Genomic DNA, 56,403 nt, shown 5'->3' with positions numbered 1-56,403 from the left:
ACAGGGTTTTAGCGCAGGAGATAAAGACAGCCAGAAACAGCAATATACGGCTCAGGTGCTGGATCTACGCCCCACGTTGTATCGACGGTTAGCGCCTAATGTCTATCTGGGACTCGGCTGGTCGTTGAACGCACAGCATGCTGCGCAAATGGATGACAATGATCCCCCCAAAATTGAGAATACCGGGCAGGGCGCGTCGGTGTTGAGTTCCGGCAGTAGTGTAGAACTTAGCTGGGATGACCGTGACTTTGTTCCTAACCCGCGCCAGGGACAATATGCCGACGTACGCTATACCCGCTATACGCCCGATGTGGGGAGCGATACCCGATTTGATGAATACCAGTTGCACTACAGCCTCTACCACTCTCTGGACGAGAAGAATGTGCTTGCCTGGGAGATGGACGGTGCGTTTACTCAGGGTGATGTACCGTGGAGCATGATGCCATTGCTTGGAAGCAATCAGCGGATGCGTGGCTATTACGAAGGACGCTATCGCGATAAAAACGCCGTCAGCGGGCAGGTAGAGTATCGCCGTAAACTTGACTGGCGGCATGGCGTGGTCGGCTGGCTGGGCGCAGGGACGATGGGGCCATCATTTAGCGCGCTGGATGATGGACGCTGGCTACCCTCGGCGGGGGTGGGGTATCGTTTTGAATTTAAGCCGCGGGTGAATGTGCGTCTGGATTATGGCATTGGCAAAGGGAGCAGCGGTTTTTATTTTCAGGTAGGAGAGGCGTTTTGATCAATAAAGTGCTGCTGATGACGACCTTGTTATTGGCAACGGTCGGGGTCCATGCTGCGATACCTGTACCTTTGCAGCTAACGGAAGATGATAAGGCTCAAAGCACCGCCTGGCCGGTAGTTTCGCCGCTCCCCGCGCCTCAAGGGTTACGTCCGTGCTGTGCTTTTGGTTACGACCTGCACGCGCAGGTGCTGGATATGCCGGTACCGTTTTATGAACTTGATAACGTCGTTGCGGCTGACGGTATTGGCGAGCATCGCTATAACGACAGCCTGCTGTTAGGGTTAGTGAATCTGGCCGGTATCGGGCATGAACACAATGGCATTGTGTATACCTCACGCGGCGGTTTTATCGATACCGCGCATGTAAGAGATACCGCAGATATGACGGTCTGGCTTTTTAGCCATCTACTTCCACGGTTAGGCCAGCCTTTTACGCTGCGTCTGGAAGATGAGCTCGCGGAGCGGCATATTGCTTTCAATGCCTTTACTCCACCTGAAACGGCAGGCGATCGTTACGCATTAGCTGCCTGGCTGGCAGCGCATCTGGCCTTTCAGCTCGCGGCCTGGCATGAAATTGCACAATGGTACGGTTTTGAGTCAGTTCCTGGATTTTCTGAGGAAGTTTCCGCATTTTCACCGGAAGATCTCTACTCCAACCTGTTGGGGGCAAGAATTGCGGTGTCGCTGATCCTTGATGGGCAACTGGCAACATCAGAAATGTACGATGCAGCAATGAACAAGGCACTGTATCAGGCGTTGACGCAGTTGGGAGCTAAGCCTGAAACAATAACCCGTTTTCAGTTTGATATGTTGGATGGCAAGTGGTGGAACAGCCAGCGTCGGGTGCCGGAGAAATATCTGGTGCTGCACAGAAACTACGATGTGAGTGATTCGCGTTTGCCAACGCCAGTGCCGGGCGAAAAAGCCGTGCCGCTACGCCTGTCGCTGCCGCATCACTGGCGAAATTACTCCCTTGATACGCTGGCACAACTTCAACTCCGCCCCGGAAACAACATGGCACGGCTACCTTTACCACAATCCTGGTATACCGGGGCTAATTTCCCCATGCTGGCTACGATTGCAAGTGATAGCGATAATCTGTCGAAAGTGGGTGAACATTCATTCCTTTATTAAAAACCTCCACCAGAACTTCATTGGCGGATGTTTTTCTGACCCTGTCAGGGGGATATGCGCAACGCCACTTTGCATTATCCATTTCCGGATACACGCCGCTGTTAATATGCGGCTTTTAAGGATCTTGCCATACAGTTTAAGACGTAGCTTGCGAGTGGCATGCCTGTATGCGAGATTCATATCCTTTCTATCCCGTATTAATACTGATTTGAGGATTTCTGCACTATCAAGCGCGTAACTAATTCCTTCCAGCGAGCTGGCGCTGATAAAACCGGCCGCTTCACCAATCAAAAACGCATTGTCCTTACCGCAGACGAAGTCTTTCCAGCGCGATGGGAACAGCACCGTACATTTTTCGCTTTTCACGGGGTTGCCGAACTGGAATTGGAACGCTTCCATCTTCGCTTTCAGCGCATCAAAGCGCGCCTGGCCGTCCTTCATGGGGTATGCGCCGCCAAAGATAAAATAACCATCCTTGCTGATACTCCATGAATAACAGTCGGTTACGTCGTTATCAAAAATGCATGAGTAGAAGGGGACGGGATGCTTTTCTGCGAACCACTGCTGAATAGCGACGTATTTACGGATTTGGTGCTGAGGGTAGAGGTGACGGCGTACCAGCGAGTTCGCGCCATCGGCTCCGACCAGATAACGCGCGGTGATCTGCTGCTCCCAACCGTCGGCGCGAAAGATAACATGCCATTTATCGCCTTCGCGCCAGATCTTGCGGCACAGGCTGTCGTGATACACCTGTACATCTTCAGGAATAAGAGATTTCATCCATAAATCAAAAGCATGACGGTTGATATTAATGTAGCTGCGCTGGTAGTTACGGGTCAGAGAGGCTGCAACATCCACCGTTTTAACGCTAAATATCTGTGGATTGGCGATGATATCAACGGGCAACGTTATCCCGTCGCGGATAAACGAACGCTGGGCATCTGGGGCCAGCAATCCGCCGCAGGGTTTCGTGAAGCCTTCGTTGCCGCACTGGCGCTTTTTATCCAATGCGATCACGCGCATTTTTCCGCTCAACTGTCGCGCCAGCGCTGCGCCTGCCGGGCCTAATCCGATAATCGCCACATCAAAATGTTCCATCTTTCTGTCCGCAAATAATGAAGAAGGGCATACGCTAAAGCCTGAAAGTGAAGTGCTTGTGAAGTATGATTGTTAAAATCGTCTTGTATCAGGGCATCCCATGAAGCAAATCACCTTTACGCCGCGTAATCATCAGCTTACTAATATCAACACCTGGACCCCGGACAGTCAGTGGCTGGTCTTTGACGTGCGTCCTTCCGGCGCCTCATTCACCGGTGAAACCATCGAGCGCGTGAATGTACAGAGCGGCGAGGTTGAGGTCATCTATCGTGCCGTCCAGGGGGCACATGTTGGCGTGGTGACCGTTCATCCAAAGTCGGAAAAGTATGTTTTTATTCATGGACCAGAAAATCCTGATGAAACATGGGATTACGATTTTCATCATCGCCGTGGAGTGATTGTTTCGCAGGCTGAGGTGACTAACCTGGATGCAATGGATATCACCGCGCCGTACACGCCTGGTGCGTTACGTGGCGGCAGTCATGTGCATGTCTTTAGCCCGAGCGGTGAGTTTGTCAGTTTCACTTATAACGACCATGTGCTGCATGAACGCTCTCCGGCGCTGGATTTACGTAACGTCGGCGTGGCTGCGCCGTATGGTCCGGTGAACGTATCCGCGCAGCATCCGCGTGAATATAGCGGGAGCCGCTGGTGCGTGCTGGTGAGTCAAACGACGCCTGCGCCAAAACCGGGGAGCGATGAAATAAACCGAGCCTATGAAGAAGGTTGGGTGGGTGATAGCACACTGGCGTTTATCGGCGATACGTTGTCAGTTACCGGTGAGAAAGTGCCGGAGCTGTTTATCGTTGATTTGCCACAGAATGAAAGCGGCTGGAAACAGCCGGGTGACGTACCGCTGGAGGGCACAGAGGCGACAATGCCTGCGCCGCCATCCGGCATTCACCAACGCCGTCTGACGTTTACTCATGAGCGTACCTTTCCGGGGCTGGTGAATCAGCCGCGCCACTGGGTGCGCAGTAATCCACAGGCGTCTGAAATTGCGTTTTTAATGCGCGATAACCATGGCGTTGTGCAGCTGTGGTTAATTTCACCACAAGGTGGTGAGCCGCGTCAGCTTACCTGCTGCGCCACGGGTATTCAGTCAGCATTCAACTGGCATCCGTCGGGAAAATGGCTGGGGTTTGTGCTGGAAAACAGAATCGCCTGTTGTGATGCTCAGACGGGAGAGATTGATTTTTTAACGGATCGTCACGGCAACCCGCCCTCGGCCGATGCGGTCGTCTTCTCTCCTGATGGGCGACGGGTTGCGTGGATGGAAGACGTCGAAGGTTTCCGCCAATTGTGGATGACTGAAACAGGGCGTTAATTAAGGAGCAGGCATTTTCGCCGGGGGGAGAACGGCGTTCGTGGCCTGGGTTCTCTCCTCGCTCTTTTCTACGCGGGATCTCACCGAGTTATCTTTACGAAAGAGATCCCATGGAAGCAATACGGTATCAAGCACCGCCGTAAAAGGCATATCCAGAATCGCCAGCGACTTCGTTCCCCAATTCGTATCACTTTCGCTTATCATAGTGGCGCTGGCGCGTGTGCCAGGATACGTCCCTTCCTTGCCTCCGGTATGTGACATTATGCTGGAACAGCCGCTCAAAAACGCCATCCCGCTGCACATTGTCAGTGTTACCAACATTTTTTTTATCATCATTTATTCATCTGTTTTCATCGTGTTTGCATGATGAGTTAAAGCGATCCGTTGCGAAAATAACATCACCATTTCGTCGCACTGTGGCGGCTATCGCGATTTATCGATAACAACTGCTCTCCCCAGTGTATGCAATAGACAACAAACTGCAAAAAAAGTCAGATGAATACGCTTGAAAAGTTTGTTTTAAGACCCATTTTTAGGATGTAGACAACAGAAGGGCATGCCTGATGGGTGTCCTGGCTACCTGACCTGTCCATGATGGAAGGTCTCACATTCTCGCTGATTTCAGGAGCTATTGATTATGCGTAACTTTGATTTATCCCCGCTGTACCGTTCTGCTATTGGTTTTGACCGTCTGTTTAACCTGCTGGAAAACAACCAGAGCCAGAGTAATGGCGGCTACCCTCCGTACAACGTTGAGCTGGTAGACGAAAACCATTACCGCATTGCGATTGCTGTTGCCGGTTTCGCTGAAAGCGAGCTGGAAATTACCGCTCAGGACAATCTGCTGGTGGTAAAAGGCGCTCATGCGGATGAGCAAAAAGAACGTACTTACCTGTATCAGGGTATTGCCGAGCGCAACTTCGAACGTAAGTTCCAGTTAGCGGAGAACATTCATGTTCGCGGCGCAAACCTGGTGAATGGTCTGCTGTATATCGATCTTGAGCGCGTTATTCCCGAAGCGAACAAACCGCGCCGCATCGAAATCAACTAATTCTGTGGGCCGCTTCAGGCGGCCCTGCTAAGCAATCGGCTTGCCGTCAGGGAGCCGAAAGGTACCTACTCGCTTCTTAGAAGGAGATTATTATGCGTAACTACGATTTATCCCCACTGCTGCGTCAATGGATCGGTTTTGACAAACTGGCCAATGCCTTACAAAACGCCGGTGAAAGCCAGAGCTTCCCACCCTATAACATCGAAAAGAGCGATGATAACCACTACCGCATTACCCTCGCGTTAGCCGGTTTCCGCCAGGAAGATCTGGATATTCAACTGGAGGGCACACGCCTGACCGTGAAAGGTACACCGCAGCAGCCGGAAAAAGAGACAAAATGGTTGCACCAGGGGCTGGTTACTCAGCCGTTCAGTCTGAGCTTTACGCTGGCTGAAAATATGGAGGTCTCAGGCGCAAGCTTTACTAACGGCTTGCTGCATATCGATTTGACCCGTAATGAACCTGAAACCATTGCTCCACAACGTATCGCCATCAGCGAACGTCCCGCATTAAATAGCTAAATAGCTCCATGCCTTTGCCCCGCCAGAAATGACGGGGCTTTTTTGTGCGTCAGCACACATGAAACTGTCTTGTTGTAACGAATGTTTCACTGTAAAAATATCCAGTACCAATACTCTTAACGAAGGAATGTTTTTATGAGTGAACATCAACCATTTGAAGCTATGAAACAGTTTGATGATGCTGGGATCGAATATTGGTCTGCCCGGGAATTAGCTAAGGTTCTTGAATATTCAGAGTACCGACATTTTCTACCTGTGATAAAGAAAGCTGCGGAGTCATGTGTAGCCAGTGGTCAATTAGAGAGTGACCATTTCGAGGAGATCCTCGCAATGGTACGAATTGGGTCAGGAGCTAGTCGGGAATTAAAAGACGTAAAACTCTCCCGCTACGCCTGTTATCTGGTCGTGCAAAATGGTGATCCCGCGAAACCTGTTATCGCGGCCGGGCAAACCTACTTTGCCATTCAAACCCGACGTCAGGAGTTGGCCGATGATGCTGCTTTTAAATCTCTGCGTGAGGATGAAAAGCGTTTGTTCTTACGCAATGAACTAAAAGAACACAATAAGCATCTGGTTGAAACCGCACAACTTGCTGGCGTAGAGACCGCTTTCGATTTTGCTATCTTTCAAAACCATGGTTACAAGGGGCTTTATGGTGGTTTAGATCAGCGAGCGATTCATGAACGTAAAGGGTTGAGGAAAAGCCAGAAAATTCTCGATTACATGGGGTCTACAGAGCTGGCGGCAAATCTGTTTCGGGCAACGCAAACGGAAGACAAACTGCGCAGAGACTCTGTTAACACCAAACAGCAAGCTAATCAGACGCATTACGAGGTGGGACGCAAAGTTCGCCAGACTATTCATGAACTGGGTGGCACGATGCCGGAAGCGCTGCCATTGCCAGAAAAAAGCATTCAGCAACTACAAATCGACGTGAAGAAAAACGCTAAATAACGCCCTTCTTAAGCGCTTATTGGCGCTCTGTAGCATGATAATGTGCGCCACTCTGCATTCATGCCTGAACGGTTCAGTCATAATCCTCGTTAAATGAAATGTTATTCACAGGGAACAGGATAATGAGTGATATAGCATTGACGGTCAGCGTTCTGGCGTTGGTGGCGGTTGTCGGATTATGGATCGGCAACATAAAAATACGTGGCGTTGGTTTTGGCATCGGAGGGGTGCTGTTCGGCGGTATTATTGTCGGACATTTTGTCGATCAGGCAGGGATGACCCTGAGCGGCGACATGCTGCATTTCATTCAGGAATTTGGCCTGATTCTTTTCGTCTACACCATCGGTATTCAGGTGGGGCCGGGATTTTTTGCGTCACTGCGCGTTTCCGGGCTGCGGCTGAATCTGTTCGCCGTACTGATTGTCATCATGGGTGGCCTGGTCACCGCGATCCTGCATAAGATTTTTGCCATTCCCCTTCCGGTGGTGCTGGGGATATTCTCCGGCGCGGTCACCAATACGCCGGCGCTGGGGGCGGGGCAGCAAATTCTGCGCGATCTGGGGACGCCAGCAGATATTGTAGACCAGATGGGGATGAGCTATGCCATGGCTTATCCTTTTGGTATCTGCGGTATTTTGCTCACGATGTGGCTGATGCGCCTTATTTTCCGCGTTAACGTCGATGCTGAAGCTCAGCAGCATGAATCCACGTTGACCAATGGACACGCGCTGATTCAGACGATGAACATCCGCGTGGAAAACCCGAACCTCAACAATATGGCGATTCAGGATGTCCCAATTCTGAACAGCGATAAAATCATCTGCTCGCGTCTGAAGCGTGAAGAGACATTGATGGTGCCGTCGCCAGGGACGATTATCCAGATGGGCGACCTGTTACACCTGGTCGGTCAGCCTGGCGATCTGCACAACGCGCAGGTAGTGATTGGGCAGGAGGTGGACACATCGCTGTCGACGCGAGGTACCGATTTACGCGTTGAACGCGTGGTGGTGACTAATGAACAGGTGTTGGGTAAACGTATCCGCGACCTGCATTTTAAAGAACGTTATGACGTGGTTATCTCCCGTCTGAACCGTGCGGGCGTTGAGCTGGTGGCCAGCAGCGATGCCAGCCTGCAATTCGGGGATATCCTCAATCTGGTGGGGCGTCCCGCGTCCATTGATGCCGTTGCCAATGTTGTCGGCAACGCCCAGCAAAAACTGCAGCAGGTGCAGATGCTGCCGGTATTTATCGGTATTGGACTGGGTGTCCTATTGGGTTCCATCCCGCTTTTCATCCCGGGTTTCCCGGTAGCGTTAAAATTGGGTTTGGCCGGTGGACCACTGATCATGGCCTTAATTCTTGGGCGTATCGGCAGCATTGGTAAGCTGTACTGGTTTATGCCTCCCAGCGCTAACCTGGCGCTGCGAGAGTTAGGTATTGTGCTGTTTCTTGCGGTGGTTGGCCTGAAATCTGGCGGTGATTTTGTTAATACGCTGACTCAGGGGGATGGGCTGAGCTGGGTCGGGTACGGTATTTTTATTACCGCCATTCCGCTGATTACCGTGGGACTGCTGGCGCGTATCTTCGCCAAAATGAACTATCTGACGCTGTGCGGTATGCTGGCGGGTTCGATGACCGATCCCCCCGCGCTGGCGTTTGCTAACAACCTGCATGCCACCAGCGGGGCGGCGGCGCTCTCCTATGCTACCGTTTATCCGCTGGTGATGTTCCTGAGGATTATCACCCCACAGCTGCTGGCGGTGATCTTCTGGGGAATGGGATAAAGAACGCGTGTCCGGCCTGCATCTTCTGCAGGTCGGATACGATGCAAGTCGCTATTCGCCACATCTCTCTTTTCCATTGTCTCATTACATTACGTTCCCTCTCCTGAACTGTTCCGGTATAACAACCAGACAACAACATTGAAGGAGCCGTCATGAAGATTTCCCGCCTTGGGGAAGCGCCGGATTACCGCTTCTCGCTGGCAAATGAACGCACATTTCTGGCATGGATCCGTACCGCGTTAGGGTTTCTGGCCGCTGGCGTTGGTTTGGATCAACTGGCTCCGGATTTCGCCACGCCGGTTATTCGCGAAGTATTGGCCCTGTTGCTGTGTCTGTTTGCCGGCGGTCTGGCTATTTATGGTTATTTGCGCTGGTTGCGTAATGAAAAGGCGATGCGCCTGAAAGAGGATTTGCCTTACACCCACAGTCTGCTCATTATCAGTGCAATGCTGACGATTGTAGCGGTGATAGTTATGGCGCTGGTGCTGTATGCCGGATAGCCGTAAATCGCGACGTATCGCCGATCCGGGGCTACAACCGGAGCGCACATCGTTGGCCTGGTTTCGTACGTTGTTGGGTTATGGCGCGTTAATGGCGTTGGCGATTAAGCACAACTGGCATCAGGCTGGAGCGCTGTTCTGGATATCGATCGTCATACTGACGTTGGTGGCGATTATTCTCTGGCGTTACACCCGCAGTCGTAATCTCATGGATGTGAATGATAGTGATTTTTCTGAATCTCGCGCGGTGCGTGACAAATTTATGATCTCCCTCGCGGTGTTATCCTTCGCAATACTGTTTGCTGTAACGCATGTTCGCCAACTTATCGTATTTATCGAGAATTTTGCATGACAGGATGTGAGAACATGGATGTTAGTGATGACGTTTTAGAAATGGTGATTGACCACCAGAAAAGTTTACAACCGGTTGAATTGTACCGTGGTTTGCAACAAGGAAAAGTTCGCCTCGTACAGTTTACGCCTTTGATTAAGCGCGATGGTTCAGGTTACCTGACTGAAGATTCAGTGACACCGGAGGAGTGGGGACGATTTTTAATTGCGATATTTGATATTTGGGTACGTGAAGATATTAATCAAATATCTATTCAGCTTTTCGATAATACGCTACGCCAGTGGTGTGGTCGGACGGCACTGTTTGAATGCCAGACGATGACACTGCAGAATACGCGCTGTCAGGCATGCTCTTTGTTTCAGTACTACCATGGCGATTGTCCTGCGTATCGCGAGGAGAATGGAAAGGGCGTGCTGTGTACAGGATATCAGGCTTTCTTCAACCATACCGCCCCGCATATGCGCGTGATGCGCGATCTGCTTAAGCAGCATCGCTCACCGATGGAACTGATGGCGATGCTGCGTTAAGCTCAGCGGCGTTAGCGCCCTTTGGCCAGATACTGCGCCATTTCGGCTTCTGGTACCATGCCGCCGCCGGTCGCCCACACCAGATGCGTGGCGTTATTGAGCTGGTCCGCGCTGAAGCCGTGCATCTGCTGATAGTCAGCAGCGGCGCAAACGTGCTGCGGACCGGCCATTCCTGCCAGCGCCGAAGGCTCAAGGCGAATCCCTTCTTCCTGCGCCAGCCAGCCCAGCATGTCGTACATCGTCTGATCGTCCAGGGTGTACAGACCGTCGAGCAGACGTTCCATCGCCCGGCCAACAAAGCCGGACGCGCGCCCCACCGCCAGCCCATCAGCTGCCGTCAGGTTGTCGATGCCAATATCCTGCACGGAAATGGTATCGTGCAGCCCGGTATAAATCCCCAGCAGCATGCACGGTGAATGGGTTGGCTCGGCGAAGAAGCAGTGCACGTTATCGCCAAATGCCAGCTTCAGACCAAACGCTACCCCGCCAGGGCCGCCGCCGACGCCGCACGGCAGGTAGACAAACAGCGGATGATCGGCATCCACCACGCGACCCTGCTGCGCGAACTGCGCCTTCAGACGCTGACCAGCCACCGCGTAACCTAAAAACAGCGTGCGGGAGTTTTCATCATCGATAAAGAAGCAGTTCGGATCGGACTCTGCCGCTTTGCGGCCCTGTTCAACCGCCACCCCGTAATCTTCTTCATATTCGACGACCGTCACGCCGTGGCTGCGCAGTTTGGCTTTTTTCCATGCGCGCGCGTCGGCAGACATATGCACCGTCACCTTAAAGCCGATGCGGGCGCTCATAATGCCAATCGACATCCCGAGGTTGCCGGTAGAGCCTACTGCGATGCTGTACTGGCTGAAAAACTGTTTAGATTCAGGTGAAAGCAGAATGCTGTAATCATCTTCTGTCGTCAGCATTCCGGCTTCCAGCGCCAGTTTTTCCGCGTGGGTCAGGACTTCATAAATGCCGCCACGCGCTTTAATTGAGCCGGAAATCGGCAGGTGGCTGTCTTTCTTCAGCAGGATTTCGCCGCGGATAGGCTGCCCGTACTCTTTTACCAGCCGTTTTTGCATCGCCGGGATTGCGGCCAGCTCGGATTCGATAATGCCGCCAGTAGCTGCGGTTTCCGGGAATGCCTGCGCCAGATATGGCGCGAAGCGCGTCAGCCGGGCATGGGCATCCTGAACATCGTGTTCGGTCAGGCCAACATAGGGTAAACCTTCCGCAAGAGAGGTGGTGCCAGGGTTAAACCAGGCCGTCTCTTTGAGAGCCACCAGATCTTCCACTAAAGGATACTGGGCGATAAGTGTTTGAATGTTTTCCATAGTCAGTCTCTTCGCGCTTAGATAATAAAGGAAAGCAGGAATGTGCAAGCCAGTGCAATAACGGACGCGATAAATGTCGCGGTCGTATAGTATTTAAACGTCTCATTCAGGGTAGCGCCGCAGTATTGCTTGACCAGCCAGAAGAGGGAATCTGTGACGATCGTGCAGCCAATGGCGCCGGAACCAATCGCAATGGCGATGATCTCCGGGCTAACGTCAGGGTAGAGCGGCAGCATCGGCGCTACGATTGCCGTGGCCCCCATCATCGCGACCGTGGCAGAGCCCACTGCAGCGTGCAGAATTAACGCCACCAGCCACGCCAGCAGAATCGGGTGCATATGCATGTTCGAGAGAATCAGCGCGAGGGTATCGGCCAGCCCGCTGCTCTTGAGGATAGCGTTGAATGCGCCGCCTGCGCCGATAATCAGCAGAATGTTGGCAATCGAGCCAAAACCGTTTTCAGTGTGGGTCAGCAGCGTGCCCATGCCGATGTGCTGACGCAGACCGAGAATGTAGTAGGCCACGAAGACGGCAATAAACATCGCGGTGATCGGGTTACCAATAAACTCCAGCAGCGTATACAGCGTGCTGCCTTTCGCCATGTTCAACTCAGCAACGGTTTTGACCAGCATCAGGCCAATCGGCAACAGGACGGTAAACAGCGTTGCGCCCAGCGACGGCAGCGTACTTTCGTCGCGAACTTTAAGGTCGGAAAACTCAGCCGGCACCGGTTTAAAAGGCAGGCGGTTACCGAGGAATTTCAGATACAGCGGCCCGCCGATAAGCGAGGCCATTAAGCCCACCAGTAAACCGTAAACAATTACGCTGCCAATGTCCGCACCCAGCTTATTCGCGACGAACAAAGCGGCCGGATGCGGCGGCACCACACAGTGCACCGCCATCAGCGCCGTACACAGTGGGATTGCCAGCTTCAGCAGTGAAGTATTGGTCTTTTTGGCAATCGAAAAAGCCAGCGGAATCAACAGTACCACGCCGACTTCAACAAACAGCGTGATCCCGCAAATCAGCCCGACCAGCACCATAATGACGTCGGCGGAAAGCCAGCGGCAGCGCTGTAACGTCAGGCCAATGCGTTCTGCCGCGCCGGACACTTCCATCATTTTGCCCAGAATGGTCCCGAGGCCGATAACCGCGGCGAGGAAGCCCAGCGTACCGCCGATGCCGCTCTCAATGGCATTGACCATATCCAGCGGCCCCATACCCATCATCGTACCCACGAAGAAGCTGGCTAACAGCAGCGCCAGAAACGGGTGGAATTTGAACTTCACGATGGTCAAAACGATTAACACGATGCTTATCAGCAGCGTGCTCACAACCCAGATTTGAGAGTGCATAGCTCACCTTGCCCTGTGATTAACCTGGGGTTATTGGACAAAAATAAGGCAGGGTCTGACAAACGATATAAATCCTCTTTCACATGAGCTAAATTGCATCAATTAAGTGATTTACGTCTAATTACGCGTCATTAATGCGATATGGTTCACTCTGATTCACCTTTGTGCTGATTTTTACAGCGGTTTTTTTTACACTTCGACCCATAATTCAGGATGACAGAGATGAATATGGATCCCCTACGCGAAGTCAGAAACCGACTGCTCAACGGCTGGCAGCTGTCAAAGCTGTATACCTTTGAAGTGGCGGCTCGCCATCAGTCATTTGCTTTGGCGGCAGACGAGCTGTCATTAAGCCCCAGCGCCGTCAGCCACCGCATTAATCAGTTGGAAGATGAACTGGGTATTCAGCTGTTTGTCCGTTCTCACCGCAAAGTGGAACTGACCCACGAGGGTAAACGGGTGTTCTGGGCGCTGAAATCGTCGCTGGACACACTCAACCAGGAAATCCTTGATATCAAAAATCAGGAGCTGTCGGGAACGCTCACCGTGTACTCACGGCCCTCCATCGCCCAGTGCTGGCTGGTTCCGGCGCTCGGCGACTTCACCCGTCGCTATCCGTCGATTTCGCTGACCATGCTGACCGGGAATGACAACGTCAACCTGCAGCGTGCCGGAATCGATCTGGCGATCTATTTTGACGATGCGCCCTCCGCCCAGCTCACACACCATTTTCTGATGGATGAAGAGATCCTGCCGGTTTGCAGCCCGGACTATGCCTCTCGTTATGGTCTCACTGGCTCGTTGGTGAATTTGCCGCACTGTACGTTGCTGCATGACAGACAGGCATGGAGCAACGATTCCGGGACCGATGAATGGCACAGCTGGGCGCAGCATTTTGCGGTAAATTTGCCGACATCGTCGGGCATTGGTTTCGATCGTTCTGATTTAGCGGTGATTGCGGCAATGAATCACATCGGCGTAGCGATGGGCCGTAAAAGGCTGGTGCAAAAACGCCTCGATAGCGGAGAGCTGGTCGCGCCTTTTGGCGATATGGCGCTGAAATGCCATCAGCATTACTACATCACCACGCTGCCCGGCAGGCAGTGGCCGAAAATCGAGGCATTTATTGGCTGGCTACAGGAGCAGGTTAAATAAGCGGGTCATGCATATTTTTTACGCTTTCTCTCTACACGGAAAGTGAAAAAGCATGCTAAATACGTGATATCACTCCTGATGATTTGCGTAAGGACGAGCGTGTTAAAGTCGATTGTTTCCCTGTTACTCTTCGCCAGCGCCACCGTGTGTGCAGCACCACCAGCGCTGACGGCGGCGTCGTATGCGCAGCAGCTTGGGGTCGGGATGGACGTAGATTGGGCGCGAACCGAGCGTGGCATCCGTGAGTTCGATCCGCTGGTGGTGCGGGATTTCAGGGCGAAAGGCATTTCTCATGTGCGTATCCGCGTGGCGGGAGAACCGACAGAAGCCAGACTAATTCATCTGCGCAAGCTGGTCGAAGCCTGCGAGCAGTATGGCGTAATCCCGATTATTGCTTACCAGGCGGATGAATATAAACAAGACCCCAGCGCCGGTAATGAAAAAGAGGTGGTTAACTGGTGGGTGGCGGTGGCGCATTACTTTGGTCAACGTTCGCCGCTACTGGGTTTTGACCTGATTTATGAACCTGCGGATAAGCTCAACCATAATCAGGCATCGCTCAACCGGGTGTATGACAAAACGATTCGCACCATCCACACTATTGACCCGCAACGGATGATCTTCATCGCGCCGCGACTGCGTGCCGCGCCGGAAGAGCTGCCGAACCTGAAGTTACCGCCGCAAAGCCAGAATACCGTGCTGGCCGAATGGCACATCTTCCCGTGGGGGCCGCTGAAAAATAACGGCAAATACCCATGGACGTCCGGGACTGCGGCTGAAAAGACGGCTATTCGCGCCCGTATCAATACCGCCATTCGCTGGCAGCAGAAAACCGGTCACGTGAGTTGGGTAGGCGGCTGGTCGCCGGGAGAAACCATTAAAAATGGGCCATCTGCTGCGCAAATGGCCTTCGCCCGTTTTATGGCGTGTGAGCTGAAGAAAGCGAAGATTCCCTATGCTATCAATGCGGATACGCAGTTCTATGATGGCGAGGAGGGAGCCTGGCGTCCGGCACTGGAGCCGTTGCTGACGACGATGATTGCGCCTGAATGTGACAAGCCCGGCGATAAACCGGGCCATCATGCGCTTAAACCGCCTGCCCCTGATGCGACACGCGTGACGCCAGCGGAAGCCAGCACACAAAAATCAGCAGCCCCATAAGGGTCATCAACAGGCCCAGACTGGCTTGTCCGGTCTGCGGCAGCATCGCAGAGAACCATGCCAGCACGCCGGAACCAATGTTTTGTAATCCTCCGACCAGCGCGCCGGCAGTGCCCGCCAGGAACGGGAAAGGCTCCATTGCGCCGCTGGTTGCCAGCGGAAACAACATCCCGGCGCCGAAGAAAAACAGCGCGGCGGGAACCAGCAGCGTCCAGACGTTCATCACATCGAACAGGCCAGGGATCCACATCATCAAACCGGCGACCAGACAGCAGATAACCGACTGCCACATCAGCGTTGAGAAACGCTTGTTCGGGCGACCGGCGAACCAGGCGCCGAAAAACGCCGCCGGAATAGGCAGAATAAACAGGATACTGACCACCATGCTGCTTAAACCCAGCCTTGCGCCCAATAATACCCCAGAGCAGGCTTCGAAGACCGCAACGCCCGCCAGACCGCCGATCAGCATTAGCACGTAACAGGTGAAAGAGCTGTTGCCAAACAGTGTCTTGTAACTGGCGATAAGCCGTGGACGCGGCGCGCCTGCCGGGCGCGTTTCCGGCATCCAGCGCGCCATGCTAAACGTGACGCCCGCGCACAGAATCAGCAGAAAAATATAGCAAGCGCGCCAGTTCCACACGGTATCCAGCATACCGCCAATCAGCGGTGCCAGCAGCGGACTGACCAGGATCCCCATATTCAGCAAACTGTTGGCGTGACGAAGCTGTGTACCTTCATACAGGTCTCGTGGCAAGGTTCGCGCCATCACACCACCGACGCCCGTCCCCATCCCCTGAATCGCGCTAGCGATAATCAGTACCGTCAGGCTATGGGTGGTAATGGCAACCAGCGTGGCCAGCATAAAAATAGACATCCCGGCGAGGATCACCGGACGGCGGCCAACACGATCGGAAAGTGGGCCGTAAAACAGTTGTGACAGGCCGTAGGTCAGCAGATAGGCGGCCATCACGCTCTGCACTGCCCCTTCGCGAACGTTCAGTTCACGCGCCATATCAGCAATCGCGGGGATATAAATGGTTTGTGCCATCTGTCCAACCGCCACCAGTAATACCAACATCAACAACAAATTGACGCTTCTATGCCTTTTCATTTCGCTGATAACTTTTAAAAAAGTGAAAAAATAAGAATAAGGTGCTGCACTTTCCCGTAAATGCGCGTGGAATCTACCACAACAGAAAAAGAAGGCCAGATAGTAGGCTGGAATGTTTAAGCGATGAACGGCAGGAAATGTAAACAAAAAACGGCAACAAATGTTGCCGGATTGCATCAGGTCGACCAACAAATCATGACAAGCGTAGCAAAACCGCGCCTATGGCAATACCTGCGGCCGCGACAAGACGCACTCCGGCAACCTTTTCTTTCAGCAGCAGCCAGGCGAGCAGCGCACCAAACAGGATGGAAGTTTCACGTAGCGCAGCGACCACCGCCAACGGCGCCTGGGTCATGGCCCACAGCGCCAGTCCGTAGGAACCCATTGTGCCAATCCCGCCAAGAATACCTTTCTTCCACTGCTGTACCAGATAGCGTGACGCTTCCCGGCGTCTGGCGATCATCGCCCAGGTGAGCAGGCAAGAACCGTTCAGAAAGAAGGTCCACAGCGTATAACCCAGCGCGGTTTCTGATAAGCGTACCCCGGTGCCGTCGACCAGCGTGTAACCGGCAATAAAGCAGGCGTTAATGAGTGCCAATACGATCCCGCGTTGCGAGCTGCTGCGCCCGTTAAATGCCATGCCGAGAATAGCCAGGCAGATGGTGGCAATCCCCACCCAGGCAAGCGTAGAGAGACTATCGCCAAGGAACAGGACGCTGATAATCGCAACCAGCAATGGTGCGGTGCCGCGCATCAAAGGGTAGGTCTGACTCATATCTGAAACCTGATAGGTTTTGGCGACAAGAACCGTGTACACCACTTGTAAGGCCGTTGAGACAGCCAAAAACGGCAGGCTGGCGGCAGAAGGCTGAGGCGCAAAGGGTAAGCAGATCAAAGCCATAATCGCAGCTGAGCCGCTGACGCCGATCGCCGAGTACAGTTTATCGTTTCCAGCCTTAACAATGGCATTCCAGCTGGCATGCAGCAGCGCGGCGAACAGCAAAATGCAGAAAACAGAAAGCGTCATGGCGGAATTCTTCCCTGAGAATGTCATAAAAACGTAACATATTGACGCGTGACAAGCACCAGGGAAAAGGTGAAAGGGGAGCGGAGTGTTACCCGCTCCCCTTAGGTGCGACTTGAATCTGAATTACTTAACGTATTTCAGAACGGCATCAAGTAGTTGCAGTGCTACAACAATGAGTTTGAGGATAAGAATAGCGATATCCACGAGGCTCATACGCTCTCCTTTTGGTACAAGGAGCACGGTGCTGGCGTACCTCGCCGCTGCCTGTTGCCAGCACCTTTGTTGACATAACACAGTGTGCTCGCACGGGGGTTAAGGCGCTGACGGCACCACCCGTTTCAGCCAGGACTTTGATGCGCCGGTTTACGATGCGGCCCCCGCATAACACATTGCGTACCGAAATATTATAGATAAGTACTGTATAAATTAACAGTATTTTGTGGACGTAACGTCAACATTAGGCCATACTCAATATCATCAAAATTCGTGCCGAAATTGCGTGTTCTTCGCGGAGCGCGTATACTTTTCTCGTTGACATAACACAGTGTGCTCGGCGGCTACCAACCGCACAACGCTGAAAAGAACCTCGCTCCGGCGGGGTTTTTTGTTTTTCAACACCGTATAGTGAAATGTGATCGTTGACGCATTTTTGTGCAGATGAAAATTTTTCCATTGTCACGCTGAAAAACCTGTGTTTGTATAAATCCAGTTAATCAACAAACAGACAGGTCCCTAATGAACCCTTCCATGCTGACTGCGACCCTACTAAAAACTGCGCCATCTCGCGCAGCGGTCGTCGTGCGTGTGGTGGTGGTCGTCGGCAATGCGCCGTAGGGTCCGGATCAACACACGATTCCAAAACCCCGCCGGCGCAAACCGGGCGGGGTTTTTCGTTTAAGAGACCTGCCCGGAGCAAAGGCCCAGAATAAAAGGACTGGAGCATGGCAAGTTCGGGCATAACATCCAAGCGTACGCGTTTTACGGGCGCAGAATTCATCGTTCATTTCCTGGAACGTCAGGGAATCCAGGTAGTCACCGGTATCCCTGGCGGATCGATCCTTCCCGTCTATGACGCGTTAAGCCAAAGCACGAAAATCCGTCATATCCTGGCGCGCCACGAGCAGGGTGCGGGGTTTATCGCGCAAGGCATGGCACGAACCGATGGTAAACCCGCCGTGTGTATGGCTTGTAGCGGGCCGGGCGCCACCAACCTGGTTACCGCGATTGCCGATGCTCGTCTGGATTCCATCCCGCTGGTGTGTATCACCGGGCAGGTTCCGGCCTCGATGATCGGTACCGATGCCTTCCAGGAAGTCGATACCTACGGTATTTCTATCCCCATCACCAAACACAACTATCTGGTCCGCCATATCAATGAATTACCTCAGGTCATGAGCGATGCATTCCGCATTGCGCAGTCCGGACGTCCAGGCCCGGTGTGGATAGACATTCCTAAGGATATTCAAACCGGCGTATTTGAAATTGAAGAGATGCCGGAACCCGCGCAGAAAATGGCGGCGCCGGCGTTCAGTCAGGACAGCATTCGCGATGCCGCAGCCATGATTAACGCCGCACAGCGTCCGGTACTGTACCTCGGCGGCGGCGTGATTAACGCGCCCGCACGCGTGCGTGAACTGGCCGAAAAAGCCATGCTGCCTACCACCATGACCTTGATGGCGCTGGGCATGCTGCCAAAGACGCATCCGCTGTCTTTAGGCATGCTGGGTATGCACGGCGCGCGCAGCACCAACTTTATTCTGCAAGAAGCTGATTTACTGATTGTTCTGGGCGCACGTTTTGATGACCGGGCGATTGGTAAAACCGAACAGTTCTGCCCGAACGCTAAAATCATCCACGTGGATATCGACCGTGCGGAGCTGGGTAAAATCAAACAGCCGCATGTAGCGATTCAGGCGGATGTCGATGAGGTTCTGGCGCAGCTGATCCCATTGGTTGAGGCCCAGCCGCGAGAGCCGTGGCATCAAATGGTGGCCGATTTACAACGTGAATTTCCTTGCGCCATTCCGCAGGAAAGCGACCCGCTCAGTCACTATGGGCTGATCAATGCGGTGGCGGCATGCGTGGATGACAGCGCCATTATCACCACCGATGTCGGGCAGCATCAGATGTGGGCGGCGCAGGCCTACCCGCTGAACCGTCCGCGTCAGTGGCTGACCTCTGGCGGTCTTGGTACCATGGGATTTGGTCTGCCGGCGGCCATTGGCGCGGCGCTGGCGAACCCGGATAAAAAAGTGCTGTGCTTCTCCGGCGACGGTAGCCTGATGATGAATATTCAGGAAATGGCGACAGCCAGCGAAAATCAGCTGGATATTAAAATCATCCTGATGAATAACGAAGCGTTGGGTCTGGTATATCAGCAGCAGAGCCTGTTCTATAAGCAGGGTGTTTTTGCTGCGACCTATCCGGGGATGATTAACTTTATGCAGATCGCAGCTGGTTTTGGTCTGGAAACTTGTGATTTGAATAACGAAGCAGACCCACAGGCAGCGTTGCAGGAAATGATTAATCGGCCTGGACCTGCGCTGATCCACGTGCGTATCGACGCCGAAGAAAAAGTGTACCCGATGGTGCCGCCGGGTGCGGCAAACACTGAAATGGTGGGGGAATAAGCCATGCAACAGCAGACTCATGACAACGTAATCCTGGAACTCACCGTGCGCAACCATCCGGGCGTAATGACCCACGTCTGCGGGCTGTTTGCCCGCCGCGCGTTCAACGTGGAAGGCATTCTCTGTCTACCGATTCAGGACAGCGATAAGAGCCGCATCTGGCTACTGGTCAACGACGATCAGCGTCTGGAGCAGATGATAAGCCAGATCGACAAACTGGAAGATGTGGTGAAAGTCGCCCGCAACCAATCCGACCCGTCGATGTTTAACAAAATCACCGTCTTCTTTGAGTGAGTTAGTTGCCGTCTGAATCCGGGGTGATCACTTTGACAGAGCCGTTCCGGCAGTGGGTTGCGTAATCTGCCGGTAACGGACGGTCGCTTATTAGTACGTCAAAGGTGGAGAGTGGACCAATGCTGGCGGGGGCGACCTCATCGAACAGGGCGTGGCGCGTCAGCAGAATTTTGCGTAATCCGCGTTCCATCGCTTTGCGTTTTGTGGCCAGATCGTCCGGATTGAACCAGCTAACGCCGAAATGCTCATGGATTCCGCTGGCGGAGATAAAGACTTTCCGTGGGTTGAGTGCATCCAGCGGGGAGGGATTGCTGGTGTCGTAAAAGGCGTCACTTTTCGCCCGGTAGGTTCCCCCGCAAAGAATCGCTGTGGCGTTGGGTTTTTCATTTAGCGCTACAAACACCCGATGCGAGTAGCAAATCCCGGTAAAGGAAATATCGTCCGGGATCATGCTGACCACCAACGGCATTTCCGCACCATTATCAAAAAAGACCAGATCATTTTCACTCACCAGTCCCGCTGCCAGAATGGCAACCGGTAAATCGTCGCGGTGATACTGCTTTTGCGCGGGGAGTGGCGCGTTAACGATGGCAGCAGGTTTGTTCACCATCACAATGTAACCACCGAGCAGCGTGAGTGGTAACGGCTCGTCATCCTGACTGAGATCCCGACGAATAGTCATCACGGAAACTTCCAGCATTCGTGCCGCCTCTTTCAGATGGATTCGGTCGGTCTTCTTCAACAATTCCATCAGACGTCGAATACGTTCTTTTTGCTTAGTTTCCATGTGCTTCTCCACGAATCATGTTTCCATGTTCCTTCAGTAACATTTTTGTGTTTCTTAGAACATGGCATTGCCGCATTACTATACGTCTGACTATTCGGAAATAAAAGCGTGTTTTTTCACGTTTTATTGATTGTATACAGTTAACTTTCAGTCAATTGTAAGCAACTTCATCATTTGTAGTGTGATGGGGTAGCAACATTTAGCGTAATAAATAAACAATAAAATGATCTTCCAATCGCGATCCTAGTCACAAATGGTACGAAAGTAACATGATAATGTTATTTTAATATCATTGTTGTGTGATTGTTTCTGAGAGGTAGTAAAATGGATATCGCGGTTATTGGCTCCAACATGGTGGATCTCATCACCTACATCAACCAGATGCCCAAAGAAGGGGAAACGCTGGAAGCGCCGGCGTTCAAAATTGGCTGTGGGGGCAAAGGCGCAAATCAGGCCGTTGCGGCCGCTAAGCTCAATTCCAAAGTGCTGATGCTGACAAAAGTCGGTGATGATATTTTTGCGGATAACACTATTCGCAATCTCGAATCCTGGGGAATTAATACCACCTATGTCGAAAAGGTACCCTGCACCAGCAGCGGTGTCGCACCGATCTTTGTTAATGCCAACTCCAGCAACAGCATCCTGATTATTAAAGGAGCGAACAAATTTCTCTCCCCGGAAGATATCGATCGTGCGGCGGAAGATCTGAAAAAATGTCAGCTTATTGTCCTGCAACTGGAAGTGCAGCTGGAAACCGTTTATCACGCGATTGAATTTGGCAAAAAACACGGTATTGAAGTGTTACTAAATCCCGCCCCTGCATTACGGGAATTAGATATGTCTTATGCCTGTAAATGTGATTTTTTCGTGCCGAACGAAACCGAGCTGGAAATATTAACCGGTATGTCAGTAGATACCTATGACCATATTCGCGCAGCGGCACGTTCTCTGGTTGATAAAGGTCTGAACAATATTATTGTCACCATGGGTGAGAAAGGTGCGCTGTGGATGACGCGTGACCAGGAAGTCCATGTTCCGGCGTTTAAAGTGAACGCTATCGATACCAGTGGCGCAGGCGACGCTTTCATCGGTTGTTTTGCTCACTATTACGTTCAAAGCGGTGATGTGGAAGCCGCCATGAAAAAAGCCGCTCTCTTCGCTGCTTTCAGCGTTACCGGGAAAGGCACTCAATCATCTTATCCAAGCATCGAACAATTTAATGAGTTTCTTACCTTAAACGAATAATACTCCTGCACTGTAAAAGGTAGCACTATGAACGATAAAAACATCATTCAGATGGCTGACGGCTATTTGAATAAGACCCCTCTGTTCCAGTTTATTTTGTTATCCTGTTTATTCCCGTTATGGGGATGCGCAGCCGCATTAAATGATATTCTGATTACGCAATTCAAAAGCGTATTTTCACTCAGCAACTTTGCCTCGGCATTAGTTCAGAGTGCCTTTTATGGCGGTTATTTTTTAATTGCAATTCCGGCATCTCTGGTGATTAAAAAGACCAGTTATAAAGTCGCCATTTTAATGGGGCTGACCCTTTATATCGTTGGGTGTACGCTCTTTTTCCCGGCATCGCACATGGCCACCTACACCATGTTCCTTGCGGCGATTTTCGCGATTGCGATTGGTCTGAGCTTCCTGGAAACAGCGGCCAACACCTACAGCTCAATGATCGGCCCAAAAGCGTATGCCACTTTACGCCTGAACATCAGTCAAACTTTTTATCCTATTGGCGCGGCGGCTGGTATTCTGCTGGGTAAATATCTGGTCTTCTCTGAAGGCGAAAGCCTGGAAAAACAGATGGCCGGGATGAACGCCGAGCAGATCCATAACTTTAAAGTGTTGATGCTGGAAAATACTCTTGAGCCATATAAGTACATGATTATGGTGCTGGTTGTGGTGATGGTGTTATTCCTGCTGACCCGCTTCCCGACCTGTAAAGTTGCGCAAACCACGAGTCGTAAACGCCCGTCCGCGATGGATACACTGCGTTATCTGGCCAGCAATGCCCGTTTCCGTCGTGGAATTGTGGCGCAATTTCTTTATGTGGGGATGCAGGTCGCGGTGTGGTCATTTACCATCCGTCTGGCACTGGAATTAGGTGATATCAACGAGCGCGACGCCTCAACCTTCATGGTCTATAGCTTCGCCTGCTTCTTTATCGGCAAGTTTATCGCCAACATTTTGATGACGCGCTTCAATCCGGAAAAAGTGCTGATTCTCTATTCCATCATTGGTGCCCTGTTCCTCGTCTATGTTGCACTGGCGCCAAGCTTCAGCGCTGTGTATGTCGCAGTGCTGGTGAGTGTCCTGTTTGGACCCTGCTGGGCGACAATCTATGCTGGTACGCTTGATACCGTGGATAACGAACATACCGAAATGGCAGGTGCCGTCATTGTTATGGCGATTGTCGGCGCGGCGGTGGTTCCGGCGATTCAGGGCTATGTGGCTGATATGTTCCATTCATTACAACTTTCGTTCCTGGTTTCCATGCTCTGTTTCGTGTACGTCGGCATCTACTTCTGGCGTGAAAGTAAAGTGCGCAACAACCTGGCTGAAGCGACAGTTTCCTGAGGAGAGCGATCATGACAACACGTATAACGCTGTGGCGAGAACTCTTTGCAGAGCATCCGCGAATCTTACTGAAGAATAGCGATTTCACGGTTACCGCATTTCGTTACGCCAGCGGAGTGGAAGGGCTGAAGGTAGAAAACAGTCGTGGACATCTGGTTATTCTGCCCTGGATGGGGCAGATGATCTGGGATGCTCAGTTTGATGGCCATGACCTGACCATGCGTAATATGTTCAGTCAGCCGAAACCGGCGACGGAAGTGGTGGCGACCTACGGTTGTTTTGCCTTCCACTCAGGTCTGTTGGCTAATGGCTGCCCATCACCAGAAGATTCACATCCTTTGCACGGTGAAATGGCTTGTGCCGCGATGGATGAAGCCTGGCTGGAGCTGGAGGGTGAGAATTTGCGCGTGGGCGGACGCTATGAGTATGTGATGGGGTTCGGTTATCATTATCAGGCGCATCCTGCGGTGGTAATGCACAAAGCGAGCGCGCTGTTTGATATTCAGATGGCGGTTACCAACCTCGCTTCAGTGGCAATGCCGTTGCAGTACATGTGCCATATGAACTATGCCTACGTACCGGAAGCCTCCTTCAGCCAGAATATTCCGGATGAGGCCATGAAGCTGCGTGAGTCGATACCCGCGCATGTTAAGCCGACTGAGCAATGGCTGGCGTTTAATCAGCGGATTGTGCAGGGCGAGGCTTCTCTGGCGCGGCTCAATGAACCCCATTTTTACGATCCGGAAATTGTCTTCTTTGCTGACCAACTGGACAGGTACACAGATAATCCAGAATTTAGCATGATCGCACCAGATGGCACCACGTTCGTTACACGCTTCTCCAGCGCGGAGCTGAATTATGTGACGCGATGGATCCTGTATAACGGCGATCAACAGGTTGCGGCATTCGCCTTGCCTGCAACCTGTCGACCCGAAGGATTCCTGGCGGCACAACGCAATGGCACCTTGATTGAAATAGAACCGCAGCACACCCGGATATTTACCGTCACGACAGGCATAGCCTGATCGCTCAAGGCTTGAACACCAAAGCGCTTATCGTTAAGGTAAGCGCTTTTGCCGGATGGCGCTACGCTTATCAGGCATGCCTTAGCGCCAGGACAAACCCATGATCACCATCGCCCTTATCGACGACCACACTATCGTCCGCTCCGGCTTTGCCCAACTGCTGGGGCTGGAAGCTGATTTGCAGGTTGTGGCGGAATTTGGCTCCGGGCGCGAGGCGCTGGCCGGTTTACCGGGGCGCGGCGTGCAGGTGTGTATTTGCGATATCTCTATGCCCGATATCTCGGGCCTGGAGTTACTCAGCCAACTGCCAAAAGGGATGGCGATTATCATGCTCTCCGTCCACGACAGCCCGGCACTGGTCGAGCAGGCGCTCAACGCAGGCGCGCGTGGCTTTCTTTCAAAACGCTGTAGCCCGGATGAACTGATTGCCGCCGTGCATACCGTGGCGACCGGCGGTTGCTATTTGACGCCGGACATCGCCGTCAAGCTGGCGGCCGGGCGTCAGGATCCGTTGACAAAACGCGAGCGTCAGGTGGCGGAGAAGCTGGCACAGGGGATGGCGGTGAAAGAGATTGCCGCCGAGCTGGGGTTGTCGCCGAAAACGGTGCACGTTCATCGCGCCAACCTGATGGAAAAGCTGAACGTCAGCAACGATGTTGAGCTGGCGCGCCGGATGTTTGACGGCTGGCAATGAACGCACTTTTCTCCCGGTTGATTACCGTTGTTGCCTGTTTCTTTATCTTTTCCGCCGCGTGGTTTTGCCTGTGGAGCATCAGCCTGCACCTGGTTGAGCGCCCGGAACTGGCGGTACTGCTGTTTCCGTTTGGCCTGCGTCTGGGATTAATGCTGCAATGCCCGCGCAGCTACTGGCCGGTGCTGCTGGGCGCGGAGTGGCTGCTGATGTACTGGCTGGCGCAGGAGGTGGCGCTGGCCCATTTGCCACTTTTGATGATCGGAAGCACCCTCACGCTACTCCCGGTGATGCTGATTTCGCGATACCGCAATCAACGCGACTGGCGCACGTTGCTGTTGCAGGGCGCAGCGCTGACGGCGGCGGCGCTGCTGCAATCGCTGCCGTGGCTGGGGCAGGGCGAGGAAGCGTGGAATGCGCTGCTACTGACCCTGACCGGCGGATTAACGCTGGCGCCGATCTGCCTGGTGTTTTGGCACTACCTCACCAGCACCACCTGGCTGCCGCTCGGCCCGGCGCTGGTGTCGCAGCCGGTGAACTGGCGCGGGCGACATCTGGTCTGGTACCTGCTGCTGTTCACCGTCAGCTTGTGGCTACAGCTCGGTTTGCCCGCCGAACTTTCGCGCTTTACGCCATTTTGCCTCGCTTTACCGATTATCGCGCTCGCCTGGCACTACGGCTGGCAGGGGGCGCTGATCGCCACGCTGATGAACGCCATCGCGCTGATTGCCAGCCAGACCTGGCACGATCACCCGGTCGATTTACTGCTCTCGCTGCTGGCGCAAAGCCTGACCGGCCTGCTGCTTGGCGCGGGTATTCAGCGCCTGCGTGAGCTTAACCAGTCGCTGCAAAACGAGCTGGCGCGCAATCATCGGCTGGCGGAACGTCTGCTGGAAACCGAAGAGAGCGTGCGCCGCGACGTCGCGCGCGAGCTGCACGACGATATCGGCCAGACCATCACCGCCATTCGCACTCAGGCGGGTATCGTACAGCGCCTGGCTCCAGAGAACCCGGGCGTTAAGCAAAGCGGGGCGCACATTGAACAGCTTTCGCTGGGCGTGTATGACGCCGTACGCCGTCTGCTGGGGCGTTTACGTCCGCGCCAGTTGGACGATCTCACCCTGGAGCAAGCCATCCGCTCGTTGATGCGTGAAATGGAGCTGGAAAGCCGCGGTATCGTCAGCCACCTTGACTGGCGAATTGATGAGTCATTGCTGAGCGAAAGCCAGCGCGTGACGCTGTTTCGCGTCTGTCAGGAAGGGCTGAACAACATTGTGAAGCACGCCAATGCCAGCGCGGTGACACTCCAGGGCTGGCAGCAGGATGAGCGGCTGATGCTGGTCATTGAGGACGACGGCAGCGGCTTGCCGCCGGGGTCGAACCCACAAGGTTTTGGTCTCACCGGGATGCGCGAGCGGGTGACGGCGCTCGGTGGTTCACTCACGATATCCTGCATGCACGGCACGCGCGTCAGCGTGTCGCTGCCCCAGCGCTACGCCTAAGGAACGGCCATGTTTCAGTTTTTAAAAGCTCCGGCCAGCGCGCCGCTTATCACCGACAAGCAGGAAGTGGACGCCCTCTACCGTTACTGGCGGCGGCATATTTTGCTGACTATCTGGCTCGGCTACGCGCTGTTTTATTTCACGCGCAAAAGCTTTAACGCCGCGGTGCCGGAAATTATCACCAGCGGTGTGCTGACCCGCAGCGATATTGGCCTGCTGGCGACGCTGTTTTACATCACCTACGGGCTGTCGAAATTTGTCTCCGGTATTGTTAGCGATCGCTCCAACGCCCGCTATTTTATGGGTATCGGGCTTATCGCCACCGGCGTGGTTAACATCCTGTTCGGCTTCTCAACCTCGGTCTGGGCCTTTGCCGTACTGTGGGCGCTGAACGCCTTCTTCCAGGGCTGGGGCGCGCCGGTGTGCGCCCGTCTGCTCACCGCGTGGTATTCGCGCAACGAGCGCGGCGGCTGGTGGGCTATCTGGAACACCGCGCACAACGTCGGCGGCGCGCTGATTCCGATCGTCATGGCGGCGGCGGCGCTGCATTACGGCTGGCGCGCCGGGATGATGATTGCCGGTACGCTGGCGATCGTGGTGGGCGTTTTTCTGTGCTGGCGGCTGCGCGACAGGCCGCAGGCGATTGGTCTGCCGCCGATTGGCGACTGGCGGCACGATGAATTGGAAATTGCCCAGCAGCAGGAGGGCGCGGGGTTAACTCGTAAAGAGATCCTCACCAAATATGTGTTGCTTAATCCATATATTTGGCTGTTGTCGCTGTGCTATGTGCTGGTGTACGTGGTGCGCGCGGCGATCAACGACTGGGGCAATCTGTATATGTCGGAGACGCTCGGCGTCGATTTGGTCACTGCCAATACCGCCGTGACCATGTTCGAGCTGGGCGGCTTCATCGGCGCGCTGGTTGCAGGTTGGGGCTCGGACAAGCTATTCAACGGCAATCGTGGGCCGATGAACCTGATTTTCGCCGCCGGAATTTTGCTCTCCGTGGGCTCGCTATGGTTGATGCCATTCGCCAGCTACGTGATGCAGGCGGCGTGCTTTTTCACCACCGGCTTCTTCGTCTTTGGCCCGCAGATGTTGATTGGCATGGCGGCGGCGGAGTGCTCGCACAAGGAGGCGGCGGGCGCAGCGACCGGCTTTGTCGGCCTGTTTGCTTATCTGGGGGCATCGCTCTCCGGCTGGCCGCTGGCGAAGGTGATGGAAGTGTGGCACTGGAGCGGATTCTTTGTGGTGATCGCCATCGCGGCCGGCATCTCAGCACTGCTGTTGCTGCCGTTCTTAAACGCCCAGGCACCGCGCGATCTCAACGAAGCGTGATGCACCTCACCTTTTTGCCCCGAGTGGCGTAAAACTAAGAAATTTTCCCGGTTTCACCTGGACGCTGTCTCAGGCGTGTCTCCCGGCTGATTTTTACAATGCCTGCCATTCGCAGGTAAAAAAATCAGCTCGGGAGTGTCAAATGCTGGCCTTTCTCAACCAGGTGCGCAAGCCGACCCTGGATCTGCCGCTCGATGTGCGGCGCAAAATGTGGTTCAAACCGTTCATGCAGTCCTATCTGGTGGTCTTTATCGGCTACCTGACCATGTACTTGATCCGCAAGAACTTCAACATCGCGCAGAACGACATGATCTCCACCTACGGGCTGAGCATGACGCAGCTGGGGATGATTGGCCTGGGATTCTCCATCACCTACGGTGTGGGTAAAACCGTGGTTTCCTACTACGCGGACGGCAAAAATACCAAGCAGTTCCTGCCGTTTATGCTGATCCTCTCCGCCATCTGTATGCTTGGCTTCAGCGCCAGCATGGGCGCGGGGTCAACCAGCCTGTTCCTGATGATCGCTTTCTACGCGCTGAGCGGCTTCTTCCAGAGCACCGGCGGCTCGTGCAGCTATTCCACCATCACCAAGTGGACGCCGCGCCGTAAGCGCGGTTCCTACCTCGGCATGTGGAATATCTCCCACAACCTCGGCGGCGCGGGGGCGGCGGGCGTAGCGCTGTTCGGCGCGAATTACCTGTTCGACGGCCACGTCATCGGTATGTTTATCTTCCCGTCAATTATTGCCCTGATTGTCGGTTTTATCGGCCTGCGCTACGGCAGCGACTCCCCGGAATCTTATGGCCTCGGTAAAGCCGAAGAGCTGTTCGGCGAGGAGATCAGCGAAGAGGACAAAGAGACCGAAGAAAATGAGATGACCAAATGGCAGATCTTTGTTGAGTACGTGCTGAAAAACAAAGTGATCTGGCTGCTGTGCTTCTCCAACATCTTCCTGTACGTGGTGCGTATCGGCATCGACCAGTGGTCCACCGTCTACGCTTTCCAGGAGTTGAAGCTCTCCAAAGAAGTGGCGATTCAGGGCTTTACCCTGTTCGAAGTCGGCGCGCTGGTCGGCACGCTGCTGTGGGGCTGGCTCTCCGATCTCGCTAACGGTCGTCGCGCGCTGGTGGCCTGCGTGGCGTTGGCACTCATCATCGCGACGCTCGGCGTATACCAGCACGCCAGCAACCAGTACGTCTATCTGGCGTCGCTGTTTGCCCTCGGCTTCCTGGTGTTCGGTCCGCAGCTGTTAATCGGCGTTGCCGCCGTCGGATTTGTACCGAAAAAAGCGATCGGCGCGGCGGATGGCATTAAAGGCACCTTCGCCTACCTGATTGGCGACAGCTTCGCCAAGCTGGGTCTCGGGATGATCGCCGACGGCACACCGATTTTCGGCCTCACCGGCTGGGCAGGCACCTTTGCCGCGCTGGATACCGCCGCCATTGGCTGTATCTGCCTGATGGCCATCGTGGCCGTGTTTGAAGAACGTAAAATTCGCCGCGAGAAAAAGATTCAACAATTGAAAGTTGCTTGAGTTAAGTGTGCATTGGTAACTTTTGCCCGCCATAATGGCGGGCTTTTTTATGCCTGAGACTGACAGAAGGTATTATAAGCCTCGATAAATGCCTTAGCATTTGCGGCTGTTTGGTGGATAGATTGTCCGGCACGATACAGATCGCTGCCTAAGCCGGCACCGAAACAACCTGCCTTCAGGTAATGGGACAAATTGTCTGGCCTAATTCCGCCCACGGCATACAAAGGGACTTGAGGAGGCAAAACGGCTTTTAATGCCCGGATGTAATTCGGTCCCAGTTCCCCCGCAGGGAAAATTTTCAATCCGTCCGCGCCATGCCGGAATGCAACAAATGCTTCGCTGACTGTTTGGCAGCCGATGCAGGTCGTCATTTTGGCCGCTCGCGCAGTATCAATTACTTCCGGATCGGTGTTGGGCGTAAGGATAAATGCACATCCCAGCGAAGAGAGTGTGCTGACATCACTGACATTGGTGACCGTTCCGGCACCGATTTTTACCGTATGACCATAATGTTCCACGGCAAGAGCAATACTACGTTGCCAGTCTGGTGAATTCAGCGGTATTTCTATTGTGCTGAATCCGGCTGTAATAAGTGCATCAATATGGGCCAGCACTTCATCGGGCTTCACCCCACGTAAAATAGCGACCAAAGGGTTACGACTATTCATTTAAAAGTCTCCTGATACCATTAACAAATGCGTTTTCACCATTACAGAGCCGACAGCGATAACCGAAATGATGAAACAGGCGTTGATAGCGGCTGAGCAAATCGTCATTGCCCACCAGAATGACTTCTTCTTCAGTGTTAATGGCATAATGCTGTAGCATTTGTGCTATTTCATGGCCAATCAATAACCCTGACAGAGATTCGTAAAGCGAATCAGGTAACAACGCATGGGTGAGTATTCGGGCTCTCAGATCAAATAGGCTGCGGGATAAACATGTTTCCTGCCAGCCGCGTTCGGCTCCTGCTAAAAAAGCCTGTTCGTTCGTGTTTTGCTCCCCGGCGTTTTTTCCAACGATGGAGTAACGTGAAAGTAAGTGGAAAAACTCGCCAGTCATGATGGTTTGAAAATCGCAGACGTTACTCTCTTGTACCTGCACCCATTTGCTGTGTGTTCCAGGGAATACGTACCAGTTCTCATCAGCTAAGGCGCCAAAAAGCTGAGTTTCCTCTCCACGCATGACGTTGTAGTTTTCTGGCCCGGTAATTTGCAGGCCTGGAACGATGAAAGTGGGAAAAGGGCCGGCATCTTCAACCTTTGTTAGATGCTGTGATAATGCACTTAACGGGGTTGGACAATGTAAATAGTGGCTATCTACCCACCCGATATTACTGCCCACCATTCCGCTCATTATGACGGTTGTATCTTTGCTTAATGGCCGGGGACACAAACTGAGCAGTGTGAGCCAGGTGTCTTTGAATACACCTGGTTGATGTTTGAGTACCCCATTCTGACTGGCGTGTTGCCAGACACATTGATTATGTTGATAGACCCAAATGCGCAGGTTAGTTGAGCCCCAGTCTACGGCAATGAAATTCTCTGAATTGAACATACATCGTTCCTGATGTTGAAAGATGGCCCGTAAACGGGCCAGATTCAGGCGGACTATTCGTCGGTAATGACCATTTTTTTATCAAAGTTGATCAGCAACGAGCAGATGAGATAACCCACCGCAGCCAGCGCAAAGAACATCATCGCTGCGTAATAGTTCCCCGTGGATTGCACCAGGAAACCGATAAAAATAGGCAGGATGGCTGCGAACAAGTTACTGGTGAAGTTCATAGTTCCACAAATGGTGCCTGCAACTGATTGTGCGCCCAGCAGTCCGGGTATTGACCAGTAAACGCTGGCCCATCGCAGGGGAAAAAGGGCAATAGTGAGCAAGGTAATTGCGACGGCTGGCGTCGAGCTTTGTGCGCAAAGGAAAATACCTACACCAGCGGTGGTAGCCGAAATCGCCAACATCGTATGCATAACGCGGCTTGTTTTTGCCCCTTTGCTGCGCCATTTATCCATAATGTAGCCGCCAGTCAGTTGGCCGACAAAACACAGCAGGAAGATCAGCGCCATTGCTCCGCCCATCGATTTGATATCAAAACCGTAGGTGGCCTGGAAATAGAGCGGTAGCCATGTCATCAGGCCATAGAACACGAAGCTATAGCAGACCCAGCCACAGATAAGTGCAATCACATTACGTTGTTTCAGGTAAGGTTTGATATCGGCCAGACGGTATTTCTTGCTACTGGTTTCAGCACCGTTTGCCGCAACAATATGGTCTAGTTCAGCTTTATTGATGCTGGGGTGTTCTGATGGATAAGTGCGGATGTACCACCAGGCCAGTAAACCGACAATCATTGTTCCCACACCAGCCACCACGAATGCCATACGCCATGAGTCGAAAAAGGCAATAAGTCCGGCGATGATCACCGCACCCAGCGCCGTACCCAATGGCGCGCCGCCATCAAGTAGCATCGAACCACGTCCACGTTCGGTTGGCGTTAACCATGTGCCCATTAACTTCGCGCCGGCGGGCATGATTGGAGATTCAGTGACGCCTAACCCCAGACGAGAAAGTGAAAGGGTGAAAATGGAGTGACACAGAGCCGCTATGGCTTGAAATGCTCCCCATAAGATAGTGGCCAGGGCAATGATATTTCTGGCTTTGAATTTATCAGCAATGACCCCACTAGGAATTTGCATTAATGCATAAGCCCAGAAAAAGGCACTATGAATCACACCAACAACGCGAGTATCGGTAATACCAAATTCATCTGTAATATAAGGCATGGCAATAGAAAGAGAGGTGCGGTCAATATAGTTAATAGCACCTAATAAGAGCATAATAATAAATATGCGCCACCTTACTGTTGTTGCCTTTAATTTTTCTTCTTCAGTATTTACGTTAACAATAGACATAAGGGCTCCTTGCCATACTCATAATGAGTATGGCGGTACGAGGTATTATTATCTTGTGGAGTGTTACATTATGGAGCCAACAGTCCAGGGGACGAATTCTTGACTGCCATAGCCAAATTCCTCACTCTTCGTTTTTTTACCTGATGCCATCTCAAGGATCATCTGGTAGATACGTTCACCGACTTCTGCAATGGATTCTTCCCCCTCGACAATGGTTCCGCAATTAATATCCATATCCTCCTGTTGGCGTTGCCAAAGCGCATTATTGGTAGCCAGCTTCAAGCTTGGGGTTGGCTTGGAACCAAAGGCAGAACCTCGACCTGTGGTGAAACACAGAAGATTTGCTCCTCCGGCGATTTGCCCCGTAACGGCAATAGGGTCATATCCAGGGGTATCCATAAAGACAAAACCTTTCGCGGTTACCGGTTCTGCATACTCATACACTTCTGTCAGATTGGTTGTACCCGCTTTAGCAATACCACCAAGTGATTTTTCCAGAATTGTCGTCAGTCCGCCGACTTTGTTACCCGCCGAGGGGTTATTGTTCATTTCACTTCCGGTGCGGCGACAATACTCTTCCCACCAGTGAATGCGGGCAATGAGTTTTTCACCTATCTCGCGAGAAATGGCGCGGCGGGTAAGAAGATGCTCTGCACCATAAATTTCGGAGGTTTCAGATAAAATCGCTGTTCCGCCTTGTTGCACCAGTTTATCTACCGCATAGCCCAGAGCTGGATTGGCTGAGATCCCGGAATAGCTGTCGGAACCGCCACACTCCAGCGCGAGTATGATTTCTGATGCCGGGATAGGTTGGCGTGTTACCTGGTTAGCAACGGGCAACATTTGGTTAACCAGGGAAATTCCTTTCTCAATGGCGTGACGTGTACCGCCCACATCCTGAATGGTATAACTGTGCATCATGGGGCCATCGGCCAGTCCATGGGCGTTCATCATGTCTTTAATTTGACTGGATTCGCATCCCAGTCCAACAATGATTACTCCGGCAAAGTTGGCATGGGTGGCATAACCGGCCATCGTACGTCTCATGACGTCCATTGATTCACTTTTAGAGCCAATAGCACAGCCAAAACTTTGTGGTAATGACACCACGCCATCAACATTCGGGTAATCTGCAAGACCCTGCAGACGGAAGTGATCCTCAATAGCTCTTACGACCGTGGCACTACAGTTTACGGAGCTTAAAATACCGATGTAATTACGTGTAGCTGCACGACCATCGGCGCGTCGGATACCCATAAAGGTATCCTGTTGAGGGGCTGGGGAGGGTGAATGGCAATCTTCGCCCCAGGCATAGTCGCGTTCGAAGTCACCCATTCCCAAATTATGCATGTGGATGTGTTCGCCAGGCTTAATGGGCTGAGTTGCGAAGCCAATAATTTGCCCATAACGTCTGACCGCATCGCCAACACTCAGTGCATGCAGGGCGATTTTATGCCCTGCGGGAATATCACTGAGTACCGTAATGTGCTCTTCTTCAAGCCGGGTGCCTGCGGGGACAGCCTGCCTTGCGATAACCACATCATCTTTGGGATTCAATTTTAATACAGGGTTGATGTTCATTATCTTTGCTCTCATGCTGGTTTATACCGCAATACGGGATAAAATATTTTTAACCTGTTCTCTTTTTTCTTCATTTAACGGTAATGCTGGCGGGACAACTGCAGTTGATATATCCACGCCACTTAATTTAATGGCGGTCTTGATAACGGCAAAGAACGGTTGTTCTAAGGCATATAAAGGTGATAACCCGGCAAGTTGTTGTTGAAGTGCTTTGGCGGTAGCAAGATCGTTCTGCTGAACAGCCTGATAAATTCCGCGTGTAATATGAGGCGCAAAGTTAAATGTTGCCGGAATGCCGCCATGTCCACCGAGTAATAATGTATCAAGCAAATATTCGTCATAACCGCTAAAAATGATAAACTCTGGGCGGAAACAGTGAACCTGATTGATAACTTCCCTGGTGTGGCTAATGTTATCAATTGTATCTTTAATGCCAACGATATTTGGTACTTCGCGGGCAAGGCGAGTGATAACGTTTAAACCAATATCCTGGCCAGTTAGTTCTGGAAAATTATATAAGAAGACGGGAATGCTTAGCGCTTCAGCGATTCGTTTGTAATGCGTAAAGCGGGCCTCATCGCTGAGTTTTGCATAATAAGGATTGACTACCAGTACTCCTTTTGCGCCCGCGTTTTCAGCATGCTTTCCAAGTTCGATAGTTTCCGCTGTGCTGGCGCAGGCGATACCAATAAGAACAGGAACCCTACCAGCAACATGCTGCAGGCTAAACTCTGCAATTTGCTTTCTTTGTTCGGACGAGAAATGGGAAAATTCGCCGCCACTGCCCAGAATGAGCATTCCGTCGGCACCATTGCTAATCACATGGTCAATCATTACTGCCATTCCTGCGCGATCCAATTCACCGCTTTCGTCAACGATAGTCGGCACTGGTGGGAAGATGCCCTTAAAAATGTTCAACATTGCCACTCCTTTAGTTCTGTATATGGAACTTATGTTCTGTATATTGAAGTTAGTACAGCAAATATCCAAATCGTTCGTCAACGTTTTTTGCAGAACAAATGAACAACTGTGAGATGGATCGGGTTTGTGGGTATAAAATTTAGGTAATAGAGCCCAGTTTGCGTATGTGCAAAAAAGCCGCATTCCTGAGAAAAGTGATTGCGGTATACTGTGCAGAGTCTATGAATAAAAAAGATTAATAGCGCATGAACCAAGACATTACGACCTCTGTTCCCGCATTGGATAAGACAGTAAAAATCTGTAATTATCTTTTTAACTCCCCAGGAGCGACGTTCAGTCAGATTCAGCAGGATCTGGCATTACCAAAAAGCAGCACGTCTTCCCTGCTAAATGCACTGGTTGCGCATCATCTTTTGCGCCTGGAAAAGGGACGTTTCTTTTTGGGCTTGAAGCTGTACGAATGGGGAAATCGTTCGTTGGAACAATTTGATATTCGTAATGCAGCACTTCCTGTTTTGGAAAAACTGCGTCAGCAAACGGATCTGACCTGTCACTTAGGTATATTGGATGAAGTCGCGCCAATTTATCTTATGAAGTTGGAGAATACCCAGCCGATTGGCATTCGGACCTGGGTTGGTAAAAAATTACCGATGCACAGCTCCGGTGTGGGGAAAGCGCTTTGTGCCTGGTTGCCGCAGGACAAAATCGATGAACTGTTGCCTGAGGAAGTGTTGCCACGGTATACCGAAACCACCATTACCAGCAAAAAAGCATTAATGAAGGAATTTGCCAGAATCCGCGAGCAAGGCTGGGTCTTTGATAACGCCGAAGACTCTCCTGGCATCTATTGCATTGCCGCACCGGTTTTTAACCGTAATAAAGACGTGATTGCGGCAATAAGTATCAGCGGCGTTGAATTACAAATGCCAAAAAATTGTATTCCACAATATTCGCAATGGGTGCGCGAAGCCTGTCAGTCCCTTTCGGAAAAATTAGTTTAAGCGGCGGTATCGTCATTAATGATTTGGATAATGCTGGCCACGTTGGTGGTTGTTTTTGTAGTGGGTTTTCGGGTGCTGACGTCTGGATCACGACGGGCCATTCGCCGTCTGAGTGAGCGACTGAATATTGATGTGGTACCGGTAGAATCGATGATTGATCAGATGGGAAAAGTACAGGGTGAGGCGTTTTTACAGTACCTGCACCGCCCTGAGGAATCGCATCTGCAAAATGCCGCCCAGGTATTGTTAATCTGGCAAATCGTCATTGTCGACGGTAGTGAGCAGAACCTGCTGCAGTTGCACCGTCTGCTACAAAAATCTCGCCTGGCCGCCCCGATCACCGACGCGCAGGTGCGCCTGGCGCTCGGGTTTCTACGTGAAATGGAGCCGGATATGCAGGAACTTAACGCGTTCCAGATGCGCTATAACGCCTTTTTCCAACCTGAAGATGGCGTGCACTGGCTGCACTGATAGTGATGCCTGATAAGGCGACGTCGCCATCCGGCGGTGAGAGTTGTCAAAACGTTAAATACGTCACACTTTTAATGTTACAATGCGTAACTTTTCTACAATAACCCCACGCAGGTAACAAAATGAGTGACGCTGTTGAACAAAAATCCCGCGCTGAGGTAAATACCCGGCCAAACTGGTCGGCGGTATTCGCCGTGGCGTTCTGTGTTGCCTGCCTGATAACCGTTGAGTTTCTGCCCGTTAGCCTGCTGACGCCAATGGCGCAGGATCTGGGCATTTCGGAAGGCGTTGCCGGACAATCAGTGACCGTGACGGCGTTTGTCGCCATGTTTGCCAGCCTGTTTGTGACGCAAATTATCCAGGCGACCGATCGTCGCTACGTGGTGATCCTGTTTTCGATTCTGCTGACGCTTTCCTGCCTGCTGGTTTCATTTGCTAACTCTTTTACGCTACTGCTGATCGGTCGTGCCTGTCTGGGGCTGGCGCTCGGCGGGTTCTGGGCGATGTCAGCGTCGCTGACTATGCGTCTGGTTCCCGCGCGTACGGTGCCGAAAGCGCTGTCGGTGATCTTTGGCGCGGTGTCCATCGCGCTGGTGATTGCCGCGCCGTTGGGAAGCTTTTTGGGCGGCATCATCGGCTGGCGCAACGTGTTTAACGCGGCGGCGATAATGGGGGTGTTGTGTACCATCTGGGTGGTGAGAGCGCTGCCTTCGCTGCCGGGCGAACCTTCGCATCAGAAGCAAAACATGTTCAGCCTGCTGCAGCGCCCCGGAGTAATGGCCGGGATGATTGCCATCTTCATGTCCTTTGCCGGGCAGTTCGCCTTCTTTACCTATATTCGCCCTGTCTATATGAATCTGGCGGGCTTTGATGTTGATGGCCTGACGCTGGTGCTGTTGAGTTTTGGTATCGCCAGCTTTGTCGGGACGTCGTTCTCTTCGGTGATTCTGAAGCGCTCGGTCAAACTGGCCCTGGCCGGTGCGCCGCTGGTGCTGGCGCTCAGCGCGCTGGTCCTGATTTTGTGGGGTAGCGATAAAGTGGTTGCCGCGGGCATTGCAATAATCTGGGGGCTGGCGTTTGCGTTGGTACCGGTCGGTTGGTCGACGTGGATCACCCGCTCACTTGCCGATCAGGCAGAAAAAGCCGGATCCGTTCAGGTCGCCGTGATCCAGCTTGCCAATACCTGCGGGGCTGCGGTGGGAGGCTACGCGCTTGATAACCTCGGACTGCTGTCGCCCCTGATGCTCTCGGGCAGCCTGATGCTGCTGACAGCGCTTCTGGTTACGATGAAGGTCAGGATTCAGTGAAAACAGTTGCCGGATGGCGCATCGTTTTCAGTCAACACTGTCATCCGGCAACTTAATCAATCAAAACCATTATTTTCGGCGGTATGGGCAAACCATTCGCCGCTCTTTTTCACCGTGCGTTTTTGCGTTTCTAAATCCAGCTGGACAAAACCGTAGCGGTTTTTATAGCCGTTGAGCCATGACCAGTTATCAATAAAGGTCCACATATGGTAGCCAAGGCAATGACAGCCTTCGCTAATGCCTTTATGTAGCCATTTCAGATGCTCAGCAACAAATTCGATACGGTAGCTGTCGTTAACTTGTCCTTCCTGAATAAAGCGCTGTTCGTTTTCTACACCCATACCGTTTTCTGAAATAAAGCAGCGTGGGTTACCGTAATTATCGCGAAGATTGGTAATAATATCGTAAATACCCGGCTCATAAATTTCCCAGCCGCGGTAAGGGTTCATTTTACGCCCCGGCATTTCGTAGTAATCAAACAGCCACTCCGGCATAAACGGCGCATTCGGATTGACTGCCGTATCGCGACATTTCACACGACGCGGCTGATAATAGTTAATCCCCAGCAGGTCGATTTTGCCGTCGGCGATCAACTGCGCATCGCCTGGCTGGCAGGCCGGAAGCTGATCGTACTCTTTCAGCAATGCCACCAGGTCAGCTGGATATTCCCCTTTCAGCACCGGGTCGAGGAAGCTGCGGTTAAACAGCAGGTCCGCATGGTGCGCGGCTTTGACATCTGCCGGATGCTGCGAGCGCGGATACGAAGGCGTCAGGTTTAATACCACGCCAATTTCACCGTCATGGTTTGCATCACGATACGCCCGCACCGCCGTCGCATGCGCCAGCACGGTATGGTACGCCACGGTGGCCGCACGTTTGAAATCCAGCACGTTAGGGTAATGGAAGTCATACAAATAACCACCTTCTACCGGAACAATCGGTTCGTTGAAGGTGAACCAGTGCTTAACGCGGTTGCCGAACAATTTGAAACACGTCTGTGCGTAGTGGCCAAACGCCTCGACCACTTCACGGTTTTCCCAGCCGCCTTTTTCCTGCATCCCCATCGGCATGTCGAAGTGGAACAGGGTGATAAATGGCGTTATGCCTTGCGCCAGCAGCTCGTCGATGACGTTATTATAGAAATCGACGGCCTCAGGATTAACCTCACCGGTGCCGTCCGGGATCAGGCGTGACCAGCTCAGAGATGTACGGAAGCTGTTGTGTTTCAGCTGCTTGAGCAGTGCGATGTCCTGTTTCCAGTGCTGATAAAAGCCTGAGGTGTTCGCCGGGCCAACCCCCTGATGGAAACGACCTGGCTGACGGTCGAACCACACATCCCACGTGGTCTGGCTTTTACCGCCGTTCAGGCTATCTCCTTCGGTTTGTAGCGCCGAGCAGGCACTGCCCCACCAGAAGTTTTCAGGAAAACGGTATCGCATATTGTTGCTCCATTGCTATTTATCTGTTCTGGCAACAATACGTGTTTTTACGATACAGAAACCGGTTACAGTGCTCATTTTACAACATAATGGCTATAAATCCGGGCATTCCACTTTGCCAAGTGCTTCCCAGTAGTTGTTCTGATTGTTTCTTTGTATTGCCAGAATGGCTTCGCGAATGTGCTGTTGATTGCGCGTATCAGCCATAATTGTTTTTTCCCATATCTCATCTGACGGCGACCCTTGCGGGGTGCAAATCTTACGTAAGTCATTCAGCACGGTATTTTTTTCGTGTACAGCCTGCAGACCGCCATACGCTGAGTCGGCTTGCGCCAGAGCGGGTAGCGTTAAAAGGACGGCAATAATCGGAAAAATGGCTCGTTTCATGATAATAATCCTTGTTGTCTATGCGCATCATCTCAAGAGTAAGTGTAGACGGCATACGACTCACTCATCAGCCTGTGTTAATGCCTAAAACTAAATCAGCCAGACGTTGTAGTTTTTCAGGAGGATAGGATGCAAATACAGATTACCGATACGATTACCGAAGACGATCAAAACGCGCTGCTGAGTGGATTGCGTGCGTACAATCGCCAGTTTCTCAGAACCACCAATTTTGGCGACCTGGCAGTGTACTGGCGCGATGAGCACAATGAAATTCTGGGCGGGTTGATCGGCAAAATTAAAGGCGAATGGCTGTGCATTGAGTTTTTATGGATGCATGATTCGCTGCGTAAAGGCGGTTACGGCACAAAATTGATGCAGGCGGCGGAACAAACCGCGCGTGAGAGAGGGTGTCTGCATGCGCTGGTGGATACGATGAGTTTCCAGGCGCTGCCGTTTTATCAGAAAAACGGCTATCAGCTGCAAATGACCCTCGATAACTTCCCGGAAACCGGTGCCGCGCGCCATTATTTGTCGAAAACGTTTTGATGACCGGAAGGTCTGGATGCCGCCTCACTTTCTTGCGCAGCAGAATAGTGTATGTTCTGAACAATCATTTATTTCTTAAGCGGTAAAGAGATGAGACGGATTGAGATAATACTAGGAGAGCTGGAACGGCTGACGCGAGGACTGAATCTTGCCCAACTGGCGCAGGAAACGGCGTTCACCGCGGAGGCCATCGGCTTTAATCTTGGGCTGGCGCGAAACTCGGTCAGTAAAGATCTCAATCAACTCTGGAATGACGGTCTGGCGATTAAAAGTCGCGGACGCCCGGTATTCTTTCTGCATCGTCAGGCGATTGAAACGCTGCTGGGACGCAAACTGGATGAGTCCGAGCGCGAAGTGCAAACCGTGGCCGATCTGTTGCCTGTTCAGGAAGCTAAGGCGACAGATGATCCCTTTTTCGGCCTGATTGGTTACGATCGTAGCCTGCGTGATGCGGTGGAAAAAGGTCGCGCGGCGGTGCTTTATCCCCACGGGCTGCACGTTCTGCTGACCGGTCCTTCCGGTGTGGGCAAAACCTTTTTTGCCGAACTGATGCACCGTTTTGCCTGCGAACGCGCAACGGGAACACCGCCGCCGCTGGTCTATTTTAACTGCGCGGAATACGCCCATAACCCGGAGCTGCTCTCGTCCCATTTATTTGGCCATCGACAGGGGGCCTTTACCGGCGCAAATGAGAATAAACCGGGTCTGGTCGAGCAGGCTGACGGCGGTTATCTGCTGCTTGATGAAGTGCATCGCCTGCCGTATGAAGGTCAGGAAAAGCTGTTCTCAATTCTCGACAAAGGCGAATACCGACCGCTCGGCTCAAGCGCCGTGGCGCGTTCTATTTCGGTCCGTCTGATTTGTGCAACCACCGAACCGGTCAGCTCGGCGCTGCTGCGCACCTTCCAGCGACGTATTCAGGTGTGTATCGACTTACCCGGCATCCGCCAGCGCTCGGTGGAAGAGCAGGTTGAGCTGATCGTCGGCTTTTTACAGCGTGAGAGCCGCAAAATCGAGCGCACGATAAGCATCGATCGTACCCTGCTGCTCTGGCTGCTGAACAAGCCGCTGGAAGGCAATATTGGTCAGCTCAAGAGCGACATTCAGTTTCTCTGCGCCCAGGCCTGGGCCTCGGGGATGACGGAACACAGCGATACGCTACAGCTGGATAAACGTCTGGCAGAAATGCCGTTTAACGCCACGCCGGAACAACGTCTGCTGGTGGGAGCGCTGTTCGAAGGTAAAGAGCATCTGAGCATCGATGCCCGTACGCTGCCCGCACTGAAAAATTCGCTGGCGACCGGAGCTGAAATAGAAGAGAGCGATCTCTTTTACAGCTTCCTGACCCGGGAATATATCAACCTGCGTAACAGCAACGTACCGCCAGCCGAAACTCTGGCGATACTAAAAAATAAACTCAGCTCGATTTTTGAATACGGTCTCTACAGCCGCGACAGCGTGGCGCATCCCCCGCGCTATGGCGATCAGATTGAAGAGCGCGTGACGCTGCTGATCGGCTGCGTTGAGCAAGTGCTTGGCTTCACGCTGCCGGAGAATCTGGTTAACCCGCTGCGCAAACACTTTCTGGCGCTGATTGGCTACGTGCAGCGCGGGCTTATTCCCCAGCTTTATTCTTCCAGCCTGATCCTCGATCGCTGTAAAGATGAATACGAAAACGCCACGCTGTTATGCCGAAAAATCAACGAACTGCTGCATATTCAGTGTCCGGCGACGGAGGTGGTCTGGCTGTGCCTGTTCCTCAAAGAGTGTCGGCATTACCGCCAACGAATTGATGCCAGCCCGGACTGTGGGGTGATTTTGATTGCTCACGGCGCGACGACCGCCACCAGCCAGGCGCAGTATGTGAACCGCGTGCTGGAGCGCGAGCTGTTCAGCGCTATTGATATGCCTTTCGAGCAGTCGGTGCATGATACGCTGGAAGCCCTGACGCAGATGATCCAGGTGCGGCAATATCGCCGACTGATTCTGATGGTGGATATTGGCTCGTTGGTCCATTTTGGCAGCACTATCAGCAAATTATTCCAGATAGATGTTCTGCTGATGCCGAACATTACGCTCACCAGCTTGTTGGAAATAGGACTGGATTTAAGTTATGAAACCAGTGACTTACCGCAGCTGGCGGCATTAATGCAGAGCAAAAATATTCCCTGCCAGCTCTGTACGCCGCAGCAGGAAAACAGCGGCAAAGTGCTGGTCATCTCCTGTATCACCGGTATGGGTACGGCGGAAAAAATCAAAAAGGTGCTGGAGGAGAGCTTCGGTGAGCTGATGTCGCAGGACACGCGGATGGTGATCCTCGACTACAACGAAGTCCGCAGCCTGGAGCGCGTTCAGCAGGCGATTAACGCCAGCGAGCGTCTGGCGGGGATCGTTGGCACTTTCCAGCCGGGACTGCCGGATATTCCGTTTATCTCGCTTGAGGAGTTGTTCTCAGAGCAGGGACCTGAACTGGTGCTCAGCCTGCTGACGCCAGATCTCTCCAGCAGTGAACGCCGTCTGGAGATGGAACGCAGCGCGATGCGTTTCATCAGCGCGTTGACCATGGAAAGCATCATTAACCATATTTCGGTGCTCAACCCGCAGCGCATTCTGAAAGAGATGGAAGGGGTGCTGAATCATCTGACCACCGCGCTTTCGCTGAAACCGAGCCGTCAGGTGACACTGCGCTTCCTGATCCACTGCTGCTGTATGGTTGAGCGTATCGTGATTAACCGCAAACCGTTACAGATGGCGTTAGAGAACAAGCCGGATCTGGATATCCGCGCGTTTAGTGTCATTAAATCTGCTTTCCTGCCGATCGAAGAGGCCTATGCCATTCGCTTATCGGACGCGGAATATTTTTATATCTACGAACTGCTGTATAGCTAATCTCTTGTCTGGTGGGGCTTTGCGCCCCGCCTGCATCCACTACTCCCCCGCGTGACACAAATTCTGGCACAGCCTTTGCTCTGTTTACCTATGTCTATGTAATCGAGCCAGGAGGCCATTTTGACTACCACTGAATCCTTGCCCCAGATCCTGCTGCTGACCCATGGCGGCTGGGGGCAACAGCTTTGCAACAGCCTGCGCATGGTGATGGGCGAAATCAAAGGCGTGACGGAAATTGCGCTGATGCCCGTTGATACGCTCGGCGAGTTTTATCAGCGCGTTGAAGCCGTGGTGAAAACCATGCCGGAAGGTTCACTGATCCTGACCGATTTTATTGGCGGCACCACTTCTAACGTAGCGGCGCGGCTGAGCGCTGATTACCCGGTGGCAGTGATTTCCGGGCTGAACGCCTCTTTGTTACTGGAGGCGCTGGACAAACGCGAGCAGGGCCAACTGACCACCTGTGTGGCCGAACTGGTTGAGGCCGGGCGTAGCAGCTGCCTGGACGTTGTTGCTCACGTACGTCAATTACAACAATCACAATAAGGATTAAACATCATGGCAAACATCGTCTTATGTCGTATCGATAGCCGTCTGATTCATGGACAGGTTGTGACTAAGTGGGTTGGACAATCTCAGGCAAACCGGATTGCGGTGGTTAGCGATGAGCTGGACGCCGACCCATTTATGAAAAATATCTACCTGATGGCAGCGCCGCCAAATATCAAAGTGGATTGCTTCGGTAACCAGAGTTTTGCCGCCGCATGGAAAGAAAATCAGCTTGGTGACGGCAAGGTTCTGGTGCTGTTCCCCTCTCTGGCGGCGGTTCAGGAAGCGGTCCAGTTGGGGTTTGATGTCACCACCATTCAGGTCGGTGGACTGGGCGGTGGGCCAAACCGCAAAGCGGTATTCCAGAACATCACGCTGGATGAAAAAGACGTCGGCATTCTGAGTGACCTGAAAAATCGTGGGATTCAGGTGTTCTTCCAGACTATCCCGGAAGATAAGCCGCAGTCGCTGGACGATATCCTGAAAAAATTCTAATCCTTTGATAACAGGGTAAAAAACTATGGATACTTTAGTTTTCGCAAGCCTGATGGGGTTGTATTACTGGTTTGCCCGATTACGCCTTGGCTACACCTTTTCCGCCATGCTGCTACAGCCGGTGGTGATTGCCGTATTCGTTGGCCTGCTGTTAGGCAATATGGAAACGGCGATGATCATTGGCGCAGGTATGCAACTGGTTTACCTCGGCGTGACCTCTACGCCGGGCGGCAACGTCCCGTCGGATCCGGCGCTGGCTGCCTGTATTTCAATCCCTATCGCCGTGAAGGCCGGAATGGACCCGAACCTGGCCATCGCACTGGCGATCCCGTTTGGTGTTATCGGTGTGTTCCTCGACCAGTTGCGCCGCACGTTAAACGCCGCGTGGGTACATATGGCCGACAAGCACGCGGAAACGGCCAATATGGCGGGCATTATGCGCTGTGCGTTCCTCTACCCGGCATTACTCGGGCTGGTGTTGCGTTTCCCGGTCGTCTTCGCCGCTAACTATTTTGGTCAGGACGTGGTGGAAAGCTTCCTGAAGCTGATGCCGCACTGGCTCACCCACTCTTTTGAAATTATGGGCGGCATTCTGCCGGCGCTGGGCTTCGCCATCACCATTATGGTGATCGGTAAAAAGAGCCTGCTGCCGTGGTTTATCGGCGGATTCTTTGCGGTGCTGTACCTGAAGGTGGACATCATGGCGATGGCGATCTTTGGTACCTGCGTGGCCTTCCTGATTAAAGGTCTGGCGAAAAATGAAGGAGCAGCATGATGAGCAGCGACGTAATGCAGCATGAACTGGTCGAACGCGCACGGGAAAGCGGCGCGCTGACCAAAGCAGACATCACTAAAGCCTGGTTTATCTACTGGCTGGGCGCGGAAGTTTCCAGCTCCTATGAGCGTTTGCAAAGCCTGATTTTCTGCGCCTCGATGACGCCGATCATCAAAAAGCTTTACCCGCAAAAAGAGGAGCAAGTGGAAGCGCTAAAACGCCATCTGAACTTCTTCAACTCTGAACAGACGTTCGGGGCGGTGATTCAGGGGATCTCCATTGCGATGGAGGAGCAGAAAACGCGCGGCGAGCCGATTAGCGACGCTTCGATCACTGGGATTAAAACTGGCTTAATGGGGCCACTGGCCGGGATGGGCGACTCCATCATCTGGGCCGCCGTTATGCCGCTATTAATCGCTATTTTCATCCCATTCGCGGCCAATGGCAGCGCGATGGGCGGAATTGTACCGTTAATTCTCTATCCGGCTATTACGCTGGCAATCAGCTACGGCATGGTGCACAAAGGCTATACGCTGGGGCGTGACTCGATTATCGGTCTGCTGCAGGGAGGGCGGATTAAGGAGCTTATCTACGGTGCGAACGTGCTGGGTCTGATCATGATGGGCGCGCTTTCCGCGAGCTACGTTAAGATCACCACCCCGCTAAAACTCAGCGCCCTGAAAGGCTCTGAAGTGGTGGTCCAGCAAATTCTCGACTCTATTGCCCCCGGCCTGTTGCCGCTGGCGGCGGTGTTCGCCATCTATTTTTATCTGGTGAAGAAAGGACCGCGTTACACCACGATTCTGCTGTCGATTGTGGCGCTCAGCGTGGTTTGTTCGCTGTTGGGAGTGCTGTAAGCCATGACACAGAATATTTATCAACAACTGGGGCTAAAACAGGTCATTAACGCCTGCGGCAAGATGACGATTCTGGGTGTTTCCAGCGTAGCGCCGGAGGTGATGCAGGCCACCGCGCGGGCGGCCTCGGCCTTTGTTGAAATTGATCGGCTGGTGGACCGTACCGGTGAGCTGGTTTCCCGCTATACCGGCGCGGAGGACAGCTATATCACCTCTTGTGCGTCGGCGGGCATTGCTATCTCTGTCGCCGCAGCCATTACCCGCGGCGACCCGGCGCGAGTCTCGCTAATGCCCGATAGCACAGGTATGGCGAATGAAGTGGTCATGCTGCGCGGGCATAACGTTGACTACGGGGCGCCAATCACCAGCGCGATTCGCCTGGGTGGTGGTCGCGTGGTGGAAGTCGGCTCAAGTAATCTGGCGGCCCGCTGGCAGCTGGAGAGCGCGATTACCGATAACACTGCCGCGCTGTTGTACGTGAAATCGCACCACTGCGTGCAGAAGGGCATGTTGAGCATTGCAGATTTTGTGCAGGTCGCGCAGGTTCACAACCTGCCGTTGATTGTCGATGCCGCTGCCGAGGAGGATTTACACGCCTGGGTGGCGAGCGGGGCGGATATGGTGGTCTACAGCGGGGCAAAAGCCTTTAACGCGCCAACCTCCGGGTTTATCACCGGGAAGAAACAGTGGATTGCCGCGTGTAAAGCGCAGCACCACGGGATTGCCCGGGCGATGAAAATCGGCAAAGAGAATATGGTTGGGCTGGTGTATGCCCTGGAAAACTATCATCAGGAACAAACCGTGGTTACCGCTGAAGAGCTCCGCCCCGTGGCGCAGGCGATATCAGCGATTCCCGGACTGGACGCCGATATCGAGCAGGACGAAGCCGGACGCGCCATCTGGCGGATTCGGATTCGGGTGAACGCGCAGGCGCTGGGGCTGGATGCTTATGCTGTAGAAGCGCAACTTCGCGGGGGCGATATCGCGATTTACGCTCGTCGTTACAACCTTCATCAGGGCGTTTTTAGTCTTGATCCGCGTACGGTCGCAGAAGGGGAAATGGCGTTGATCGTAGCGCGATTAAAGGAGATTGCAGACCATGCAGCACATTAATTTTTATCGGAATAAAGTGGCCATTAACGTACTGGCGAAGGATATCGCCAATGCGCGGGAAATCTATGATGCTGCCGAAGGCCATGCGGTGATCGGCGTGCTTTCCGCGCAGTTTACGTCAGTTGATGAGGGCGTTCGGGAAGTTAAACGCTGGATGACGGAGGTGCCGTCAATCTCCGTCGGGCTGGGGGCTGGCGACCCGGCACAGTATTACAAAGCGGCGATGATAGCTTCAACGGTTCATCCGGCGCACGTCAACCAGACCTTTACCGGCTGCGGGTTTGCGGCAGGGGCGCTGGCGGCAACAGGCGGCGAACAAACCCATATCAATGCGCTGGTCAGCCCGACGGGTACACCCGGAGAGGTGCTGATCTCGACGGGCGTCAGCAGTAGCCAGGGCACGCCAGCCCGCGTTTCCTGCGATGCAGCGGTACGGATGATGTTGGATTCAGGGGCTCACACGGCGAAGTTCTTCCCGATGGGGGGAGAGCGGTCGCTGCCTGAGTTGTACGCGCTGGCGACGACCGCTGCGCGCAACGGCATGACGCTGATTGAACCGACGGGCGGGATCGATCTCAATAACTTCGGCATTATCCTGAAAACCTGTCTGGAGGCGGGAGTGCCCCGCGTGATGCCGCATGTTTACAGCTCGATTATCGATCCACAAACGGGTAATACCCGGCCTGAAGATGTCGCCAGGTTAATGGAGATAGTGAAAGAGATGGTGTGATGTTGCTATCGCCGGATGGCACTTCGCTTATTCGGCCTACAGATAACCTCATGTCACCAGCCCGGTCAGCGTAAGCGCTACCGGGCATTTTTGTCCATATGTCTGCTTTATGCTTTTTTCTTCTTGCTGATGCTTTTTCGTTTTTTAAACCGCAGCGGCCTTCCCGCTATAGTCATTTCATTACTCATCAGGCGGTTATTTCAAAAGGATAAAAACGTGAAACTGAAAATACCTCATTTTGCAGCCGGGACGGTGGTATTACTGGCGGGATTATTGCTGGCAGGGTGCGATCAGCAGAGCAATGACGCGAAACATATCAAAGTGGGCGTCATTAACGGCGCAGAGCAGGACGTGGCGGAGGTCGCGAAGAAAGTAGCCAAAGAGAAATACGGGCTGGACGTTGAGCTGGTGGGCTTCAGTGGCTCATTATTACCCAACGATGCCACTAATCATGGCGAACTGGATGCCAACGTCTTCCAGCATCGTCCGTTCCTCGAACAGGATAATAAAGCGCATAACTACAAGCTGGTGGCGGTGGGCAATACCTTTGTTTTTCCGATGGCCGGTTATTCTAAGAAAATCAAAACTATAGCGGAACTGAAAGACGGCGCAACGATTGCAATACCTAACGATCCGACCAACCTTGGGCGGGCGCTGTTGTTGCTGCAAAAAGAAAAGTTAATCACCCTGAAAGCGGGGACAGGTCTGTTGCCTACGGCGCTGGATATTACTGATAATCCACGGCATCTGAATATCATGGAGCTGGAAGGCGCACAGCTACCACGCGTACTGGACGATCAGAAAGTAGATGTGGCGATTATCAGTACCACTTATATCCAGCAAACCGGACTTTCTCCGGTGCATGACAGCGTATTTATCGAAGATAAGAACTCACCGTATGTGAATATCCTGGTGGCACGGGAAGACAACAAAGATGCCGAAAATGTGAAAGAATTCCTGCAATCTTATCAATCACCGGAAGTAGCAAAAGCGGCGGAAACCATCTTCAACGGCGGCGCGGTTCCGGGCTGGTAATTAACCCGTTGCCGCGCCGGTTGGGATTAAACCGCTCTGGCGCGGCGACGTGAGTCCATTGAGATCAGCACTACCGATGAGAGGATCAGCATCGTGCCCAGCCAGTCAGGCAGGGTGAACGTAATGCCTAACAGCAGCAGAGACAGCAACGCGCTGCTCAGTGGTTCCGCGCAGCTCAAAATGCTCGCTTTCGGGCCGCCAATCATCTGCGCACCTTTCAGGTACAGGCTAAACGTGAGTGACGTACCGATGACCACGAGATAGAAAAACGCCAGAATCAAATTGCCATTGACGACAAAGTTGGTTCCCTGCCCGGCATAAAACGGCAGCAGGATCATCCCGCCAATTAACATACTCCAGCCAACAACCGGCAGCGTACCGTAGCGCGCGATAAGCGTTGAAGGGTAGGTGGTATAAAACGCGGCGGCAAATGCGGAGGCAATTCCCCAGAACAGCGCGGCAGGTGAAATAGACAGCGACGTCGGATTACCGTGGGTGACCAACAGGAACGTGCCAATGAGCGAGGTCAGGATCGCGGTTAGCACCAAAATACCCGGTCGCGCTTTACGTACAACGGAAAACCACGCCACGATAATGGTCGGTGATAAAAATTGCAGTACCGTCGCGGTGGCGGCGTTAGATTTTTCGATGGTTAACAGAAAGGTCAACTGTACGGTAAGCGCGCCTACCACGGAGAAAATCAGCAGGCTAATCGCGTCTTTGCGGTTTTTGATAATGGAGAATACTTTGTCGCCGTGAACGAAAGAGAGCATCAGCAGAATAAGTCCGGCGAAAATCAGACGCGTCATGGTCAGGAACTGAGATGACATCTGACTTTGCTCCATGATGTACTGTGCACAAACGCCCGAACTTCCCCACAATACGGCGGCAATCAGGACGTTCATCATCCCTCTTCTGGTGGAACCCATCTTTCCCTCGGCATGTTGTTTTGTTTTATTTGTGTGCAGGCATCATAGCAGAGTTAGCCGCGATTTCTGCCAGCACATCCGCAATCAGCCAGTCATTAAAGACTTTCACCTCCGGACGCATTACCGCGTGTTGCGGCGTGACGATGTAGTATGACCACGTCAGCGGCCAACGGGTGTCGGGGTGAAGTTGCACCAGTTGTCCGTCGGTAAGTAACTGCTGAACCAGCGCCCGGCGAACGATAGCTACGCCCTGACCGCTGATTGCTGCCAGGATCACCGTAGCAGTGGAGTTGATGTGCAGTCCACTGTCGCGGACGGTCGGGGCATGGGTAGCGTTCAAGACATCATCCCAGGCAGGAAAATGAGCACCGGGGTGGGGAGTGTCATCGTGGATCAGCTTTTGCGCGGCCAGCCATTCCCCGCAGGCGATTTTATCTACCGGTACCATTCGTGGGCTGCAGACCAGAACGGCTTCTTCATCCATTAACCAGGTTTTGTTGACGCCGGGCCAGTCACCTTTGCCGCAGCGTACACCCAGATCGGCTTCGCCGTGGGCGACATCCATCAGCTTTTCCGTCACATTCAAACGTAATTCGATGTTTTCATGCGTTTGTGAGAAACGATTGAGACGACTCATCAACCAGTTCATGACCAGGACCTGCGACGCGGTAATAATTACCACTGAGCGTGCCCGACGGCCGCGCAGCTTGTTGAGTCCTGATTCCAGGTTATCCAGTCCCAGAGTGATGTCGCGCAATGCGTCCTGTGCTTCGCTGACCAGCGTGAGGCGTTCTTTGCCCGTGCGGGTGCGATGTAACAGTGGATGGCCTACCCAATCTTCCAGCGCACGCACCAGTTGCCCAACGGCTGCAGGTGTCACGCCCAGTTCCTGCGCCGCGCCGGTGAAGCTGCCATGGCGGGCGGTGGCTTCAAAAGCGTGTAACCATTTTAGCCGATTGAGTGAACGCATCTGCTTTTTTCCATTCTTGTTAACTGTTTTCAGTATACGCCAGCGAGATAGATTTTCTTTCTTGAGTCGCTATTTCTTCTCAGTCGTCAACTTCTGAGCCGACTGGCATCTTTAGCACGTCAACGGATTCTTTAAACGAGGTTAACGATGAGCGCATTATTTGCCGGAAAGAAATTGTTAGTTGTGGGTGGGACCAGTGGGATGGGATTCGAAACGGCGAAACTGATCCTCCAGGGCGGCGGTAGCGTGGTGCTGGTAGGCAACCGCGCCGACAAAGCAGAGCAAGCGCGTCAAACTCTGGCGACGTTGGGTGATGTCGCGGTGATTGTTGCGGATTTGATGTCGGAAGCCGGAGCGCAGCAGGTGATGGCCAGGTTGAATGCCGAGCATAAAGATATCAGCCTGCTGGTAAATGCGGCTGGCGTGTTTTTCCCGAAACCGTTTATTGAACATGAGGTTGAGGATTATGAGCAATATATGAGCCTCAATCGGGCGACGTTTTTCATTACCCGCGACGTGGTGCGCAATATGTTGGCAGACAATATAAACGGCGCCATCGTGAATATTGGTTCAATGTGGGCGCAACAAGCGGTGGGCGCGACACCTTCATCGGCCTATTCGATGGCCAAAGCGGGTCTGCATGCGTTAACCAAAAATCTGGCTATTGAGCTGGGTGCGCATGGGATTCGCGTGAACGCCGTTTCGCCAGCGGTCGTGCATACACCCATCTATGAAGGATTTATCCCGAAAGAAGATGTACAAGGTGTGATGAGCAGCTTTGATAGCTTCCATCCGATTGGCCGGGTCGGTACGCCGCGTGATGTGGCAGAAACCGTCGCGTTCCTGTTGTCAGACAAGGCGGGTTGGGTAACTGGTGCTGTCTGGGATGTCGATGGGGGGGTTATGGCCGGACGTAATGGCTGACAGGGACTGATGCTGCGCATTACAAAACGCCTGCTTATACTAAACAGGCGTTTATGGAAGATCGGAAAAGTTAAGTGCGCTGAGAGTCCAGCAGCTCGTTATTTTTCACAACATCCTGGGCTTTGGTATAGCTTTCAATCAGTAACTGATAAGCCGGGAAGATTTTGGTATAGACTTCGGCCCATTCCGCTGCGTCTTCCCGATTCCAGGTTTTCTGCAGTTCGGACGCAACCGCGGCAGTATCCATCGGCACGACGCCAGCCTGTACGACGCGGGCCATGGTGATCTCCTGCGCCATTTTGCTGTAAGTACCGGAAGCATCGATGACGGCAAAGACTTTATAGCCTTCTGCTACCGCGCTGATGGCCGGGAATGCCATGCATACACTGGTGATGGTACCAGCAATAATCAGCGTCTTACGGCCTGTCGCTTTTACCGCCGCAACAAACTCTTTGTTGTCCCAGGCGTTAATTTCACCTTTGCGTGCGACATAATGTGCGTGAGGTGCGTTCTCATGAATTTCCGGAATAAGCGGACCGTTTGGCCCCTGCGGCACAGAGGCGGTGGTAATCACCGGCATTTTGCATAAGGTGGCGATTTTTGCCAGAGCCGTAGCTCTTGCACGCAGTTCAGTCATTGGCATATCGCCAACGGTCTGGAACAGGCCGCTTTGATGATCGATAAGCAACATAACTGCGTCATTGACATCAATCACTGGGCGTTGGCCATTAAAATTAGCGGGTGTAGACATGATCCATTCCTTGTTGTTGCTTTTTGCAGGTTATCTAACCTGCAGTAAAGTCTATAATCGCCTGGGCGATATCCATTTTTGCTCTACAGCTAATTAACCATTATTGACATCATCATGGTTAATTTCAGGGGGAGGCTAAAGCTATCTTTATCAGAACAGCCTTAGTGAACTAATTTCCTCCGACCCTATGAAAATAACAATGCCTGTTATTATGAAATTATATTTCTGCATTCATATTATTTTATGGTGTGTGTTGGAAGTAGGGGGGAAGATTCGGTGGGTATTTCTGACTGATTTATTTTTATACGGTTATTATTATTGTGAAATAAAATGAATATTAACAATATATCTTCAATGTCAATTTTGTGACTAATGACACGGTTTTCTTGAGAGTAATGATCATGTCTATTTTATTTACTAAGTAATTATTGAATTAAGTAAATTCTCAGATTGATATTTATTGTGCTCCTCCGAACAGCAGAGGAGCACGGTATTAATATTACGGCTCAATCGGTGTCAGATAATCCAGTCGTAGCGGCTCGGCCAGTAGATCGTTCATTTGCAATACAAACGACTGGAAATGCGGCAGGGCGATATGTTCGTCCAGGCCAGCCTGACCGCGCCAGGATTCACGCACATAAAATACATCTGGCGTGTCACGTAACTGGAACAGCGCATACTCAATATTGCCCTCCTCCCGGCGCGTGGGCAGTAAGAGAGCCTGTAGCGCCTGTTTCAGGGCATCTATTTTCCCTGGTTTGGCTTTCAGTACTGCAATAATTGAAATCACTTCTGCATCAGACATGTTAAAACCCCTCCAGCACAATCTTGCCGACCGAGCGACCCGTTTCAATTTGCGCGTGAGCTTTTTGCAGATTCGCCGCAGTGATCGCGCCAAAATGTTCACCCAGCGTGGTATGGATAGTGTGGTCGTCGATCAACTGCGCCACGCGGGTCAATAGCTGATGCTGGGCAATGATGTCGTGGGTGGTAAACATCGAACGGGTGAACATAAATTCCCAGTGCAGGGAAATACTTTTGGCCTTCAGCGGGCGGGCATCAAGGGTTTGCGGATCGTCAATCAGCGCCAGCTTTCCTTGCGGAGCGAGTGCGGCAATAATTTGTTGATAGTGCTGCTCGGTATTGTTCAGGCTGGCAACGTGCGTCACTTCCTTGATCCCTATCCGCGCCAGTTCTTCCGTCAACGGTTTGCTGTGGTCAATCACATGATGAGCGCCCGCTTCACGTACCCATTTTTGGCTTTCCGCACGCGATGCGGTACCGATGACGGTCATTTTGGTCAGCTTACTGGCCAGTTGCGTCAGAATAGAACCGACGCCGCCAGCCGCGCCAACAATCAATAACACATCATCTTCATTGCCATTTTCCTCAACGCCCAGACGGTCGAACAGCATTTCCCAGGCGGTGATGGCGGTCAGCGGCAGCGCCGCAGCAGAGGCGTTATCCAGCGATCGCGGTTTCAGCGCGGTGATTCGCTCATCAACCAACTGAAATTCACTGTTACTCCCCGCACGCCCCAGCGCTCCGGCGTACCAGACTTCATCGCCAGGTGCGAACAGGGTGACGGCTTCACCCACGGACTGCACCACACCAACGGCATCCCAGCCCAGCACGCGCGGCACATCAGCGTTAAAACCTTCGCGGACCTTGGTATCAACGGGGTTGACGGAAATGGCCTTCACTTCAACCAGCAGGTCATGCCCTGTGGCAACTGGCATGGGCAGGTCAATCTCTTGTAAAAACTCAATGTTATTGCCGTTAGTCGCGGCGCGGGTAATGGCGATGGCTTTCATATTCTCTCCGGTCACAGGAATCAGTTGAATAATTCGATGGTAAACCGGTAACAGAACGGGAAAAATAGCCCTACGGCGACAGGACTTATACTTGGGGAGTGAAAATGTTCCGGCTTGAAGATCTCACGTTGTTTGTCCGCGCCGCGGCGCTGAATAGTTTTAGCGATGCGGCACGTGAAGCCGGCGTCCAGCCTGCTCAGGTCAGTTCTGCTATCAAGCGCCTGGAGTCAACGTTGACTATCCGCCTGTTCGCTCGCTCCACGCGCAGCCTGCGCCTGACGCCGGAAGGCGAGATTTGGTTGCCCTATGCCCGCCAGATGCTGGACGTGATGCATGCCGGACTGCAAAAAATTCAGACCCCGGAAGATGAAGTTTCTGGCACGCTGCAAATCGCGGTTCCGTCCGATCTTGGGAGAAATTTGCTGCTGCCGGTCTTTCAATCTTTTCGACGCCGCTATCCTGCGCTGCGTTTGCGGATCTTTTTCTCCGATCAGGTGACGGATGTTTTTAAAGATCCTGTCGATGTCGCATTTCGTTATGGCAATACCGAAGATGCGTCATACATTGCGCTGCCCGTTGCGCCGGGTAATCGACGCGTGCTGGTGGCGTCACCGGATTGGGTTATACAAAATGGTGCGCCGCAGACCCCGGAAGATTTAGCGCAGCTGAACGCCATGACCTTTGTCTTACGTGGACGCCTGCACGACCGCTGGACCTTTACACACGGCGGCGAGGTCAGCAGCGTGCAGGTTAACGGCACGATTATGAGCGATGATGCCGAAGTGATCCGGCGGCTGGCGATTGCTGGTGAGGGGATTGCCTACAAGTCGTGGCTGGATGTTAGCGAGGATGTACGCGAAGGGCGATTGCAGCTGCTGATGACGGATTATCAGGGGGAGAAAGTCCCGCTGAATATGATTTGCCCGCATCGTAAGCAGCTTTCTACGGCAGTACGCTTGCTGCATGACGCCGTGAAGGCGCGATGTGAGATGCTGGCGCAGAGCTAAGATACGCTTTGCGCCAGTACATTACTGTGGTGTGACTTAGTCTTTTTTCGCTGCGTTAGCAAAGAAAATATCAGACTGAATGTCTTTGGTGCGGATGGTAAACAGCTGATTAGTTAGATCTTCCGTTAACTTCTCGGCATCGGCCATGATGCGCAGGTTGAAGTCATTCAGCATTTTATCTGCGGCAGGTTTATTGCTTTTCGCCATCTTCAGATATTCTGCTTCGACCTCTTTTTGCTCCTTCGCCACTTTATCTTCCCACGCTTTGTAGGCCTTTTTGACGATTGGCGCGAGCTTCGGATAATCGGTCATCGTCAGCGTCTGCAATTTACGATATTTCCAGTAGATGGATTGATCGTCAGCCTTATCTGTACCCATTGTATAGTTGGCCGGATATGCTTTCAGGCCGCTGTAATACGGAACAAAGGCGGTGAGATCGGCCATACCCAGACCAATGTAGGTTGTTTCACCGATCTCTTTTGGCAACCACGGACGTACCTGCATGACATGCGCTTCATAGGTGCGGAAGACGCTGACCGGACGCCATGGCTCTTTACCGTTCAGGCCATTGGTGTACGGGTCATGACTGGTGCCTTCATAGTGGCTACGCAGCACGGCTTTCACATCGTCCAGCGTCATTTTCTTCTCTGGCTTCATGAAGACCGGGAATTCACGTCCTTTGGCCATATCCTGATTTACGGAAGGATTGAACGTTTTCTGGATGGTCCATACGCGAGGATCGTTATACGTACGGTCACGCTCGTCATCACGGGTATAGGCTTTGGCGAAGTTGAATTTGCCATCTTTCGCCGGTTCATACAGGCCTTTTTCCGTTGCGAATTGAATCAGATTTTTTGACGCCATCATATCCGGGTTTTTAGGATCGTAATCCTGTAGGCGGCCCTGATTACCGGTGGCGAAATATTGGTTATTGGGCAGGCGCTGCGCCATCCACTGGTGGTCGCTGCCAGTTTCCAGGTACCAAATCTCGTTATCGTCGACCACGGCAACGCCAAATCCTTCACCAGCACCGACGGTTTCAACAATATGTCCCAGCAGAGCCACGGCTTCACGCGCGGTTTTGCTCTGTGACAGCAGAATATCCGGGATATCGTCTTCAGTGATCCCTTTATCCTCAACGTATGGGTCGGCGGTCAGCGCTTTTGGTGAAGCAAAAATAGACTCTGTCCCACTCACGCCGACGCCCAGTTCGTTAAATCCGGTTGCGCCGTGCAGTTGAGTTTTCCAGTTTGGGACGGTGGTATAACGCAGAGAGTTTTTCGGCAGTGGCCAGGTAAAATCATTCGCGCCATTATGTGCTTTGGTGCTGTATACCCCGGTCTGATTCTGTTTTGCCGGATGAATGACAAAATGCTGTGCTTTCAGGGCATCGCTGTCTGCGCTACGGGCGACCAACATGGAGCCGTCCGCTGATGCTTCATTGCCGACCAGCAGGGTCGTACAAG

57 protein-coding genes and 1 other annotated feature (2 of these 58 running past the window's edge) are annotated in these 56,403 nt (G+C 52.7%); of the genes, 36 read left to right on the top strand and 21 right to left on the bottom strand.

Translation table 11 applies throughout. From position 1 onward, the window contains the following. On the top strand, nt 1-742 hold the 3' portion of the coding sequence (locus tag FDW96_RS14775) for a BamA/TamA family outer membrane protein (RefSeq protein ID WP_137365905.1). It extends 389 nt beyond the left edge of the window; 742 of the gene's 1,131 nt are visible here — the last part of the coding sequence; its start codon lies beyond the left edge, outside the window; the stop codon is at nt 740-742. Between the two features lie 17 nt (nt 743-759). Then, nucleotides 760-1,878 (top strand): DUF4056 domain-containing protein, encoded by a 1,119-nt coding sequence (locus tag FDW96_RS14770; RefSeq protein WP_170974716.1) that lies wholly within the window; start codon nt 760-762, stop codon nt 1,876-1,878. On the opposite strand, the gene cbrA is transcribed toward FDW96_RS14770, so the two are convergent. Next, nucleotides 1,864-2,976, bottom strand: a complete 1,113-nt coding sequence (gene cbrA, locus FDW96_RS14765) for a colicin M resistance lipid reductase CbrA (protein ID WP_137365890.1) — start codon at nt 2,974-2,976, stop codon at nt 1,864-1,866. The genes FDW96_RS14770 and cbrA overlap by 15 nt on opposite strands. Nucleotides 2,977-3,076: 100 nt before the next feature. Here cbrA and FDW96_RS14760 point away from each other — a divergent pair, with 100 nt between their 5' ends. After that, nucleotides 3,077-4,303: a DUF3748 domain-containing protein gene (locus FDW96_RS14760; RefSeq protein ID WP_137365889.1), complete on the top strand. Its 1,227-nt coding sequence runs from the start codon at nt 3,077-3,079 to the stop codon at nt 4,301-4,303. Here the strand turns inward: FDW96_RS14760 and FDW96_RS14755 are convergent, their stop codons facing one another. Further along, entirely contained in the window at nt 4,304-4,639 is a 336-nt protein-coding gene (locus FDW96_RS14755; protein ID WP_042311449.1) for a YceK/YidQ family lipoprotein, read from the bottom strand. 235 nt (nt 4,640-4,874) lie between these two features. Continuing rightward, nucleotides 4,875-4,947: a sequence feature (ROSE (Repression Of Heat Shock gene Expression) occurs in the 5'-region of heat shock genes and acts as an RNA thermometer to modulate expression.), on the top strand. Between FDW96_RS14755 and ibpA the strand changes: the two genes are divergently transcribed. The 7 genes from ibpA to FDW96_RS14720 all read left to right on the top strand — a co-directional run bounded on the left by ibpA (nt 4,941) and on the right by FDW96_RS14720 (nt 9,992). Then, complete coding sequence (gene ibpA, locus FDW96_RS14750) at nt 4,941-5,354, top strand: small heat shock chaperone IbpA (RefSeq protein WP_006687722.1); 414 nt, start codon at nt 4,941-4,943, stop codon at nt 5,352-5,354. It overlaps the preceding feature by 7 nt. 92 nt (nt 5,355-5,446) lie before the next feature. After that, nucleotides 5,447-5,875, top strand: coding sequence for a small heat shock chaperone IbpB (ibpB, locus tag FDW96_RS14745; RefSeq protein ID WP_006687721.1), 429 nt, complete (start codon nt 5,447-5,449; stop codon nt 5,873-5,875). 135 nt (nt 5,876-6,010) lie between these two features. Then, the gene (gene dinD, locus FDW96_RS14740) at nt 6,011-6,829 is read left to right on the top strand and encodes a DNA damage-inducible protein D (protein ID WP_061380861.1); all 819 of its coding nucleotides are present in this window, start codon (nt 6,011-6,013) and stop codon (nt 6,827-6,829) included. Between the two features lie 122 nt (nt 6,830-6,951). Then, nucleotides 6,952-8,613 (top strand): putative transporter, encoded by a 1,662-nt coding sequence (locus tag FDW96_RS14735; RefSeq protein WP_042311454.1) that lies wholly within the window; start codon nt 6,952-6,954, stop codon nt 8,611-8,613. A gap of 152 nt (nt 8,614-8,765) precedes the next feature. Beyond that, the gene (locus FDW96_RS14730; RefSeq protein ID WP_061380863.1) at nt 8,766-9,113 is read left to right on the top strand and encodes a YidH family protein; all 348 of its coding nucleotides are present in this window, start codon (nt 8,766-8,768) and stop codon (nt 9,111-9,113) included. After that, a complete protein-coding gene (locus FDW96_RS14725) occupies nt 9,103-9,465 on the top strand; it encodes a DUF202 domain-containing protein (protein WP_137365888.1) in 363 nt (120 codons plus the stop codon). Before FDW96_RS14730 ends, FDW96_RS14725 begins: the two co-directional genes overlap by 11 nt. Nucleotides 9,466-9,479: 14 nt before the next feature. Next, a complete protein-coding gene (locus tag FDW96_RS14720; RefSeq protein WP_137361458.1) occupies nt 9,480-9,992 on the top strand; it encodes a radical SAM protein in 513 nt (170 codons plus the stop codon). Between the two features lie 11 nt (nt 9,993-10,003). On the opposite strand, the gene dsdA is transcribed toward FDW96_RS14720, so the two are convergent. Further along, entirely contained in the window at nt 10,004-11,326 is a 1,323-nt protein-coding gene (dsdA, locus tag FDW96_RS14715) for a D-serine ammonia-lyase (RefSeq protein ID WP_137349168.1), read from the bottom strand. A gap of 17 nt (nt 11,327-11,343) precedes the next feature. Further along, entirely contained in the window at nt 11,344-12,681 is a 1,338-nt protein-coding gene (gene dsdX, locus FDW96_RS14710) for a D-serine transporter DsdX (protein WP_137365887.1), read from the bottom strand. A gap of 228 nt (nt 12,682-12,909) precedes the next feature. Here dsdX and dsdC point away from each other — a divergent pair, with 228 nt between their 5' ends. Both dsdC and FDW96_RS14700 read left to right on the top strand, forming a co-directional pair. Next, nucleotides 12,910-13,836 (top strand): DNA-binding transcriptional regulator DsdC, encoded by a 927-nt coding sequence (gene dsdC / locus FDW96_RS14705; protein WP_069323826.1) that lies wholly within the window; start codon nt 12,910-12,912, stop codon nt 13,834-13,836. Nucleotides 13,837-13,914: 78 nt separating this feature from the next. Next, nucleotides 13,915-14,997 (top strand): cellulase family glycosylhydrolase, encoded by a 1,083-nt coding sequence (locus tag FDW96_RS14700; protein ID WP_061380867.1) that lies wholly within the window; start codon nt 13,915-13,917, stop codon nt 14,995-14,997. Here FDW96_RS14700 and emrD read toward each other — a convergent pair. From emrD to tisB, 3 genes are all read right to left on the bottom strand, one after another. Beyond that, on the bottom strand, nt 14,924-16,108 hold the full coding sequence (gene emrD, locus FDW96_RS14695) for a multidrug efflux MFS transporter EmrD (protein WP_038635685.1): 1,185 nt from the start codon (nt 16,106-16,108) through the stop codon (nt 14,924-14,926). The two genes, FDW96_RS14700 and emrD, sit on opposite strands and share 74 nt — an antisense overlap. 193 nt (nt 16,109-16,301) lie before the next feature. After that, complete coding sequence (locus tag FDW96_RS14690; RefSeq protein WP_042311473.1) at nt 16,302-17,135, bottom strand: DMT family transporter; 834 nt, start codon at nt 17,133-17,135, stop codon at nt 16,302-16,304. A 123-nt stretch (nt 17,136-17,258) separates the two neighbouring features. Beyond that, nucleotides 17,259-17,348, bottom strand: coding sequence for a type I toxin-antitoxin system toxin TisB (gene tisB / locus FDW96_RS14685; protein ID WP_137365886.1), 90 nt, complete (start codon nt 17,346-17,348; stop codon nt 17,259-17,261). A gap of 522 nt (nt 17,349-17,870) precedes the next feature. On the opposite strand from tisB, the gene ivbL reads away from it, so the two are divergent. From ivbL to ilvN, 3 genes are all read left to right on the top strand, one after another. Continuing rightward, nucleotides 17,871-17,969, top strand: coding sequence for an ilvB operon leader peptide IvbL (ivbL, locus tag FDW96_RS14675; protein ID WP_003827118.1), 99 nt, complete (start codon nt 17,871-17,873; stop codon nt 17,967-17,969). Between the two features lie 107 nt (nt 17,970-18,076). Next, nucleotides 18,077-19,765: an acetolactate synthase large subunit gene (gene ilvB / locus FDW96_RS14670; protein WP_137365885.1), complete on the top strand. Its 1,689-nt coding sequence runs from the start codon at nt 18,077-18,079 to the stop codon at nt 19,763-19,765. 3 nt (nt 19,766-19,768) lie between these two features. After that, nucleotides 19,769-20,059, top strand: a complete 291-nt coding sequence (ilvN, locus tag FDW96_RS14665; RefSeq protein ID WP_003023914.1) for an acetolactate synthase small subunit — start codon at nt 19,769-19,771, stop codon at nt 20,057-20,059. A 1-nt stretch (nt 20,060) separates the two neighbouring features. On the opposite strand, the gene FDW96_RS14660 is transcribed toward ilvN, so the two are convergent. Beyond that, complete coding sequence (locus FDW96_RS14660) at nt 20,061-20,846, bottom strand: DeoR family transcriptional regulator (RefSeq protein WP_137365884.1); 786 nt, start codon at nt 20,844-20,846, stop codon at nt 20,061-20,063. A gap of 324 nt (nt 20,847-21,170) precedes the next feature. Here FDW96_RS14660 and rbsK point away from each other — a divergent pair, with 324 nt between their 5' ends. From rbsK to uhpT, 7 genes are all read left to right on the top strand, one after another. Continuing rightward, nucleotides 21,171-22,091 (top strand): ribokinase, encoded by a 921-nt coding sequence (gene rbsK, locus FDW96_RS14655; RefSeq protein WP_042311479.1) that lies wholly within the window; start codon nt 21,171-21,173, stop codon nt 22,089-22,091. 27 nt (nt 22,092-22,118) lie between these two features. Next, nucleotides 22,119-23,435 (top strand): L-fucose:H+ symporter permease, encoded by a 1,317-nt coding sequence (fucP, locus tag FDW96_RS14650; RefSeq protein ID WP_042311481.1) that lies wholly within the window; start codon nt 22,119-22,121, stop codon nt 23,433-23,435. A gap of 11 nt (nt 23,436-23,446) precedes the next feature. Further along, on the top strand, nt 23,447-24,460 hold the full coding sequence (locus tag FDW96_RS14645; protein WP_137365883.1) for an aldose 1-epimerase family protein: 1,014 nt from the start codon (nt 23,447-23,449) through the stop codon (nt 24,458-24,460). Between the two features lie 100 nt (nt 24,461-24,560). Continuing rightward, entirely contained in the window at nt 24,561-25,154 is a 594-nt protein-coding gene (uhpA, locus tag FDW96_RS14640) for a transcriptional regulator UhpA (protein ID WP_038635664.1), read from the top strand. Continuing rightward, nucleotides 25,151-26,653, top strand: a complete 1,503-nt coding sequence (gene uhpB, locus FDW96_RS14635) for a signal transduction histidine-protein kinase/phosphatase UhpB (protein ID WP_137365882.1) — start codon at nt 25,151-25,153, stop codon at nt 26,651-26,653. The genes uhpA and uhpB overlap by 4 nt, the downstream gene beginning before the upstream one ends. 9 nt (nt 26,654-26,662) lie before the next feature. Next, entirely contained in the window at nt 26,663-27,991 is a 1,329-nt protein-coding gene (locus tag FDW96_RS14630; RefSeq protein ID WP_137365881.1) for an MFS transporter, read from the top strand. Between the two features lie 142 nt (nt 27,992-28,133). Next, a complete protein-coding gene (gene uhpT, locus FDW96_RS14625; RefSeq protein ID WP_038635654.1) occupies nt 28,134-29,525 on the top strand; it encodes a hexose-6-phosphate:phosphate antiporter in 1,392 nt (463 codons plus the stop codon). A gap of 47 nt (nt 29,526-29,572) precedes the next feature. Here the strand turns inward: uhpT and FDW96_RS14620 are convergent, their stop codons facing one another. The 5 genes from FDW96_RS14620 to FDW96_RS14600 form a co-directional block, all read right to left on the bottom strand. Beyond that, nucleotides 29,573-30,193 (bottom strand): 2-dehydro-3-deoxy-6-phosphogalactonate aldolase, encoded by a 621-nt coding sequence (locus FDW96_RS14620; protein ID WP_038635651.1) that lies wholly within the window; start codon nt 30,191-30,193, stop codon nt 29,573-29,575. Continuing rightward, the gene (locus FDW96_RS14615) at nt 30,186-31,082 is read right to left on the bottom strand and encodes a 2-dehydro-3-deoxygalactonokinase (protein WP_137349162.1); all 897 of its coding nucleotides are present in this window, start codon (nt 31,080-31,082) and stop codon (nt 30,186-30,188) included. The genes FDW96_RS14620 and FDW96_RS14615 overlap by 8 nt, the downstream gene beginning before the upstream one ends. 53 nt (nt 31,083-31,135) lie before the next feature. Beyond that, entirely contained in the window at nt 31,136-32,446 is a 1,311-nt protein-coding gene (locus FDW96_RS14610; protein WP_042311494.1) for an MFS transporter, read from the bottom strand. 63 nt (nt 32,447-32,509) lie between these two features. Next, on the bottom strand, nt 32,510-34,027 hold the full coding sequence (locus FDW96_RS14605; protein ID WP_170974714.1) for a UxaA family hydrolase: 1,518 nt from the start codon (nt 34,025-34,027) through the stop codon (nt 32,510-32,512). 21 nt (nt 34,028-34,048) lie between these two features. After that, complete coding sequence (locus FDW96_RS14600) at nt 34,049-34,948, bottom strand: dihydrodipicolinate synthase family protein (protein WP_137365880.1); 900 nt, start codon at nt 34,946-34,948, stop codon at nt 34,049-34,051. A gap of 245 nt (nt 34,949-35,193) precedes the next feature. Here FDW96_RS14600 and FDW96_RS14595 point away from each other — a divergent pair, with 245 nt between their 5' ends. The 3 genes from FDW96_RS14595 (at nt 35,194) to nepI (ending at nt 37,727) form a co-directional block, all read left to right on the top strand. After that, the gene (locus FDW96_RS14595; RefSeq protein WP_042311500.1) at nt 35,194-35,949 is read left to right on the top strand and encodes an IclR family transcriptional regulator; all 756 of its coding nucleotides are present in this window, start codon (nt 35,194-35,196) and stop codon (nt 35,947-35,949) included. A gap of 18 nt (nt 35,950-35,967) precedes the next feature. Then, nucleotides 35,968-36,420: a DUF1198 family protein gene (locus tag FDW96_RS14590; protein WP_137365879.1), complete on the top strand. Its 453-nt coding sequence runs from the start codon at nt 35,968-35,970 to the stop codon at nt 36,418-36,420. A 122-nt stretch (nt 36,421-36,542) separates the two neighbouring features. Then, complete coding sequence (gene nepI / locus FDW96_RS14585; RefSeq protein ID WP_137349159.1) at nt 36,543-37,727, top strand: purine ribonucleoside efflux pump NepI; 1,185 nt, start codon at nt 36,543-36,545, stop codon at nt 37,725-37,727. Nucleotides 37,728-37,783: 56 nt separating this feature from the next. On the opposite strand, the gene FDW96_RS14580 is transcribed toward nepI, so the two are convergent. Both FDW96_RS14580 and FDW96_RS14575 read right to left on the bottom strand, forming a co-directional pair. Next, on the bottom strand, nt 37,784-39,166 hold the full coding sequence (locus tag FDW96_RS14580; protein ID WP_137365878.1) for a glycoside hydrolase family 1 protein: 1,383 nt from the start codon (nt 39,164-39,166) through the stop codon (nt 37,784-37,786). A gap of 93 nt (nt 39,167-39,259) precedes the next feature. Continuing rightward, entirely contained in the window at nt 39,260-39,553 is a 294-nt protein-coding gene (locus FDW96_RS14575) for a YicS family protein (RefSeq protein ID WP_137365877.1), read from the bottom strand. Between the two features lie 129 nt (nt 39,554-39,682). On the opposite strand from FDW96_RS14575, the gene FDW96_RS14570 reads away from it, so the two are divergent. The 9 genes from FDW96_RS14570 (at nt 39,683) to nlpA (ending at nt 48,542) form a co-directional block, all read left to right on the top strand. Next, complete coding sequence (locus FDW96_RS14570; protein WP_061380876.1) at nt 39,683-40,099, top strand: GNAT family N-acetyltransferase; 417 nt, start codon at nt 39,683-39,685, stop codon at nt 40,097-40,099. Nucleotides 40,100-40,189: 90 nt separating this feature from the next. Then, nucleotides 40,190-42,988 carry a transcriptional regulator DagR gene (dagR, locus tag FDW96_RS14565; protein ID WP_137365876.1) on the top strand — a complete coding sequence of 933 codons (2,799 nt, stop codon included), beginning with the start codon at nt 40,190-40,192 and terminating at the stop codon, nt 42,986-42,988. A 120-nt stretch (nt 42,989-43,108) separates the two neighbouring features. Then, nucleotides 43,109-43,534: a PTS sugar transporter subunit IIA gene (locus FDW96_RS14560; RefSeq protein WP_061380878.1), complete on the top strand. Its 426-nt coding sequence runs from the start codon at nt 43,109-43,111 to the stop codon at nt 43,532-43,534. A gap of 12 nt (nt 43,535-43,546) precedes the next feature. Then, the gene (locus tag FDW96_RS14555; RefSeq protein WP_003023959.1) at nt 43,547-44,032 is read left to right on the top strand and encodes a PTS system mannose/fructose/N-acetylgalactosamine-transporter subunit IIB; all 486 of its coding nucleotides are present in this window, start codon (nt 43,547-43,549) and stop codon (nt 44,030-44,032) included. 25 nt (nt 44,033-44,057) lie between these two features. After that, nucleotides 44,058-44,807, top strand: a complete 750-nt coding sequence (locus tag FDW96_RS14550) for a PTS sugar transporter subunit IIC (RefSeq protein ID WP_003023960.1) — start codon at nt 44,058-44,060, stop codon at nt 44,805-44,807. Next, on the top strand, nt 44,804-45,664 hold the full coding sequence (locus FDW96_RS14545; protein WP_162267365.1) for a PTS system mannose/fructose/sorbose family transporter subunit IID: 861 nt from the start codon (nt 44,804-44,806) through the stop codon (nt 45,662-45,664). Before FDW96_RS14550 ends, FDW96_RS14545 begins: the two co-directional genes overlap by 4 nt. Nucleotides 45,665-45,667: 3 nt before the next feature. Continuing rightward, entirely contained in the window at nt 45,668-46,777 is a 1,110-nt protein-coding gene (dgaE, locus tag FDW96_RS14540) for a D-glucosaminate-6-phosphate ammonia lyase (RefSeq protein WP_137365875.1), read from the top strand. Beyond that, the gene (locus FDW96_RS14535; RefSeq protein WP_137365874.1) at nt 46,764-47,507 is read left to right on the top strand and encodes a 2-dehydro-3-deoxy-phosphogluconate aldolase; all 744 of its coding nucleotides are present in this window, start codon (nt 46,764-46,766) and stop codon (nt 47,505-47,507) included. The genes dgaE and FDW96_RS14535 overlap by 14 nt, the downstream gene beginning before the upstream one ends. A 216-nt stretch (nt 47,508-47,723) precedes the next feature. After that, nucleotides 47,724-48,542, top strand: coding sequence for a lipoprotein NlpA (gene nlpA, locus FDW96_RS14530; RefSeq protein ID WP_042311515.1), 819 nt, complete (start codon nt 47,724-47,726; stop codon nt 48,540-48,542). Between the two features lie 26 nt (nt 48,543-48,568). On the opposite strand, the gene FDW96_RS14525 is transcribed toward nlpA, so the two are convergent. Continuing rightward, nucleotides 48,569-49,471: a carboxylate/amino acid/amine transporter gene (locus FDW96_RS14525; RefSeq protein ID WP_137365873.1), complete on the bottom strand. Its 903-nt coding sequence runs from the start codon at nt 49,469-49,471 to the stop codon at nt 48,569-48,571. A 25-nt stretch (nt 49,472-49,496) separates the two neighbouring features. Then, a complete protein-coding gene (locus FDW96_RS14520; RefSeq protein ID WP_137365872.1) occupies nt 49,497-50,441 on the bottom strand; it encodes a LysR substrate-binding domain-containing protein in 945 nt (314 codons plus the stop codon). Between the two features lie 147 nt (nt 50,442-50,588). On the opposite strand from FDW96_RS14520, the gene FDW96_RS14515 reads away from it, so the two are divergent. Then, complete coding sequence (locus FDW96_RS14515) at nt 50,589-51,365, top strand: SDR family NAD(P)-dependent oxidoreductase (RefSeq protein WP_079225796.1); 777 nt, start codon at nt 50,589-50,591, stop codon at nt 51,363-51,365. Between the two features lie 70 nt (nt 51,366-51,435). Here the strand turns inward: FDW96_RS14515 and FDW96_RS14510 are convergent, their stop codons facing one another. From FDW96_RS14510 to FDW96_RS14500, 3 genes are all read right to left on the bottom strand, one after another. Then, nucleotides 51,436-52,116, bottom strand: coding sequence for a hydrolase (locus FDW96_RS14510; protein WP_042311522.1), 681 nt, complete (start codon nt 52,114-52,116; stop codon nt 51,436-51,438). A gap of 499 nt (nt 52,117-52,615) precedes the next feature. Further along, nucleotides 52,616-52,921, bottom strand: a complete 306-nt coding sequence (locus FDW96_RS14505; protein WP_042311525.1) for a putative quinol monooxygenase — start codon at nt 52,919-52,921, stop codon at nt 52,616-52,618. Between the two features lies 1 nt (nt 52,922). Beyond that, complete coding sequence (locus FDW96_RS14500; protein WP_137365871.1) at nt 52,923-53,930, bottom strand: zinc-binding alcohol dehydrogenase family protein; 1,008 nt, start codon at nt 53,928-53,930, stop codon at nt 52,923-52,925. 104 nt (nt 53,931-54,034) lie between these two features. Between FDW96_RS14500 and FDW96_RS14495 the strand changes: the two genes are divergently transcribed. Further along, nucleotides 54,035-54,937, top strand: coding sequence for a LysR family transcriptional regulator (locus FDW96_RS14495; RefSeq protein WP_137365870.1), 903 nt, complete (start codon nt 54,035-54,037; stop codon nt 54,935-54,937). Between the two features lie 36 nt (nt 54,938-54,973). On the opposite strand, the gene FDW96_RS14490 is transcribed toward FDW96_RS14495, so the two are convergent. Then, on the bottom strand, nt 54,974-56,403 hold the 3' portion of the coding sequence (locus FDW96_RS14490; protein ID WP_137365869.1) for a C69 family dipeptidase. The gene runs 67 nt beyond the window's last position; the window shows 1,430 of its 1,497 coding nt (coding positions 68-1,497); its start codon lies beyond the right edge, outside the window — the gene reads right to left on this strand; the stop codon is at nt 54,974-54,976.

It is taken from the genome of Citrobacter sp. TBCS-15, assembly GCF_005280815.1.
In the GTDB taxonomy this organism is placed as follows: Bacteria; Pseudomonadota; Gammaproteobacteria; order Enterobacterales; family Enterobacteriaceae; genus Citrobacter; species Citrobacter werkmanii.
Note: the sequence above shows the minus strand (reverse complement) of the source record. Positions and strands in the feature narration are given on the sequence as shown.

Bases quoted from the DNA above. Each gene is read 5' to 3' on its own strand.
- ivbL (WP_003827118.1), top strand. From the start codon at position 17,871: ATGAACCCTTCCATGCTGACTGCGACCCTACTAAAAACTGCGCCATCT.
- uhpA (WP_038635664.1), top strand. From the start codon at position 24,561: ATGATCACCATCGCCCTTATCGACGACCACACTATCGTCCGCTCCGGC.
- ilvN (WP_003023914.1), top strand. From the start codon at position 19,769: ATGCAACAGCAGACTCATGACAACGTAATCCTGGAACTCACCGTGCGC.
- ibpB (WP_006687721.1), top strand. From the start codon at position 5,447: ATGCGTAACTACGATTTATCCCCACTGCTGCGTCAATGGATCGGTTTT.
- FDW96_RS14520 (WP_137365872.1), bottom strand. From the start codon at position 50,441: ATGCGTTCACTCAATCGGCTAAAATGGTTACACGCTTTTGAAGCCACC.
- dsdC (WP_069323826.1), top strand. From the start codon at position 12,910: ATGGATCCCCTACGCGAAGTCAGAAACCGACTGCTCAACGGCTGGCAG.
- uhpB (WP_137365882.1), top strand. From the start codon at position 25,151: ATGAACGCACTTTTCTCCCGGTTGATTACCGTTGTTGCCTGTTTCTTT.
- ibpA (WP_006687722.1), top strand. From the start codon at position 4,941: ATGCGTAACTTTGATTTATCCCCGCTGTACCGTTCTGCTATTGGTTTT.
- dinD (WP_061380861.1), top strand. From the start codon at position 6,011: ATGAGTGAACATCAACCATTTGAAGCTATGAAACAGTTTGATGATGCT.
- tisB (WP_137365886.1), bottom strand. From the start codon at position 17,348: ATGAGCCTCGTGGATATCGCTATTCTTATCCTCAAACTCATTGTTGTA.
- FDW96_RS14615 (WP_137349162.1), bottom strand. From the start codon at position 31,082: ATGTTCAATTCAGAGAATTTCATTGCCGTAGACTGGGGCTCAACTAAC.
- FDW96_RS14535 (WP_137365874.1), top strand. From the start codon at position 46,764: ATGCAGCACATTAATTTTTATCGGAATAAAGTGGCCATTAACGTACTG.
- FDW96_RS14595 (WP_042311500.1), top strand. From the start codon at position 35,194: ATGAACCAAGACATTACGACCTCTGTTCCCGCATTGGATAAGACAGTA.
- ilvB (WP_137365885.1), top strand. From the start codon at position 18,077: ATGGCAAGTTCGGGCATAACATCCAAGCGTACGCGTTTTACGGGCGCA.
- FDW96_RS14525 (WP_137365873.1), bottom strand. From the start codon at position 49,471: ATGGGTTCCACCAGAAGAGGGATGATGAACGTCCTGATTGCCGCCGTA.
- FDW96_RS14610 (WP_042311494.1), bottom strand. From the start codon at position 32,446: ATGTCTATTGTTAACGTAAATACTGAAGAAGAAAAATTAAAGGCAACA.
- FDW96_RS14725 (WP_137365888.1), top strand. From the start codon at position 9,103: ATGCCGGATAGCCGTAAATCGCGACGTATCGCCGATCCGGGGCTACAA.
- FDW96_RS14645 (WP_137365883.1), top strand. From the start codon at position 23,447: ATGACAACACGTATAACGCTGTGGCGAGAACTCTTTGCAGAGCATCCG.
- FDW96_RS14555 (WP_003023959.1), top strand. From the start codon at position 43,547: ATGGCAAACATCGTCTTATGTCGTATCGATAGCCGTCTGATTCATGGA.
- FDW96_RS14720 (WP_137361458.1), top strand. From the start codon at position 9,480: ATGGATGTTAGTGATGACGTTTTAGAAATGGTGATTGACCACCAGAAA.
- nepI (WP_137349159.1), top strand. From the start codon at position 36,543: ATGAGTGACGCTGTTGAACAAAAATCCCGCGCTGAGGTAAATACCCGG.
- FDW96_RS14510 (WP_042311522.1), bottom strand. From the start codon at position 52,116: ATGTCTACACCCGCTAATTTTAATGGCCAACGCCCAGTGATTGATGTC.
- dsdA (WP_137349168.1), bottom strand. From the start codon at position 11,326: ATGGAAAACATTCAAACACTTATCGCCCAGTATCCTTTAGTGGAAGAT.
- FDW96_RS14500 (WP_137365871.1), bottom strand. From the start codon at position 53,930: ATGAAAGCCATCGCCATTACCCGCGCCGCGACTAACGGCAATAACATT.
- FDW96_RS14735 (WP_042311454.1), top strand. From the start codon at position 6,952: ATGAGTGATATAGCATTGACGGTCAGCGTTCTGGCGTTGGTGGCGGTT.
- fucP (WP_042311481.1), top strand. From the start codon at position 22,119: ATGAACGATAAAAACATCATTCAGATGGCTGACGGCTATTTGAATAAG.
- FDW96_RS14550 (WP_003023960.1), top strand. From the start codon at position 44,058: ATGGATACTTTAGTTTTCGCAAGCCTGATGGGGTTGTATTACTGGTTT.
- FDW96_RS14755 (WP_042311449.1), bottom strand. From the start codon at position 4,639: ATGATGATAAAAAAAATGTTGGTAACACTGACAATGTGCAGCGGGATG.
- FDW96_RS14570 (WP_061380876.1), top strand. From the start codon at position 39,683: ATGCAAATACAGATTACCGATACGATTACCGAAGACGATCAAAACGCG.
- FDW96_RS14495 (WP_137365870.1), top strand. From the start codon at position 54,035: ATGTTCCGGCTTGAAGATCTCACGTTGTTTGTCCGCGCCGCGGCGCTG.
- FDW96_RS14605 (WP_170974714.1), bottom strand. From the start codon at position 34,027: ATGAACATCAACCCTGTATTAAAATTGAATCCCAAAGATGATGTGGTT.
- FDW96_RS14580 (WP_137365878.1), bottom strand. From the start codon at position 39,166: ATGCGATACCGTTTTCCTGAAAACTTCTGGTGGGGCAGTGCCTGCTCG.
- FDW96_RS14690 (WP_042311473.1), bottom strand. From the start codon at position 17,135: ATGACGCTTTCTGTTTTCTGCATTTTGCTGTTCGCCGCGCTGCTGCAT.
- FDW96_RS14590 (WP_137365879.1), top strand. From the start codon at position 35,968: ATGATTTGGATAATGCTGGCCACGTTGGTGGTTGTTTTTGTAGTGGGT.
- FDW96_RS14505 (WP_042311525.1), bottom strand. From the start codon at position 52,921: ATGTCTGATGCAGAAGTGATTTCAATTATTGCAGTACTGAAAGCCAAA.
- cbrA (WP_137365890.1), bottom strand. From the start codon at position 2,976: ATGGAACATTTTGATGTGGCGATTATCGGATTAGGCCCGGCAGGCGCA.
- FDW96_RS14515 (WP_079225796.1), top strand. From the start codon at position 50,589: ATGAGCGCATTATTTGCCGGAAAGAAATTGTTAGTTGTGGGTGGGACC.
- FDW96_RS14700 (WP_061380867.1), top strand. From the start codon at position 13,915: ATGATTTGCGTAAGGACGAGCGTGTTAAAGTCGATTGTTTCCCTGTTA.
- FDW96_RS14730 (WP_061380863.1), top strand. From the start codon at position 8,766: ATGAAGATTTCCCGCCTTGGGGAAGCGCCGGATTACCGCTTCTCGCTG.
- dsdX (WP_137365887.1), bottom strand. From the start codon at position 12,681: ATGCACTCTCAAATCTGGGTTGTGAGCACGCTGCTGATAAGCATCGTG.
- FDW96_RS14630 (WP_137365881.1), top strand. From the start codon at position 26,663: ATGTTTCAGTTTTTAAAAGCTCCGGCCAGCGCGCCGCTTATCACCGAC.
- rbsK (WP_042311479.1), top strand. From the start codon at position 21,171: ATGGATATCGCGGTTATTGGCTCCAACATGGTGGATCTCATCACCTAC.
- FDW96_RS14770 (WP_170974716.1), top strand. From the start codon at position 760: ATGACGACCTTGTTATTGGCAACGGTCGGGGTCCATGCTGCGATACCT.
- emrD (WP_038635685.1), bottom strand. From the start codon at position 16,108: ATGAAAAGGCATAGAAGCGTCAATTTGTTGTTGATGTTGGTATTACTG.
- dagR (WP_137365876.1), top strand. From the start codon at position 40,190: ATGAGACGGATTGAGATAATACTAGGAGAGCTGGAACGGCTGACGCGA.
- dgaE (WP_137365875.1), top strand. From the start codon at position 45,668: ATGACACAGAATATTTATCAACAACTGGGGCTAAAACAGGTCATTAAC.
- FDW96_RS14660 (WP_137365884.1), bottom strand. From the start codon at position 20,846: ATGGAAACTAAGCAAAAAGAACGTATTCGACGTCTGATGGAATTGTTG.
- FDW96_RS14760 (WP_137365889.1), top strand. From the start codon at position 3,077: ATGAAGCAAATCACCTTTACGCCGCGTAATCATCAGCTTACTAATATC.
- FDW96_RS14600 (WP_137365880.1), bottom strand. From the start codon at position 34,948: ATGTTGAACATTTTTAAGGGCATCTTCCCACCAGTGCCGACTATCGTT.
- FDW96_RS14575 (WP_137365877.1), bottom strand. From the start codon at position 39,553: ATGAAACGAGCCATTTTTCCGATTATTGCCGTCCTTTTAACGCTACCC.
- uhpT (WP_038635654.1), top strand. From the start codon at position 28,134: ATGCTGGCCTTTCTCAACCAGGTGCGCAAGCCGACCCTGGATCTGCCG.
- FDW96_RS14620 (WP_038635651.1), bottom strand. From the start codon at position 30,193: ATGAATAGTCGTAACCCTTTGGTCGCTATTTTACGTGGGGTGAAGCCC.
- FDW96_RS14545 (WP_162267365.1), top strand. From the start codon at position 44,804: ATGATGAGCAGCGACGTAATGCAGCATGAACTGGTCGAACGCGCACGG.